Here is a 57,671-nt window from a genome sequence, read left to right on the forward strand (position 1 = left end):
TAAAGTCTAGAAAGTAGGCAATACAATTACGTTATACTTAAAATAATACATCAAAAATTAATGAATATTAGCAATGATATAGTTGTTCATATTCATAATAAAGTCTAGAAAGTAGGCTGTACATTAAGTTGTAGTATTGACCAATTAAACATGATCTTTATCTAAGATTTTGAATTTAATTCATAATAGTTTATATTAAATATAACAATTTTGCGATGTATAAGTTACAACTGGGTGGAAATCATGAAAAATGATGAAAATAAAATCAAAAGTTTTATGGATAATTTATCTACAAAACGCCGGGAAAAAGAGAAAAATTCTAAAAAATCAGAATATATTGGTGCAATAGTTGTTAACGTAATTTTATTGTATATTTTTAATAATATACTTAACTGGCAAGTTAATTTTATTACTAATGCGTTTAATGAAGTTTTATGGGTTATAAACCTTGCAATTATGGCCACCATCATCGGAAACATAATGTTTCTTATCTTCAATCCAGAATGGTTTAGGCATATAATAAAGATGATTTTGAATATATTTGCATTCACTGCCATATATTCTATTTACAGCGTATTTCCATTCAATTTCAGTTCATTTTTGATTGACTGGAGTGTAACAATTGCTTTAATATTTATAATGGTAGGTATAGCAGTTGCAACCATAATTGAGCTTTTTTTCTTGATTATTAATATATTGGCGAGATTTAAATTAATTAATGAGTAGAAGCTTTATTTAATTTCTTTTATTCCCAATTCAAGTTTACGGGCATCGATATCATCTATTCACTAATTCCTTTAAAAACTCATCAATACTTTCCATTTTTATTAATTAACTAAAAATTCATCAATATTAACTACTCAATTTCTTTTATCTCATCCATCCAACGTTTACCATATCAATATTCTCTATTTTTCATTACTTCATCCAAAATCTCATACTTCCCAATTTACTCAATTTCCTTTATCTCATCAACCCAACGCTTACTCATATCAATATTCTCTTTAATTTTCATTAATTCCCCTAAAAGCTCGTTGATATTTTCAGCAGATATCAATACCACAACATCACCCTTATCAAATACAGAATGATCTTTGAGTACAACTCCATTTTCACCTACAAATCCAACAGTTGACTTTAATTTGCTCATTTAGCGCCCCCAATTACATTAAAATTTAAAAGGATCTGATTATTCCCCAATAACAGTTACCTCTATTTTTCTTAACCTGCCTGAAGTATCTGCTTCTATAAAAAATAAATCCTGCCACGTTCCTTTAATGACTCTTCCATTCCTTACTGGAAGTGTTCTATCTGGAGGAAGAAGCATTGACCTGAGGTGTGAATAAGCGTTTACATCATGCTTCCATACTTCTTTTGGAGTTATATTATCAAGTAATTTTTCAATATCTTCCCTTAAATTACTCTCAAGTTCTGTTAAAGCAAAAACTGCAGTGGCATGTGGAGCAAAGACATGTACAATACCATTACTGATCTTAGACTCGCCTACTGCACCTTCAATTTTATGTGTTAAATTAATAATATCTCCCGGTTTTTCAGTTTCTATATGGATAGTTTTTGTAAAAATCATAAAAGACCACCTGACCAATTTAACTAAATTTTAACTTAAATTTATGAGATTCATTTTTCAAAAATTTCATCTTAAATAATTATATGATCTCTAGTGATTATTTTACTTTTACAATTTTTCTGAATTTGCATTTTCTTTAAAATAATTTGAAAATAGGCAATAATATTCTAAATATCCATTCAAAGTATCCCTAAAAACCACAATATATATATTAGTATTTAACTTTGATAATAATATAATAATACTTTTCATATTAACTAATTATTTTATAGGAATACTTAAAAGAAGATGAAAACATGATAAGGGCAGGTAATTACTCATTTGGGGAAAATTTTGAAATATTTGACAATCTGCTTGAAGGTGTGTCGGTTTACGAACCAGTGTATGATGATAAAGGTAAAATTCATGATTTTATCGTGAAATATGTTAATTCTGCCGCAATAGCTGGCTCTGGTAATTCATGTAAGTATTATATTGATAAATATATTAGTAATTTATATGGATCAGATGTTTTAGAACTTCATTTTAAAATGTATGAAGATCTGATAGTCACTGCTAAAAGCAAAATCTTTAAAGCTTATTTGCCTCCATTAAATAGGTATTATCAAATTTCAGGATTTTCAACTCGTGATGGCCTTTTCGTCTTGCTGGGAGTAGACATTACTGATCATGAAAAAATAGGAAGAGGCTTAAATTGTACAGGTGATACTTCGGAGATTGAAGATCATAAAAAAGAACCCAATGATAAACTAAAAAGTGAAATTAAAGATGGAAATATAAAAAAAATATTAAAGGAAAATGAGGAAAAATTTCGTTTAATATTTAATAGAGCAGATGATATGATCAGTTTGAATCTGATGAATGAAGATGGTACACCAGGGAAATTTATTGAAATAAATGATACAGGTATTAAACGATTAGGCTATAGTAAGGAAGAATTTTTGAATATGACTCCTTATGATATAGATAGGGAATATGAAACTCGAAGAGCCCTCGCAAAACCAACTAAAGAACATCACGTAACATTTGAAACTGTCCATACAACTAAAGACTCTCAAAGGATACCTGTAGAAATCACTGCCCACATTATTAATTACAATGGAAAAAATGTCGGCCTTTCAATTTCTCGAGATATAAGTGAACGTAAAAAAGCAGAGGATTCGTTGAAAGAAAGTGAAAACCGCTACCGTAAATTACTGGAGAATTGTTTTGATGCAGTTGTGTTTCACAGTGAAGGAAAAGTTATCTGGGCAAATAATACTGCAATGGATCTTTTAGGTGTAAAAAACACTGAAAAACTTGCAAATATGTCTTTGATTGATTTTGTACATCCAGATTATAAGGAGATAGTAATAGAACGTATAAATAATATGGTAGAAAACAAAGCTGTTCCACCAATAGAAGAAAAATTTTTATCGGTAGATGGAAAAGTCATAGATGTAGAAGTTTTAGCAGCTGGATTCACCTATAACAGGAAAAAGGCAGTTCAAGTTGTTTTTCGTGATATAAGTAAACGTAAAGAGACAGAAAAAGCACTTAAAGATTTTGCAATACTGCAGGCAAAGATCATGAGGGCTTTAAAAGATAGTGAGGAAAAATTCCGTTTGATATTTAATAATGCAAACGATATGATTTCTTTAAGTGAAATCGATGCCAATGGAATGCCGGGGAAATATATTGAAATAAATGAAGTCGGTGTTGAAAGATTAGGTTATGCTAAAGAAGAATTATTAAATATGAGTCCTGTTGATATAGTTGCTCCCGATAAAAGGGCAGAAATGCCGTTTAATGCAGTAGCATTAACCAAAAATGGTTACAGCAATTTTGAGATAGTTCATATTACTAAAGACGGCAGAAGAATACCCGTGGAAGTTAATGGACATACAATTAAATATAAAGGAAAAAAAGTTTACCTTACAGTTTGTCGGGATATAACAAGACATAAACTACTGGTTAATGCTTTAAAAGAAAGTGAAGAGAAGTTCAGGGAAATATTTCATAATGCAAATGACATGATCACATTGCATAAAATGAATGAAAATGGGATGCCTGGAAAGTTCATTGAAGTAAACGAAGTGGGATGCAATCGATTGGGTTATACAAATGAAGAATTTCAGAATATATCCCCTGTAAACATTGTAGCTCCAGATAAACGAGTAGAAATGGCAAGCCACGCCATAGAAATTTGGACCAATGGATATGCTAAATTTGAGATAGTTCACATAACTAAAGACGGTAAAAGAATACCTGTAGAAATAAATACTCACATTTTTAAATTTAGAGGGGAAACAGTAGCTCTTGGTATTTCCCGTGATATTACAGAACGTAAGGATGCTGAAGAAAAGTTGAAAAAACTCTTAAATAAATTAAGTTATTTAAATGAAGAATCTGAACAATTTATTTATACAACTGCCAATTATCTACAAGAACACCTGGAAATCATTACAGACATTACAAAACAGTTAAAACATGATTATGAAGATAAATTAGACGTTAATATTGAAAATTCCATTAATTGTATCGCAGATGAAAGTGATCACTTAAAACAGATGATACTTAATTTGTTGGAATGAACATATTTCTAAAACTAAATATTGACTTGAACCTGCAGATATCTAAAATATTACACTTTTTTATTTAGAAAATAATATAGTACTTCAAGTAATTGTAGCCCCTGTAAAAAAAAGCTACTTAGAAACATGGGAATGAAATATAAGTTGAATCAGAATCGAATGCTGGTCAATATTTTACCATTCCATCCGATCCTAGTCCATCATAAATTTCACAACCCATTAACTGATTAATCAACTAAATGGTTAATTAATCATAGTTCTGGTTATTTTTGTATATGTTGTACTGATAGCTGTCATTAACTGTTTTGTAGTTTTCATTTAACAATCCCTGATCATAATAGGATTGTAGAGTTGCATAATTTTTTAACTCAAAATCCCTGTACGGATTGTTGAAGTAAGGGAAAAGCATTCCTGTAATCGTATACACATATGCTGGAATTATTCCATAGGTTTGGGTTAATATCTGGAAATACAATGGGAATCCACATCCTTGAACTAGAATAGGATTGTCCTGCCTGACAGTTCCATGCCATACCAGCGGAAGTGGGCCCTCCTGCCCATGTTCTTGGGCAAGTTCGTTGACATGAGCCATCATCTCATCGTAAGTGTCATAAACATGCCCATCAGACATATATTTATACCTGCCGTCAGGAACACCAAATAACGCCACTTTAAGAGAATCCAAAAAGTTAACCTGACTTATATTAATCGAACCGTTACCTTGAGTGTCAATAAAACCTACTTCTATAATATATACGCCACTATCGTTGTAGCTGCGGTAGTTGGAACTTCCAGTAAAATGTACCACCAGAGCGCATTTAGATCCTCTTTCTTCTGCATATTTTACCAAAAGTTCGGAATCGGGATGTCCTGGATACATATCAGGATTGGCTAGTTTAACAAATGAAAGCCTTCCTAAAGGTTCAATAGGACCATTTGAAACTGTGACATAAGAATAACCTATAATAAGAGCTATAATACCTAATGTAATTAATAACCATTTCATTTTTTATTCACCATAATTTTAAATCACGCACTATCGTAGCTTTGGCTGTTGTTTTCGTACAGCTGCTTGTAATATTGGAGGGCAGTTTTGTTGCCCTTTGTATTGGTCTCATAATTTATGTTTAATAATCCCTGATTATAAGCATCTTGTAACTGTGAAGCATTCTTAAGCTCAAAATCCCTGTAAGGATCATTAAAGTACGGTGCAAACATTCCAGATAACGTATACACATAAGCAGGGATAATTCCATATGTTTTAGTTAATATCTGAAAGTATAATGGGAAACCTTCTCCAGGAGTTATTATTGGATTTCCCTGCCTTACTGTTCCTTTATAAAACATTGGCAGCGGACCCTGTTGTCCATGTTCTTGGGCAAGTTCGTTGACATGAGCCATCATCTCATCGTAAGTGTCATAAACATGCCCATCAGACATATATTTATACCTGCCGTCAGGAACACCAAATAACGCCACTTTAAATGAATCCAAAAAGTTAACCTGGCTCATATTTATTGAACCCATACCCTGAGTGTCAATAAAAGCCACCTCAATTATATACACATTGCCCTCCTGATAACTACGATAATTAGAACCACCATACAATTGCAGGACCAATGCACACTTAGATCCTGTAGCCTCAGCTTCTTTAGCTAGGAGTTCAGAATGAATATGGCCAGGATACATATCTGGATTTGCTAACTTAACAAAGGCTAGCCTTCCCATAGGTTCAATAGGACCATCTGAAACTGTAATATATGAATAACCTGCAATAAGAGCTAAGATACATAATGCAGCCAATAACCATTTCATTTTTTATTCACCATAAATTAACGATAACTTAACATTAACTAACTATACTTAAAGTATTTATTCCATAATTACACCCAAATCCGCATTTTAACGATTAACTTAGTATTACTTTTGTAATTATGGTTAAATTAACTAAAATTAAAAATTAGTTTAGAATACCAGGGAAAGTACTCTAAACGCGACCCCGCCAATAACTATGGCCGTGATAAGGTTAGCTGCAGATATATACGTGGCAGCTTTCACTCCAAATTCACGGATCAATATTGTGATAGTGGAAAGGCATGGAATAAACAGCATGGACACAAGGGCCAACACTATGAATTGAACCGGTGTTAAAAAGGCTGCCAGATTCGGGCCAACCAAAGTCACCAGCATTAAAAGAACAAATTCTTTTCTAACAATACCAAATATCAACAGAATGCCCGAAATTGCCGGAAGGCCCAGCCACATAACTGTAATAGGAGTTAAAGCAGCATTTATAGGTCCTAAAACGCCGAGAACATACAGAGCCTGTATAAGTGCACTGGCTATAACATATATTGGAAGTACAAGATAAATCAGTGATTTAGTCCGTGTCCATGTCTGTTTGAGTGCAGTTGATAGGGATGGTACTTTAAATGAATGCATTTCCATTATCAATCCGGTTGACTCGCCAGGAACCACTTTTAAAGCAATTCTGCCCATTATAAATATAATTGCAAGGTCAATGGCATAAAGTGCAATCGCCCACCATATATTGACAAAAACCGCTACAAGACCAAGAACTATAATTGTTCTTGCTGCACATGGCGCAAATGTAATTGCAAACGATGCAAGCAGTCTTTCACGTCTTGTTTCTAAAATACGGGTCTGGTCAATAGCTGGAACATTACACCCATAACCAAGGATCATAGGGATAAGTGCCTTTCCATGCAGCCCTATTTTATGCATAAGTGTATCCATCATAAATGCAACCCTGGTCAATATTCCAGAATTTTCAATTAGACTGAGCATTATATAAAATGGAACTACAAACGGTATAACAAGTGTAACTCCTGCTACAATACCTCCAAATGCACCGTTCCACAGAACACTAACTAAACCTCCACTTATTTGAGGATCTACAGGCTGGAAGAAGCTGAAAGCGTCTGAAAGCAAACCTGAAAAGAAATTTCCAACTACAAATGTCCATAAAAGCAGTCCGCCTATTACCAGAGCAGAAGTGATATAACCGTAGACCCTATGTGTAACTATCCTGTCCAGTTTCTCTGAAAATGTGATCTTTATTTCACTCTGCATCTGAGCTCCTTCTGCAATCCTGTTTGCAAGGGCATATCTTTCAGATGCAATAACTGAAAAAGAAGGTTCTCTATGGATATCTTCTATTTCCCCTGCTAGATTATATGCTAAATTAGCAACCTCTTCAGATTTGGATTTCACTAACTTCTGGATTTCAGGATCGTTTTCTATCAGTTTTATAGCTATCCAACGGGATGGATACCCTAGATCAAGATTTTTAGACCTAATTAAATCAGTTAATTTTTTTATTCTATTTTCTACTTCGCTACCATATTCCTGTATAGTAAATTTATTTTCTTTTTTTTCTGCTGTTTCTATGGCTGTTTCCATTAGTTCATGTAGTCCTTCTCCCCTTACAGCTACAGTAGCAACAACTGGTACTCCTAATGCTGCCTGCAGTTTTTCAGTATCGATATTAATTCCTTTTTGTTTTGCTATATCAATCTGATTAACACATATAACCAATGGCACTTCCATTTCCACAAGCTGCATTGTAAAAAATAGATTTCTCTCTAAAACAGCAGCATCAACAACATTAATGACAACATCAGGTTTTTCCAGTGCAATATATTCCCTTGATACAATTTCTTCCAGTGAATATGTAGAAAAAGAATATATTCCAGGTAAATCAATTACATCGATGTCATAACCTTCAAAATGAAGTTTACCCTCTGCCCTTTCAATTGTTTTTCCAGGCCAGTTCCCTATAATCTGGTTGGAACCTGTAAGATCATTAAAAATAACACTTTTACCAACATTAGCGTTTCCTGCAAGTGCAATTGTAAAATCAGCTGCCTTTTTATTATTTTTCCCGTGCCTATGTCTATTTTGGTGCCTTTTCCCGTGGCCTTTCCCATTCAATGATTTTTGAGGTTCGTTTTCGCCGTATCCAGCCAAGATCAGCACCCCATCTCATCACAAGCTTCAATAAAAACGTTTGAAGCTATATCTCGACCAAGGGCAAGTTTTGATCCTCTAACTGCAACTTCAACAGGGCCTCCAAGTGGGGCAACTTTGATTACACTTATAATTGCACCAATGGTAATTCCCATATCTAGAAGCCTTCGAATTACCTTGTGATCTCCCCTTATAAAACTTACTCTACCTTTTTTGTGTTCGTTAAGGTCAAGTATTGAGATTAGGTTTTCATTCCTCTTTCCAACTTCTTCTACATCTACTTCTTTCCTTTCTTTGCATTCTTCACAGGTTGTAAATTTTAAATCACATTCTGGAATAACGCTGTCACCAGGACATTTATTTGGCTGTTCTAAAAGATGGCAAAGCGCCCTTTCTGCATCATCAGAGAGTACATGTTCCATTTCACATGCCTGGTCATGAATCTTATCACTTTTGATCTTTAAGATGTCACATAAAAATCTTTCAAGTAGTCTATGCTTTCTGGTGATTTTTTTTGCAATTTTAAGGCCTTCCACAGTTAATACTACTCCTTTATAGGGAGAGTATTCTACGTAGCCTTTATCTGCTAATTTTTTAAGCATTTGGGTAGCGCTTGCTGGTGCAATTTTTAGATTTTCTGAAATCATTGATGTTGAAACCCTTTCTCCGTTTGGGCCAAGTTTGTATAATAGTTCAAGATATTCCTCTACATTTCCGCTAATTGTTGTATTCTTTGGCATTTAGGTCCACCTAAAACATTAATAAATATAGTTACTGGAGAAACTATATAAAGTTTTGGGTATGCCTAAAAATTAGAATATTAATGCATAAGCATAAAAAATATGCCCATGTCCCTAATGTAATATTTTCAGGGGAATATCTAACTGCACGTATTCTCATATTATAATTACAACCGGAAGTACTTCCATTTAGACATAAACGATAAAAAATTTAAATCCAGTATGTTTGCCTTAAATATTAATAGGACTGTTTTTAAATAGAATTTAAAATTAACACTTGACTTATTTTAGAATTAATTGATAAGTAATATTAGTCCTGAACTCATAATGAATTCAGGAATAAAATGTTAACGACCAAATTAACAATATTTTACTTTATTTTTAAGATAAGGTCCTGGACACTTTTAGGGGCAAGTGTCCAGGGAGACTTTTTATGGTCCATATAAAAATATCCCTTAATGATTTATATAGATTTGCATATCGAGTATTAACATATATATTAACTATTTTACATTTAAAACCCACATATATAAATATCGAAATACAGTTAATTTATTAAATTAATTTCTATTAATACATTGAAAGGTTATATTCTTTACATAATTTATTTAAAAATAAACGACCGCTGATTTTATTTATATAAACGATAATTTATCCATATCTTTTAAAAATAACAATTTTTCTTAGGATCCTGGACACTTTATGCGCAAGTGTCCAGAGTACATATGGTCAATTTAAATACATGCTTAATGACTTATATACTTTTGCGTATCTATTCTATTTTATAAAACAATTAAAATTATTATTTATTACTATTCTATTATGCTCATAATTAATTTATAGCCTGTTTTATACAAGAAATTTTCTAAAATTCAATATATTCCGAAATAGATATAAATAAGCTCATGGATAAAGGTATCTATTAGGTTAAATTTCTGGAAGTAAAAAATATGGCAGGATTTGGTAGGGGAGCTGCAATACTCATAAGTATAATGGTTGGTCTTATTATTTTACCCTTACTTGGAATTAAAGGCTTATTTGCCATTGTTATAATTGGTTTTATTGCAAATTATCTCACTGTAAATAATCAAAGAGGTTATCTAATAGGTGCGATTGCTGGAGGCGCAATTGGCCTTATCGTCTTTATATGCGGCTTTTTTGTTTCACCGGTACTCCCTGATCTTCCGACTTTATCCAGTTCCAAAATGATTAAATTAGAATTATGGGGATTATCTACTTTGATAATCGGATTTTTTGTTTTACTTGTAACTTGTACCGGACTTGGAGCAATCGGAGGGGTGATAGTACAAAAAATATTTACAAAGAAAAACGAAACCGAAAAATACAAAAAAAGAGATAATCCTCAAAAAAGCTTTAACAAGTATTTAAAATTAATTTTAAATAGAAACAAACGCCCAAAAAGATTTAGTAATGGATCAGGAAAGACATTAAATAGAAACAAACACCGAAAAAGTTTTAATAATAAACCCAGAAGAAGTTTAAAAAAGAAATAACTATTAGGGAACACACATACATCATTATAACTCATTTGAGGGATACTAAAATGAAAGCTATAGTTGTAGGATCAGGTGCAGGTGGGGGGATCATTGCAAAAGAACTTGCTAAAGCAGGTATTTCAGTCACTGTAATTGAAAAAGGACCATCTACTGCCACTAAAAAAGCATATGAACATTATGACATATTGAACGTGGGGACCGAAGTGTCAAGTACTGTCTGTTTAGGAGGTACTACCCTTGTAACAGCAGGAAATGCTGTAAGAACCTGTGAAGACTCTTTTAAAAAATTAGGAATTGATTTAAACCCTGAATTTGAAGAAATAGAAGAAGAACTGAGCATAAATACTCTTCCAGACTCACATTTTGGAGAAGGAACCCTGAAAATAATGGACGCTGCCATGTCTTTAGGCCTGGAAATTCAAAAAATGCCCAAGTTCATATACCCGGATTTATGTAAACCCTGCGGCAAATGTTTTTTTGGCTGTCCAAAGGAAGCTAAATGGACCAGCATTAAATTTATAGAAGAAGCTAAAGGATATGGAGCGAAAGTTGTAGAAAACACCCCTGTTACTGATATTATTGTTTCTGATGGAAAAGTTAAGGGTGTAAAAAGTAATGATGAGATATTTGAAGCGGATATTGTGATCTTATCAGCAGGTGCAATACAAACACCTCGATTACTACAGAAAATAGGCCTAAATGCAGGTAACAACCTCTTTGTTGATACATTTGTTACAGTTGGAGGAATGCTTAAAAATATAAAGTACAACAAGGAAGTAACAATGAATGCCCTTATAAAATTAGACAATATTATCTTAGGCCCTCATTTTTCAGAAATTTTAGTAAATAAACTCAAAAAATATAAAGCTCGCAAAAAAGATATCCTGGGGCTTATGATTAAAATAAAAGACGAACCCTCGGGTAAAGTTACACAGGATAATGTGATAAAATTCAACACTGCAGAAGACATTGCTCTTTTAGCACGTGGAACCGCTATAGCAGGCGCAATATTAACTGAAGCAGGTGTAATTCCAGAAACACTTGTATCAACTTATGCAAGAGGAGCACACCCCGGTGGAACTGCTGCAATAGGTGATATTGTTGACACTAATTTGCAGACTGAAATAGAAGGCCTTTATGTTGCAGATGCGAGTGTTTTACCTGAAGCTCCGGGTGCACCACCTGTTGTTACTATTCTTGCACTTTCAAAAAGGCTTGCAAAACATATAATTAATAAATAATTTTATTTTTTTAAATTAATCTATTTCTCCTGAAAGGATAAACTAAGACCTAAAAGTATGGGAATATGATAATTTTCTAAATTTAAGCATGTTTCAATTTCCTTGTCCTATAAATAATCAATCCCCCTATTACGAAGTTAGCAACTGCAACTATAACCAGTTCAATCCCGTAAGCCGCACTTACTGTAAATCCTGTATTAAAACCTGCTGCATTCAATAACTGTATCGCCCCTAAAATCCATAAAATAACTCCAAGCACATATATAACCGTGAAGCTTTTAGATAGGTAAATCAATACTGCAAAGAGAATGAATATTACTCCAAATACAATGGATGAAAATTCGAGGCTCAAGATTCCCCATATTGCCACAAGAATAGTAAGTCTTCTAATCCATTTCCGTCTCTTTTCATCAACAGGATCTTCATTCAAAATAATACCTCCTTTATCTAGTAAAGATTTAATAACTTCCAATTAAGCTTAAAAGCTTATTAATATTTATTCTTGCTTTGAATGATGTTTTCTATTACTGTAACGAAGATATCCCTTGAATAACTCCCCTATAATAAAAAGTAATATTGCTGGAATGAAACATATACCCCACTGGTACGCATCAAGTGAAACAGTGCCAAAGAGCTCATGGAAAATCCTTGATTCTGTAATAAGGATTGTACCCAATAAAATCCAGAGGTACGCATAAAGAAGCCGAGTATTTGAAAAGGTAGCGCTTTGAAATGCTGTATCTTTAGGAAATCGAAGATTTAGAGCAAGAAAGATATTCATCAGTGATATTGATACAAGTCCCATAGTCTGGCCAATCTGCATGGAACCATAATGTATTTCTCCCATATGATACACATAGAGCGATGCTGCAGCCATGAATGCACCTGCAATAAATAATCTGACATACATTCCTTTCGAGATGATCTCTTCATCATGTTTTCGAGGTTTACGAGTCATAATGCCTGGCGATGCCATATCAAGCCCAAACATTACTCCAATAGGTGCAACAACGAGCATGTGAACCCATAATACCTGGCCTGGTGTGAAAAGCGCTGTACCTGCAATGGCAAATATCGAAGAACCTAAAAATGCCAGGATGAACATGAACATGTTGGCAATCTGGATTCTGAGAAACTTCTGCAGGTTATCGTAAATCTTCCGCCCTTCTTCTATGGCAGTTACGATGGTTTTAAAGTTGTCATCAACAAGGATCATCTTGGCGGCCCCTTTGGCAACATCAGTGCCTGTAATTCCCATTGCAATACCTATATCTGCTGTTTTAATGGACGGCGCGTCATTTACACCATCACCAGTCATGGCCACTATATTACCTTTCTTTTTAAGAGTTTTCACCAGTCTGACCTTATGTTCTGGTGCAACCCTGGCAAGAACTCCAATCTCATCGATTTGATTTAGAGCTTCCCCCTCAGTTAGTGATGCAAATTCTGCACCCGTGATTGTCCTTCCATGAATACCCAGTTCACGGCCAATAGCCTCAGCTGTAACTGCATGGTCCCCGGTAATCATTCTAACCCTAACTCCAGCCTGTTTTGCCTTTCGAATTGCATCTTTTGCTTCTGCACGTGGAGGATCAACTTCGCCAATAAGTGCAGTCATGGTAAGCCCCTTCATGAGCGGCATCAAATCTGCATCAGGATCAAAGGAGGATTGTTCAAAATCTTTCTGTGCAAGGGCAAGAACCCGTAATCCCTCGCTTGCTATTCTTTCGTTTTCTTCCTCAACTTTTTTCCGGTCATCTACACTTAAATCACTGGCTGATCCATCAGGCATTAATCCATATGCAGACATTCCAAGGATAACATCGGGAGCCCCTTTAATATATGCTCTGATAACTGGCACACCTTCTCGTGTTTTCATTTTATGGAATGTTGCCATGAATTTGTATTCAGAATCAAATGGAATGCTTGCAATTCTGGGATTATTCTTCCGGAACTCCCTGACGTTCAAGCCTCCTTTTTCAGCAAGTACATAAAGAGCAGCCTCAGTGGGATCTCCCACTACTTCTCCGTCCTTTATATCTGTGTCAATACAAAGGGCACATGGAAAAAGGACATAATCAAGATTTTCTTCAACTTCACCTTCAGTTCTTTTTATCTTTCCATCGAAGCTGTACCCTTCCCCAGAGACAGTGTAACGGTGCTGTGCCGTTGAAATATTCCTCACGGTCATCTGGTTCATGGTGAGTGTCCCTGTCTTGTCTGAATTGATTGCTGAAGTAGACCCAAGTGTTTCTACTGCAGGCAAATTCTTGATGATCGCATTCTTCTTTGCCATTGCCACCATCCCCATGGCCAATATGGTTGTTACAACAGCGGGTAGTGCATCGGGAATAGAGCCGATTGCCAGGGATATCCCTATATTAAACAGGTTTGTAAATGATCCTCCCTGAGAAAGCCCAATTATTAAAATACATATAAATGCAAGTACTGCCATCCCTATAATAAAAAGAGTAACTCTATCAATCTGCTGCATAAGTGGAGTTTTTCCCACCTTATGCTCTTTAAGCATGGTTGCTATATGTCCTACTTCTGAATTCATGCCTGTCTGGGTAACTAAAATTTCTCCATGTCCCCGGGTCACGTTAGTGTTCATGAAAGCCATGTTAACCCTATCACCAATTGGAATATCCTTTTTGGTGATCATATCTGTTTTTTTATCAACAGCCATACTCTCCCCAGTAAGGGCTGCTTCTTCCACCTGTAGATTTGCAGCGACCAGTATCCTGCCGTCAGCAGGGACACGATCACCAGCATCTACAATCACAATATCTCCAGGTACAATTTTATCAGCACCAATCTGGGTAACGGAACCATCCCTGCGCACTTTAGAAACGACTTTCATCATTTTATTAAGTTCAGCAACGCTTTTTGAAGCTTTAGCCTCCTGACGATATCCCAAATTAGCAATGAAGACTGTTAAAAGAATAAGAAGTATAAAAGTTCTGATCTCACCAATTAAAAGGCCCACTATGGCTGCAATAACGAGGACAATCTGCATGTAGGCCTTATACTGTTCTAACCACTTTCTCCATGCGGGTTTTTCCTTTTCTTCTTCAAGTATGTTGGATCCATAACTCTTTAAACGGTTGGTTGCTTCAGTAGAACTAAGCCCTTCCTCAGGGAAAACTCCCATCTTTCTTGCAGCTTCTTCTTTACTTAATGTATGCCCTGCCTCTTCAATGCCTGAAGGCTGCGATGGTGAAGTAGACATATTCTTTGGCTCCCCTCAAATATACTAAAAATTTATCAACTGGAATTAATTACTTACTAAATTTCTCCATTTGCACTATGTAATAATATATAAAAATATGTTAATAAAATTTATGGAGATATTAAAAGAAATAAAATTACTAAATGCCCGTTAATCTTACTATTAAATCTTTTTTTATAAAAAAAAGAATATAAGAATTTATAACCAGATAAAACAAAAAAAATTAATTTTATTTTCTAAAATAGGTTATTAAATATGGCTTTTAGATTAAATGATACTCAATTTATATAGCAAAGTAAGTTTCTATGATATAAATTTAAAATAAAGAAAGTGCATTTAAAAAATGGCATTCATTAAAATAGATAAAGACAAATTCTTAATTTCTGTGGCCAATTTTTAATTATAATATAAGTAAACCAAAGGAATTTTCTTGTTGAATAATAAAATTTATTCAATATTTTCACTTATTTTAAATAATATTTCTTTAAATGTTTCTATTTCTTCATCACTAAGACCATTTAACATTTTTTTAGTGATTTCTAAATTTTCTTTATCTATATCCACCAGTAATTTTTTACCTTTGGGAGTTAATTCAATTAAAAGTTTTCTACGGTCTTTTTCTCCTACCTTCCTGTTTACGAACCCTTTCTCTAACAGCCTATCTATGGTTCTTGTTGGAGTACTCACTGCAACACCCAGGGTTTCAGCAATTTGTTTCATAGTTTTAGGCTCATCAGGCCCCACGGCATAAATTGCACTTGCCTCGGCTATAGTTAAATTTTTATAAATTTTTAAAAGGGTTTCCTGGCTTGCTTTGCTCAATTTATTGTTTATTATACCAAAAAGAGCTGTAACTATCTTTATATCCTCATCATTCATGGTTGATTTTCTATCGTTTTCTTGATATAAATATTCCGATAGCTATATATTCCGATAAGTATATATTATAGTTATCAAATATTATGTGTTACAGATAGTTTGATATGCGTAATATTGGAGGGATCAAATTATGAATTCATTTGAAGATTTAAAAGAAACAGCGCAAAATTTTATCGGCCTACTTTTTGCAGGTGATTTTACATCTGCCGCGGGTAAATTCGATGACCAGATGAAAATTGCATTAAATGAAGCCAAATTACAGGAAACATGGATTAATACAATAATAGAAGCCGGAGCTTTAATACAGCTAAATGCACCAAAGACCGCAGAAGTGGAAAGTTACAAAATTGTTACTATCCCCTGCAGTTTTCAAAGATCTATAATTGAAGTACAGATTACTTTTAACAAAGAAGGACAGATCAGCGGGTTGAACTTCATTCCAACAAGTATGGAGTATCATGCACCAGACTATGTTGATAAATCTGCGTTTAGTGAAGTTGAAGTGACTATTGGTGAAGGGAAGTGGGCACTGCCCGGAACTCTAACAGTACCTACTGGTTCCGAACCTTTCCCAGGCTTAGTACTGGTACACGGTTCCGGTCCAAATGATAGGGATGAAACAATAGGTCCCAACAAGATATTTAAAGATATTGCATGGGGTTTAGCCTCAAAAGGTATTGCAGTACTTCGATATGATAAAAGAACTTTCATACACGCCAAACAGTTAACACCAGACATGGTGGATAAAATGACTGCTAAAGAAGAAGTAACAGACGATGCACTGCTTGCCGCTGATCTAATGCGTAAAACAGAAGGCATAGACACTAAACGTGTATTTTTACTCGGGCACAGCCTGGGGGCCACACTAGCTCCACGCATAAGTCAACAGGATAATGAATTGGCAGGGATAATAATCATGGCCGGCATGACCCGTTTAATAGAAGAAGCAATCTTAGACCAGTTCACCTACCTGTATAATTTAGGGGGCAATATAACTCCTCAACAACAGGCAGAACTTGATGATTTAAAAAATAAAGTGGATAAATTAAAGGACCCTGAATTTATAGAAAACATTTCAAGGCAGGACTTACCTTTAGCAATGCCAGTTGCTTACTGGAAGGATCTGCACAATTATGACCCAGCAAATACAGTTAAAACTTTAGATACAGACATTTTAGTTCTTCAAGGCGGGCGCGATTACCAGGTTCTGGAATCTAAAGATTTTAAAGGGTGGAAAGATGCACTCAATCACAGGGAAAATGCCACTTTGAAAGTTTTCTCCGAATTAAACCATTTGTTTATAGCAGGTGAGGGCAAATCAAGTCCGCAGGAGTACATGGTTGAAGGCCATGTAGAAAAAGAGGTAATAGATTACATTGTAGAATGGATAAAGTAAGCTGCCCTCGAAAACTATGATTTTCTAGGCAATTCTACAAATTTATGGTGAAAATATGAAAACCAACTGGAAATTGTTTATAATTTTACTGATTGCAAGTATATTTGGGACAATAGCTGTGTTTCCCTACACGTTGACATTAGAGTGGAATGTACTCCAGAACTTACAGGTACCGTTATATGTGTTCTTAACCGGTCAGATCATACAGACTACAATTATGTTTGCTGTTGTTATTCTTATTGGTCTTTTCTTAGCCAAGAAGGTTGGCCTTGGCCTTCCAATTCTAGAAGGTTGGCTTGAAGGTAAGGAAGTGAAAAGCTACCTGAAATCAATACTTGGAATATCTATTGGGCTTGGAATACTGGCAGGTATTCTTATAACAGGACTTGACTATTTGTTTTCCTTTGCAGGCGCGACAATTAATGTAGCTCAGGCTTCAGTTAACCCTCCAGTATGGCAGGGATTCCTGGCATCTTTCTACGGCGGAATAAATGAAGAAATCCTGTTAAGACTGTTCTTAATGACCCTTCTTGTATGGATATTCTTTAAAATCAAAAAAACAAGTGAAGGAAAACCAACAAAGACTGGAGTATGGCTGGCCATTATTTTAGCCGCAGTTTTCTTCGGCATAGGCCACTTGCCTGCCGTCATGACTATAACATCACTTACACCTCTAGTGGTTGTACGTACCATCATATTAAACGCTGCCGGCGGAATTATATTTGGATGGCTTTACTGGAAGAAAGGGCTTGAATCAGCCATGATATCTCACTTTTCGGCAGATATCGTGCTGCACGTAATCGTGCCTTTCTTAGTGTTGATGTAAATCATTACATCTCTCTTTTTTTAATTTTACATTCTAAACAAAGAGTATTCCACATGTCTACATTTCCCATAATTATACTCTCTGGTAGGAATTCATTAAATGAAGATATAACTCAAAAATTAGTATTAATTACCTATATACTAAATTTCCATGGATGTTGAGTGCTGCTATTTAATGCCCATGCACATCACATTTACTGGACAAATTAGAGAGAAATACTTTTTTCTAGTACTGAAACACCTGCAAGCAATGATTTGAAGGACGAATTTAAGTTACAAGGTAAATTATGAATATCTGAGATTATATTTCGCCATTCAATTTCTTTATCAAATATAATATACATCCTACTTTTTAATAATACAAAAATAGGACTATAAGTGGCTGTTTTTTATTTTTTTTTCAAAAATAGGGGTAAATAGTAAATTATTCTCAACAAGTATTATATATACTTAAAATAAAATGTAATCTATACTAATTTGACAGGATATGAAACCATGTATGAAAATAAATTAATTGCTTTTGTTATAGCTTTAATTTTTTCAATGGCCGCGTTTACTGGGGCAGTGTCAGCTGTAAATTTCAGTCCAGGGGGCGATATTCCCACTGTTACAACTGAAACTTCAATGGATCATCCCATCTTTGGGACTAATAATTTTGCTGCTGAAACTCTGGTCAATAAGACGAAACTATCGGATAAAGGATCTAATGAACCTGGAGACTACCACTATAAAAAACAAAAACAAGGCCTTGAAAACCTGAAGACCATCAGTACGAGTGGCATCCCTCCCAAAAAGCCGGGTGAAATAATAATGTACAATATGCCCAAATTACTGTCGGTGATGGGTACTTTTAAAACCAAAATAACCCATAAATTCTCTAAATTCTATAAAAAGCTCAAATAATCTTAATTATTCTTTCTATTAAATTTTTTTTTAATTAAATAATGGGTGAAGCAGTAATTGCAGTCCTTAAACACAGTCTTTTCCTGGAGGGGGCTGAGTATTTAATTAAATAGGTGATATATTAAGATAATCAAGTTCCTCGAAGAGAAGTTGTCTTTGTAATATACGCTTATGACGCCCATTCATGGTTTAAAGTTCGCAGTTATACTTAATGCATTCGCCCCGTTAGTGAAATCGTTAATGAACCCATTTGATTGGATTCATAAAGAAGAAGGCATTAATAGAATTTATTTGAGGCCATATTGTTTGGTATCTTCTTAGATTCTCATTATTAAATCCATTAAAGGATTAAACATCATGCTAAAATTATAGGTGTCCTTTTAGAGCTAAAGCACCAAAAAACACAATAAATACGGCTATGGCACCTATTCCAATGATATTTTCCTTTTTAGCATTAGATATCTTTAAATCACTTGTATAAATTTGAATTGAAAGCAACACTGCAATATTTATTGAAAAAACAAGAGCATAAGACAAGTCCTCTATTGAAATTTGACGCCCCAAGTAACAGAGAACAATTATTTGTAATACTAAAACAGAAACCATGTCCCTAACATATTTAGTCGAAACATTAACTTTCTGATCTTCGTAATAAAATCCATATATAAAAGCTACTAGCCCTAAAGTAATTCCATACAAAAGTATGGGATAATAACAAGCTATAAAACTTGTTAAACAACTAATTATGATAATCACGCCAATAAGTTGGATCATTAATTTTTTATTATATTTTAACATGCTAGTTTTTATCTTTAGGTGATTTATACGAATTAAATTAACTAAAACCAAAGTAAAGAACAATGCACCTACTGAATAATAGTAGTAATCTATTGTTTTATAAACAGGATTATTAAATAATATATAAACAGAAATAAACCATTGAAATATATTAACACAAAACAAAATTGTCAAATAATTAATTTTTTTATCTTCATTATATAAAACAAATAAAATAACCATAACACCTAACGAACAATTAAATATGTTAAAAGGAGATTTATGCCCTAAATAACTTACTAACGAATATAATATTATTCCAATTCCAATAAATATCAATAATGCTTTATTATTATTCATATTACTCCCCTTTCAAATTAGATTTTGTTAAAGTAATATAAAAACTTAATTTTTTGTATTTTATATATTTCAGTTATGTTATCTCATTTCCACATTTTACTTGAAATCTTAGACCGGCCTTCCTGAAACATGGAAAGTTTCACCTTTCAAATTCGCAGTCAAAAATCTAAGTTCAGCTTCTTGAACTGCTTCCAGGAGGTGCATATATTTTCAGGTGAGATTAGTCTATTAAGTCTAAAACCGTTTTTATCAATCATATTTTAATTAAACCCTTGAATTTACTATGTCACATTAATTTAAAAATAAGGGTATTAATTTTAAAGCTGTATTTTTTTGGATGATATTTATTTCAAATTAGCATTATTTTTTTATCTTGATAATTTTTAACAATTCCTAAAAGACACTTTTTAATGTAACCTATATGGAATGTAAAAAACAAATTAATGATCTGGAATTAAAACCTGGAGGAATGTGTTTGACAGATGTACCAATTAAAGTTGAAAATATTGTAGCTTCTGCAACTCTTGGAAAGTCAATTGAACTGCCCAAAGTAGCTTTGACATTAGAAGGTGTGGAATATAACTCAGAAAAGTTCCCAGGGCTTGTTTACAAGCTTAAAGAACCCAAAACAGCGGCTCTTATATTTGGATCAGGAAAACTAGTAGGTACTGGTGCAAAAACTACAGAAGATTCAATTAAATCTCTAAATATTATTGTAGATAAAATGAGGGCGCTAGATGCAGATATACCCCAAGAATTTGAAATTACAATACAGAATATCGTTGCCTCTGCAAATCTAGAAAAAACATTAAACCTTGAAGCAGTAGCATTAGATTTAGAAAATACCGAATATGAACCAGAACAATTTCCAGGTTTAGTTTACAGACTTGAAGACCCTAAAGTTGTATTATTATTATTCGGCTCAGGAAAAGTAGTGTGCACAGGCGCAAAAAATATTGATAATGCTCAGCTTGGTGTTGAAAAAACAAAGGAAAGGTTGGGTGAACTGGATTTAATTTAAATCCAAATTTGATAAAAAGGATACCCCCTTTTTCTCTAACTTTGATTTTTTGCAGCCTGAAAAACCCATACGATTTTTTTTACAAACTTTGCATTAAAGCTTTTAAAAAGTAATATTTGTATGATTAAACCTTATTAACTCATGATAAGCACTAAAAAACGATAGTTAGAAGTAATTGGTGGAATATAGTATAATATAGTGAGAAACTATGAAATGTGATAAAAGTGTATTTAAGTTAAAAGAAGTAGCAGATATTGAAAATTATATATGGAATTTTAGAGGATCTGGTTTATTATTTAATTACATAACTCCCATAAACGAAAAATTAAGCGAATTAAAAGACAACGCATATATTGAAAAAAGTAGCAGTAATCAGGATACTATAAATGTTTTTTTCAAGATTAACCCTGCTCCTGATTTAACTTTAGAATCCATCAGATCTAAGAAAAATGAATTTTTGGAGTATTTTGAGAAAGTGGGAGATGAAATAGTCAATGGAAATTAAAGAAACTCCATTTTATATGTGTATTTACCCATTTTAAATTAAAATATTCCAATATTTGTCCATTAACACATTAAACAATCGTGGACACTTACTTTTGTAGGTGCCCATAATACTAATTTTATAAAGATAAGATTTTAAACTTTTAAAAAATATTGATGGGCGACTAACACATTAAATAATCTCCAATCATTAGTACTTTTTACATTTTTAAAATCGAATTAAGTTAAAAAAAGAAGATGAATTTTATAAAAAATATTTTTAATAAATTTAAATAAATAATGCTCATTTATATATTATAAAAGATTAAATAAGAGATTTTATTTAAAATTTAGGCTATTTTTCTCATCAAAGCAATATTTTAATGAAATATTGAAATAAAAAATAAACATATTAAATTTTATTTTATACCTAAAACATCTCCCATATCACTAATTTCCTTTGAAGTCATAACAACATAGCGCACTGCTTTAATCACCCCAGATACAAACGCCTGCCTGCTCTGTGCCCTGTGAACAACTTCAATTCGTTCTCCTTCGCCTGCAAAAAGCACAGTATGGTCTCCAATAATATCTCCACCGCGGACAGCATGCATCCCTATTTCTCCTTCTCTTCGTTTACCTACCATTCCATGCCTGCCATGTACACAAGCTTCATCTTTATTTCCACCAAGAGCATCAGCTATGATTTCATAGGCTTTAACAGCAGTTCCTGAAGGTGCATCAACTTTATGCTTGTGGTGGGCTTCCATTATTTCAATGTCAAAGTCTTCTAAGATTTTGGCAAGATCTTCGATGATTTTAAAGAACACGTTCACACCTACCGCCATATTTGGAGAAATAACTGCATTAACCTTATTTTCTCTTATGGATTTTTTTATGGATGCCATTTGTTCATCTGAAAATCCAGTTGTACCTACAATCACATTAACTCCGCACTCTGCTGAAGTTTTAATTGTACCCACAGATGCATCAGCTCTGGTAAAATCAATAAGGACATCAGGTTTCTTTTCATTTAAAACTTCAGCGAGCTTTTGGGCGCCGTTTACTGGAACACCTATATTTCCTGCACCTATTATCTCACCTATGTCCTTTCCTTCAAGTGAAGTATCTAACGACCCTATAGCTGCCGCCAGTTCCATATCTTCCTGTTCAAGTACTGCTTTAACTATTTTAGAACTTATTCTCCCGCCTGCGCCTGTTAGAGCCACTTTAATCATATTATTACCTCTAGTTAACCTGATTAAATGAAATTTTTCTTCATTTTCATTCAGTATTTTTACTTTTTAATTATAAATTTAACATTTATCCTGTTGTATTTAAGTGATTTCCGATATTTTAAGATTCATATAAACATTAAAAGTTATTTTACTTTTTCTATACACTCCCCAGAAACTTCTTCTTGGGTTACAGGTGCATCTCCACTTAAAGGTATTTCTTTAAGTAAGAACGCAGTAATCAACCCCACAAATGCCAGCACTATGGCTGCAAGGAAAATATTCTGTATAGAAAGTACTAAAGATTGAGTTTTGCCCAGAGTAACTGTAATTTCTAGAGTAAAATTCATTATAAACCCAAATACGGGAACAAATATTATAGTGCCTATGTTCCTGAAAAACCGCATTGAAGCTGTTACAATACCTATATCCCGTAGTGTAAATGCGTTCTGCACCGCCACGTTGAATATGTTATATGCCATTCCTGAACCAATACCCAGAATTGTTGAATATGCAACCAGTTGGTAGGGAGACGTACTGGCATTCATTGTAGCAAGAAGCACAACCCCTATTCCAGTTATAATAAATTCAGCAATTACAAGATTTTTATATTTTCCTGTCACAGATATGACTTGTCCAGTAATTATTGATGCCATTGTAAGGCATAATGACATGGGGATCATTAGGAACCCTGCGTTTGTAGCGCTCATTCCCAAAACACCCTGTGCAAATAAAGGAACGTAAATTATCCCGCTGAACATCAGTGCACTTGCTAAAAAGCTTTCTACTGCAGATACAGTAAATATTGAATTTTTAAAGAGGCGCAGCGGTAAAACAGGTTCTAAAGCCTTTCCTTCAGCCAGGACGAACAGTATAAACATAATTCCAGAAAATACAAGAATTCCAGCTATCTCAACTAATGGGTATTTATTTAGATCTCCTGCAAGTGTTACTGCCAGAAACAGCGAACTTAAAGCTAATGTAAATGTAATGATCCCTGTATAGTCAATAACCTTTTTAATACCATCCAGTTTGAAATTTGGAAGTGAATAAAGGATCAATGCTACAGCAGCAATTCCAACAGGGACATTTACAAAAAACACCACTCTCCATCCTAAATTATCTGTGATTACACCTCCAAGAATGGGTCCTAAGACATCTGCAAGCCCAAATACTGATGCTAGTATTCCCATATATTTGGCCCTTTCCCTTGGAGCGAAAATTTCTCCAACCACAATAAAGGGGAGTGATATCAAAATTCCTCCTCCAATTCCCTGAAGCCCCCTGAATATAATCAGTTCCAGCATGCTGGTTGCAAAACCGCACATAACTGAAGTTACGACAAATATGATAATTCCTGCAATTAAAACATGTTTTCTGCCGTAAATATCTGATAGTTTGCCAAAAATGATTATTGCAATGGTGGATGTTAACATGTAAAATGTAAAGGGCCACACATAATATTCCATGCCCTGCAGACTGTTAATAACTTTTGGCATAGCTGTGGCCATAATTGAATAATCAAAGGCAGCTACAAGAAGCCCGACCATCAATCCTGCCATAATCATAATTATTTTATCTTTAGCAAGGTCATACTGGCTTTCATAATTCATAGTTATCACATGAGGTTCTTTTTTTAAAATAGTTTATAATAATTCCAACAGTCTAAAAGGTTAAATTGTTGTCTTTTTTAGCCTGTTAAAAAGCAGCGCTATCATTGCAGTTGATGCAGGAAATGTAAACGCGAACAAAACAAGTGAGAAAGGGAATCCAAAGTCCAGGTGTGTAACTGCTTGTATAATTGCTACAATCCCGAGTATACCATTTACCACAAATATCCACTTTACTGCTGTTTCCATTTTCCCTCCGCTGAAGAGAAGTCCAATGAAAATCATAGACAGGCTCAGCCATGTATATCCCAGTACTTCCATGGACCAGAAGACAGAATTCAAATTACCGAAGGCAAAGAGAGTAGTTCCATCGAGTAATCCTGTTGAAATACTCTGGGATATGGCAGTCATCTGTAAATAGTAATTGGCAGTGATCTGTGCTAGATATACCACTGCAAAGACGATGCCGAGCAGACTTAATATCTGTTTTTCTTCAGGGGTGAATCTGTGAATGCTTACAGTTAAAATGAGGTATAAAGGCGCGATAAGGAAACATGGAACCACAAACATCAGTATCTGCCAGTAATGCTGAGTGTAAGATTGGGCATAAATTTCTATACCCTGCCAGTTAAAATTCAGTGGAAATATTACAAAAGTAACTACAAGCGCAACCAGAAACATAGCTGATGCGATAGTAACACCCACTGCAGACCATGTACCAATTTTAGCCTCAAGTAAAAGCTGTTTAGGTGTTTTCTTTATATTTAAGTTTTCAATCATGATTTTTCCCCATTAGATTTCAATTACGATTTTTTAAAAAAAAGGAATTATTCTTCCCTAAAGAACATTTTAGTCCTCATCTCCTCCAAATTGGAAACTATACGTGAGAGATCGCTTCCAGGAATGCTGACCATAATGTCTTCCTGATTGATATCCATACTTTTCCTTGCTGCAACGTCTCCGAACCCGTAAGTGACTTTTCCAGTCATATATGGTGTTGCGGCCATTGAACTGCATACAGGAACTGCATCAGTGCCCAATCCATGTTTTCCTGAGTCATATGCATTTGCGTGGAGTATTTCCATCCCCTGTTTTGCGCTGCAGAGCACGAATATCACATCTGGCTCAAATTCTGCCCTGTTTAAAGGGGCAAAAACAACTGCACTGAAAATCCCGGGATTTATGTATGTTTCATGTTCTCTTGAACGCTGTACTGCAGCAATATCTTTATACAGGCCATTTGGGACCATGAATGCTCCGCTTTGCACATTTGCAGGGTATTCTTTCATATCTTTAAGTCCGCAATATCTTGCACCGCCCATGCACGCTTCTTCTTCAAGGGTAGAATAAAATATTTCCCCTCCCATAGCTTTGGTAAGTTTTGTGCAGAATCTTGATTTTTCGCTTTCCTTTTCAACATTTTGGGGTTCATTTACAGACCATTTTATGGCCACAGGTTCATTTTCCAATTTTAAAAGTTCATTTAATTTCTTTCCCAATTCATTATAATCCATATTTAACACCTCTTTACTAAAATAACGCTTATATATCAAAAATTTAAATATTTGTTTTTTATGGCTTATTCTTTTAGTTAAATAGCTATACTACAGCCAAACTTTTTTTTGTAAAAAGTTATGGCATCTTTCACCCATACAACTAATTCCTTCCCTTATTTTCTTAACATGTGGAGAAATAAATCCCCTATATCACTGCTAAATTTCTCTTCATTGATTCCTCTGTTTTCAAGCATCTCTTTAGCCCAATCGCCCATGTTCACCTTACCGTTGAAGATCACAGATAAAAGAATTGCAGCTTCCACAGGGTCTATGTCCTGCCTGATTTCACCGTCGTCTATACCTTTTTGTATGGAGTCTATTCCCACAGACATTATTTCTTTAAATAATCCTCTTACTTCCTGGAACTCTTCACTGCTGTTCATTTTTTCCATGTCAAACTGCTTTTTAATTGATGTGGGGGAGTACAGCAGCCTGAAGTAATCAGGGTATTCGGTAGAAAACTCCCTGTTTGCATTTCCATATGCTATAAACTTTTCTAAACCAGTGTTTCCTTTTTCAACTCCTTCTTTAATCATTTTATCCCAGATTCGGATACCACGTAAGACTATGGCAAAGTACAGCGATTCTTTATTTTTAAAATAAAGGTAAAGCGTACTTTTGCCAAGCCCCACTTCTCTTGCTATTTCATCCATAGAAACTTCATCAAAGTCCCTATCAATTAACAGCTTTCTAGCAGCATCTATAATATCATTTTGACGCTGCTCTCTTTCTCTTTCCTTCCATTTTGCAAGTGACATATCATTTCACCTATACCTATCATGACTACTAAATCATGTTAATGACTCATGAGTCAGTAATATAACTTGTGAGTCTAAGAGCATATAAAGGTTTCGGTTTAAAATAAAAACTGCAATACAAAATCAATTATTTAAAAACAGCTTTTATTCATGAATAGGGCAGTTAACTTTATAAACCCTCAAAAATAACATTTTATGGCAAAACAAATTTATAAATTAAAATAATGAGCGGATGTTAAAAAAATGCCACTTGTAAAAGTAGAAATACTAAAAGGAAAATCTAGTGAATATAAAAAAGCCATACTGGACGGAGTACATGATGCTCTGGTTCAGGCAATTAAAATACCAGATTATGATAGATTTCAAAGGTTATATGAACTCGATAAAAGCAACTTTGAATACCCTGAAACTAAAACAGACAACGTAACCTTAATTGAAATAACCATGTTCCAGGGAAGATCCCTTGCAGCCAAAAAAGAGCTTTACAAAGCCATAACTGATAATTTAGCTCAAAATCCAGGGATAAATGGCAATGACATCACAATTGTCGTACATGAGCCGTCTCTAGAAAATTGGGGAGTTAAAGGTGGCAAGCCAGCTAATGAAGTTGATTTAGGGTTTGAAATTAAAGTTTAATTTATATTAAACTATCTTATTTTTCAATTATTTTTTTCAGGTTATATTATTAGGCATTAATTATTCAATTTGATTTAAAGGTAAAATGATAAACATTAAAATTATTAATTTCTAGAATCCATCATTCTATCATTGAAATCTATATTTTTCCACTTAACGCCTAACATGTCTGCCTGCTGCATGAGAATTTTTACAGCATTCTCATTTCCTTTAACAAGTACTAAATCTTCACCTGCTTCTTTATATTCTGCAAAGGCAATGGTGTTGTAATAAATTTCCTTTTTAATTTCATTTGTTATATTTTCAAGCAGCACTTTACCAACGCCAAGGGTAGGGTCACCGTCTTTAAGGTACCTAATTTCATTTGAGACTTTTCTTTTGAGGTTAAAAAGTCTGTTTATGAATAATTCCTCTTCTTTACCATCTTCTACTTCTTTACTCCTGAGCAGAGTTATAAATGTATCTAAGAGCTCAGGTAGTTCATTTTCATCTTCCATTTTACCGCCTCTTCGAGATTTAAGTTTCCAAATTCTTTTTAGTATATCGATCATATACTTTAGAACACGGTATAAGATTGAGTATCACCTTATTTAAACGTTACATTTTAAAAAAAAAATATTGGCGTAAAACACTTAAATTTTAAAATAAAATGTAATACTGATATATAAACTAATTTAGTGCAGTAATTAATTACATATTAACTAAAAAAGTATTTTATAACCATTTATAATTAAATACGCCATTTTAAAGTTTAAATCAAATTAACACTTTTTATTAAAATATATTAATAAAAAATAAAATTTAAAATTCATCTTAACTCAAATTTGAATTATATTTAACTCAAAATCATAGGACAAATTTAATATCTTTTTTTGATATGGGATACAGATTATAAATAAATGAAAAAAAAGGAAAAAATTTTTTTACCTATGTTGGTAAAACTTTTTTTCCATAAAGTTCATTCAGCACCTCTGCAAGCCCAACGTATATCGCACTAAATCCAGTAAATATTCCTTCATATCCTGCAATTAAAGTTATCATTGAGTTCCCTGTTATTTCTCCTGCAGACAGCAGGAAAAATAGTATTGCTAAACTAAGGAATACAACCTGTAATCCGCGGCTTATTTTCAATGTTCCTACAAACATTACCAGGGTGAAAAGTCCCCACATGAACAGATACGCTGCAAGTGACACTGCATCCGGTGCAGCTCCGAGGTTCAGTTTTGGTATTATAAGTAAGAACACGAAGGACCACCAGAACAGTCCATAAGATCCAAAGGCGACCATAGCAAATGTGTTGCCGTTTCGATATTCCATTAAACTTGCAATAATTTGAGCTATTCCCCCATAAGCAAATCCCATAGCAAGTATCATGCTGTTTAACTCGTAAAACCCTGCATTATGGAAATTTAGGAGAACTGTGGTCAGTCCGAATGCTATAAGCCCTAGAGGTGCAGGATTTGCAGGAGTATGTTTTGAAAGCTTCCTCCCATCTATAGTTATGGTTGCAAAATCATCTTCAACTATTTTTACACCTCCTTTTTTGCATTAATTTATTCTTCAAGTGTTGAAATATCACCTACGTCTTCTCCCCGATCTCTTGCCCTTAAAACTCTTCTCATGATCTTTCCACTTCTTGTTTTTGGGAGTGAGTCTACCTGTGTAATCTGTCCTAAAACAGCTACAGGACCTAATTCATATCTAACGTGCCTGCTTAAATCTTCGATTAACTGGGTTTTAAGCTGGTAACCTTCTTTTAATATTACAAATGCCTTAATTACTTCTCCTTTTATTGGATCTGATTTACCTATGACTGCTGCTTCTACTACTGCAGGATGGCTTACAAATGCAGATTCAACTTCAGAAGTACCAATTCTGTGCCCTGCAATTTTTAAGACGTCATCTGATCTTCCCTGGATCCAGAAGTAGCCGTCTTCATCTTTCCTTGCTATATCTCCTGCTGTGTATACACATCCTGGAACTTCTTTCCAGTATGTGTTAATAAATTTCTCTTCATCATTGTAAAGTGTTCTAAACATTGCCGGCCACGGTTTTTTGATTACTAAAAGCCCACCTTTTCCAACAGGCACAGGGTTTCCCTCATCATCAACTACATCCGCATCGATACCAGGCAATGCCATTGTTGCTGAGCCAGGTTTAAGTGGAGCTATAGGTAATGGAGAAATCATATGCATTCCAGTCTCAGTCTGCCACCATGTATCCATAATAGGGCATTTTTCTTTTCCTACATTTTTGTAAAACCACATCCAAGCTTCAGGGTTTATTGGTTCTCCAACAGTTCCAAGGATTTTTAGTGATGAAAGGTTGTAGAGGTTAGGATATTTGCTTCCAAATCTCATAAGGTGCCTTATTGCAGTTGGAGCGGTATAAAGTTTTGTTACACCGTATTTTTCAACAACACTCCACCATGCTCCTGGATTTGGGTAATCCGGTGCTCCCTCATATACAAGAGTTGTTGTACCTAAAAGGAGCGGACCGTAGAGTAAAAAACTGTGTCCTGTAATCCATCCAATATCTCCTGTACACCACCATAAATCTCCATCATGAATGTTGAATACATTGTTAAGCGTTGTTGCTACCCCTACCATGTATCCTGCTGTTGTATGCAGGACACCTTTAGGTTTTCCTGTACTTCCTGAAGTATAAAGGATAAATAACGGATCTTCAGCATCCATTTCCTCTGCTTCCAGTTCGGCTGGTTCTCCTTCAATAAGTGTTTCGTAAAATATTTCTCTTCCACTTAGCTCAGACATTTCTATAGGGATTCCAGTGTGTTTTACAACAACTACAGTCTCAACAGTCGGGCACTGCAGCATCGCTTCATCTGAGACTCTTTTTAAGTCTATGATTTTTCCTCTCCTAAATGTCCCGTCTGCAGTTATCAAAATTTTTGCGTTACAATCATTTATTCTTTCAACAAAAGCACCAACACTTAATCCAGAATAAACAACACTGTGTATTGCCCCTATTTTAGTACATGCAAGCAGTACAACCATTAGTTCTGGACACATAGGTAAATACGTTGAAACTACGTCTCCTTTTTTAACACCTAAATTTTTAAGCGCATTTGCAAATTTGTTTACTTCCCGGTACAGCTCATAATATGTTAATTTTTTCTCATGTCCTCTTTCATTTACATATAAAACTGCAACCTGGTTTCTTTTATCAGTAGTAATCCATCTATCCACTGCATTATATGCCATGTTGATTTTACCGTTTACAAACCACTTGTAGAACGGTTCATTACTATCATCAAGTACTTTATCCCACTTTTTAAACCATACAAATTGTTCTGCCTTTTCTGCCCAGTATTTCTCAATATCTTTTCCTTTTTCAATTTCTGATTCCCAGTCTTTCACGTGCAGTACATCAATTATTTCTTGGCCTGGTTTGAAAACCCTTTCTTCGTTCAGCAGGACATCTGTATCATGTCTCATTCTTTTTTCACCACTTTTTGTTTCACTCGAAAATATGTTAAAAAATTCTATAATTTTCGAGGGCCCCCAAACACAAGTATTTGAGGGTTTTTTCAAAGTATGATGATTAATAAGTTTTTATTGATATTTATATTTTACTATTATTAATCATTATAAATATTGATTAATCATGATAAATATTAAAATTAAATAATAATTATACCGGAGTTATAATATTAATTAAAAAGTGTTTAAAAGTAAAAATAGAAATAGATTTTAAAATTAATGAAAACACTGTTTTAAAGTAACCATAGACTATTTTATAAAATATTTAATAAACTCAAAAATAAAAATCTATTTTTTACCCAGCATTTTATCTACTGAATCTTTAATTGGATTTAACCATGGTTTTAGAGCTTCTTTAGTACTGGTTTTATTAGTACTTGCAGTATTTTTATTTTCTTCATCATAATTGTTATATGCCTTATTTCGATTAACCACAAAGTCATTGAGCCAATCTGCCAGTTCATAATCGTGAAGGTCTCCAAAAAATACCCAGGCATAACCCTCATGTTCACTGCTTAAATTGAGGTAACCATCTATAATTTCACCAGACATTACAATGTGAATAGCCCTTATTAACGGTAAATTCTGTTCACAAACCCCTACAACATGATCTAACTTAATTTTCAAATTAGTTTCTTCGTAGACTTCTCTTCTAAGGGCCTGGTCAAAAGATTCACCTGAATCTACTTTTCCTCCAGGAAGTTCCCATTTTCCAGGGTTAGTTTTAGAACTTGTGGAACGTTTAATGATCAAAATTTTGCCGTTCTCATCAGTTAATAAAACCCTTACTGCCAGACCAAAAACGTACTCTATCATTTTGATTTACCCATATTTTATGCTATAATATTCATTCTCTATTTACATATATTAATACTCTTATTTTTGGACTAAGTTAAATAAAGAAAGATTTGTACAATCAAACTGTTTTAAAACAAATTTTCTTAAAATTAACATTAATGCACATAATATTTCGCATTTAGTTATATATAAAATTTATAGATCAATTTAATTTAGAAATAGCAGTCGATTAAGCAATAATTTCAAAAAAGAAAAAAAGTAAATGATGTTTATTACATCATTGGTGGCATTCCACCAGGCATTCCGCCCATACCTTCCATATCAGGTGCAGCACCGGTACCTTTGGTAGCGATAACATCATCGATACGGAGGATCATTTCAGTAGCTTCTGCAGCGGACTGTATAGCCTGTTTTTTAACTCTCTGTGGTTCAACAACACCAGCCTGATACATGTCGACTACATCTCCAGCGAAAACATCTAATCCTATGTAGAATGATTTTTCGTGTGCTGCTCTTAAGTCTACAAGAGCGTCGATGCTGTCTAAACCTGCGTTTTCAGCGAGTGTTTTTGGAACAATTTCTAGAGCTTCTGCAAATGCAGAAACAGCTAACTGTTCTCTGCCGCTGATTGAATCAGCGTATTCTTTTAACCCTTTGGATATTGCTATTTCAGGAGCTCCTCCACCAGCAACAACCTTTTTATCTTCTACTGTGGAAGCGACAACACCAATTGCGTCTTCAACTGCTCTTTCAATTTCTTCTGCAACGTGTTTTGTACTTCCCCTGAGTATTAAAGAAACAGCTTTAGGGTCTCTGCAGTCTTCTATGAATGTTAAAACTTCATCGAATATTTTCTTTTCGTATACAAGACCAGCTTCTCCTAAATCTTCTGGTTTTAAGTCATCGAGGTTTGTTACAACTTTAGCACCAGTTGCTTTTTCGATCCTGTTCATGTCGGATTTTTTAACCCTTCTAATTGCATATATACCGTTTCTTGTGAGGTAGTGCTGTGCGAGGTCATCGATACCTTTTTGACAGAATAAAACATTTGCACCGGATGCAATTATTTTATCTACCATATCTTTGATCATTTGTTCTTCATTTTCAATGAATGCCTGCATTTGAGCAGGGTCTGTTAAACTTATTTTAGCATCAGTTTCAAGGTCTTTTACTTCAATTGGGTATTTGACAAGTGCTATTTTAGCATCTTCGATCTGTTTTGGCATTCCAGGGTCAGTCCTGCTTTTGTCTACAACAACACCGTTTACTATCATTGATTCGTTGACAGATTCTCCTGAAATCCTCTGAATATTAATGTTATCAGTGTCTACTTCTCCATCTTCTTCAACCTGTCTTACAGCGTCAACAACAAGTTCTGCCAGTGGTTCTCTTGCAGCTTCGGATCCTTTACCTGTCATTGCAGTCATTGCAACTTTCAAGAGAGTATCACGGTCATCAGCATCAAATGAAATTAAGTTTAATAATTCCTGAGCTTTTTCTGCTGCCTGCCTGTAACCGGTAGCGACAACAGTTGGGTGTATGTCCTGGTCGAGTAATCCTTCTGCTTTTTTGAGTAATTCTCCAGCTATGATTACTGCTGTTGTTGTTCCGTCCCCTACTTCATCTTCCTGGGTTTTTGCAACTTCTACAAGCATTTTAGCTGCAGGGTGTTCAATATCCATTTCTTTTAAGATTGTTACACCGTCGTTGGTTACAACGATATCTCCAAGGGAGTCTACAAGCATTTTGTCCATTCCCTTAGGACCTAAAGTAGTTCTTACAGTTTCTGCAAGGAGTTTCCCTGCAGTAATATTTACTCTTTGAGCGTCTCTTCCTAATAATCTGTCAGTACCTTCTGGAAATATTAAAATTGGTTGGTTTCCACCACCTAATTGTGCCACATTAATCACCTCAAAATTTTTTTGAAATTGCGGCCCTCGAAAACTATGTTTTCGGGGCATGTAAAAATTCAAAGAATTTTTACTGCCACAAAACTTTCAGTTTTGTGAGCATCGAAAATTTTTATATAAAAATTTTCGAATGTTCAGGAAATTTTAATCATAAGATTGAAATTTTCCTCAACCTCTAATTTTTATTTTTAAAAGTTACACAGAAAATCTCATTTGAGATTTCCTTTAGAATTCTATTCTTTGTATTTTATCAATGGGTTAGAGGTTCTATAAATAATTTGCGTATACTGATTTAAAACAATTGCTTATAATTTAAGAAAAAAATGTGAATTTATTCAGTAAATAAAGACTCTTTTACATTTTGAATTAAACAATATTTAATATTTCGTCCATTTTTTAACTCAAATGTTCATCGTTATCTATTTTAAATTTAAATAGTCTTATTTTATTCTTCGATTTCGTATTCAAATTCAAAGAATGGTTCCCCGCTGATTTCATCCTCTAAAAGATGCTCCATTTCATGTGAAACACCATATGCATTTGAACCTGTAAATTTAAAAGGCCCTTCAACTTTTTTTAGCATGATTTTTTTACTCATAGGATTGAGTGAAGCTTTTATTGCATATTCGGCCTCAATTGTTGTCGTATATGGTCTTTTTACAATTTCTCTTTCCTTTTTATTTCCACATTTTTCAAGCCTGTAAATTATCCCTTCCTGATTTAAGATCACAGGATTTAAAAATAAAAATACATTTTCAAGGGTGTAACCTACCATTTTTTCCTCATCAAAACGGGTGATCTTTTCTTTTATAGCCATTACATTGGTAGATTTTACTTTAAGGCTCCAATCTCCCCCAAATTTAATTGAAAAAAGTAAAGGCAAAAATACATCCTGAGGAATTTTAAGCTTTTCTATGACTTCTTTTTCCATTAAATTAAATGATAATTGTTTTTTAAAATCTTCTACCTCTTTTATCTAAACACTCTCCATTTAATTTATTATCTGCTGAATTTACTTTACACTTAATGTAAGTTTAATTGAATTAAATTAAATTTTCAGCTTATCTTGAGTCCCATATGATTTATGTATTTACCAAATAATAAACCCTGCAGAAACTTAAAAACATGAAAATTTAATTATTTTATTTTAATTGATTAGTGGAAACATATACTACTCTTAACACTTAGTATATCATTAATATATACTTTGTTTTAAAATTAAAATTATTATTAAACGTTATATGAAATATACTTCCATGATTATTTTAATTGATCAGTGTGTTAATTAAAATAAATTTAACCATCATCATATTCAGCTTGTATAATCATATAATATACATTATACTTCAATTTTATTTTTTAACTAAACATTATTCAATATTGGGAGAAAGCTTTTTATTGTATTAGTTACAGATAAAGGCATGTCAAATTTGTTATATAAAACCACATGTGGAGGTGCAGTTGTTTGAAAACAAAAATAGGAGCCATCCTACTCATAATTTTAGCGACATTAGGCTTTTCTGAAACAATAGCAGCTCAACATGTTGCAGAAGAAGAGCATTCACGCAGAAAGACACACGGACCAGCAGGAAACAACGCTGTCATAAACCATCTGAAAATACACAGTAAATCCATAAAGCATCATTACAATTATTTTCAAAAGTTAATGGCCAAAGATCACAAATAAAAAAAAACTAAATGAAAATATACCTATTTTTTTTAAACTTTTAGTTTATTATTTGACGAGAGATATTTACCCAATATTTCATTTACAGTGGTAATCAAATTTGAAAAATTGAATGATTTACTTGTTTTTATATTTAATCTAACGTTTTTTAAGTTCATATTCATCTGTTTTCTAACTTTTAAAGTAGTTTCACACACCTAAATTAGTAAATAGTTGTAGATCTTTTCTATTTTTTAAGAGCGAAAACAGAGCTGGACAAAATATAAAAATATAGTTAGTACATTATAATGACGGTTAACTATATAATTCTGTACTAGCATTAAATTGTAATGGTGATTAAAAATGCCTAAATGGATAAGTGGAAAAGAAGTAAGCAAAGAAGAAGCAGGAAACTCGCTAAAAAATCTGGTTGAAAATGTATGTTTTAAATGTGAAACCCACAGCGACGAATGCTCACTTGCAAAAGCTGCTGCAGACATTAAAAATATGACAGAATAATAAAAATATTTAAACAGGTTTACAAAAAACCTCATATTTTTTCTTTTTTTTAAATTTAGTTAATACTATTTTTTAAACCATTCAATTTAAATAATAAACATCAGTAAAATAGCATTTTACAAATGCAACTGTTAATTATTCTAAAAAATAGAAATTATACTATACAACACTTGCGTATATAATTATAATTCCGCAGATTGCCAGTACAAAATATAAGATATAGTAAAGATTTTTTTTTGATTTGTAATTGAGATATTTGTCTGCCCATGATTTTTTATGACTTAATCTACTACACTGGTGATCAAATAACATGAATACGCTATAAAAAATAATCCAACTATAAAACTAATAACTAGTTTAAAAACGGATTATATAAACTATTCTTTCTTAAATTACTTTTTTCCATTTAATAACAAAGTGAATAATTCCAAATATTAAATTATATATATAATATTGCGCATCATATTTACATATCGCCCTAAACAAAAATTATACGTATTTTGAGGGCAGAGATTAAATTTTAGCCCGAATACTAATTTAAATGCCGCATTATAGAAAAAAACAGCCATTTCAAGTAAATATAAAAAATAATCTCCAAATCATATTTTTCCTTTTGTACTCAAACAAGTTTTAAAGGTAGCTGCAATTTATTTTTTAAGTTATTCCTTATAATTATGGATTAATTTTATAGAAAAATAGGGAAATAATATGATATAATTCGTCTAGTGTTATTTAAATAATAGAACTTATAAAAATTCATATATTGGATTAGTTATAAATGAACTAAAAGTGAATTGTTTTAAGGAATATTAAGTAATCATTTAAATTGATTTTAACTTATTGTAAATTAGAGGATGACAGAATGCCAGTTATAACATTTGAGTATGATGATCTTTATAAAATTTTAGGAAAGAAAATCCCCAAGGATGAATTAATAGATCTTCTACCTATGATTTCAAGCGATATAGAAGATTATGATGATAATGAGATTAAAGTAGAGTTTTTTCCAAACCGCCCAGACCATTTAAGTGTTGAAGGGGTTGCCAGGACACTTAAAGGATTTTTAGGTATGAAAAAAGGTCTGCCTGAATATGAAATAGAGCCTTCTGGAATAAATGTTGAAGTTGACCCTGATTTAGGTGATATAAGGCCCTACATTGCTTTTGGAATAGTGGAAGGAGTGGATCTAAGTGGAAATAACTTAAAACAGGTCATGGAATTCCAGGAAGACCTCCACTGGGTTATAGGAAGGGACCGAAAAAAAGTTGCAATTGGAATTCACAATTTAGATGTTATAAAACCTCCTTTTTTCTATGAAGCCGCAGATCCAGATAAAGATTCATTTGTACCCCTTGAATGTACTCAAGAAATGACTTTAAATGAAATACTGCATGAACATAAAAAAGGAAAGGATTATGCTCATTTACTTGAAAAATTCGATAAATATCCCCTTATAGTAGATTCTAACGGTGATGTACTTTCAATGCCACCTATAATCAATGGGGAACTTACTAAACTCACAGAAAATACCAAAAACATCCTTGTTGATGTTACTGGAACTGATGAAAAAGCTGTAAACTATGCCCTTAACATCATTATGACTTCTTTTGCCGAGGTAGGGGGCAAGTTAAAGTCCATGAATGTAATTTATAAAGACCGGCAGGTTCAAACACCTGATTTAACTCCCAAGAAAAAAGAAGTAAGCGTTAGCAATGCTTCAAATAAAATTGGAATAGACCTCACTGCAGAAAATGTAGTAGATTTCCTTGGAAAAGTTAGAATTGGAGCCGAAATTAAAAGTGAAGACATAGTTGAAGCTGTAATTCCAGCATACAGAATAGATATCTTACATGAAGTTGATATTATTGAAAATATTGCTATAGGGTACTGCTTTAAAAAAATAGGGTCTGAGCTACCGGAAATTGCAACTATCTCAGAGGAAAATAAAGGTGAAACTTTTGATAATGTGCTAAGGGAAATTTTAATTGGAATGGGCTTTATTGAAACAATGAGCCTTATGCTTACCAGTGAAAAAGTGCATTATAAAAACATGAGGCTTGCTGAGGATGAACGTGTAACTGTAGCCCAGCCAATATCAACAGACAGGACCATGTTAAGAAAGAACCTCTTACAGGGATTAATGGAATTTTTAGAAGATAACAAACATGAAGAACTTCCACAAAAGATTTTTGAAGTTGGAACTGTTGTATTTTTAGATGAAACCTGTGAAACATGCACCCAAGATTATAAAAAGTTAGCAGGGGCCATAACTCATTCTACTGCAAACTTTACAGAAATTAAATCCACAGTAGCAGCGTTATTTGTAAATCTTGGGCTTGAAATGGATATTGAAAATTACATCCATCCCTCTTTTATAAAAGGGAGATGTGCCAAAGTTAAAGGCAGTATTAACTGGAAATCTGAAAAAATTGATGTTACAGGTTACTTTGGAGAAGTCCATCCAGAAGTTATAACCAATTTTAACCTGGAATACCCAGTTATTGCATTTGAAATCATGTTTAAAAACTCTGAATTATTTTAAATAAAGAGTTTAAACAATTTCATTATTTAATTTTTTTTAGATGCAATATACATTACTATTTTATTTTCAATAAAAACTCTAATTCATCATAAACAGTATTCTTATACTATATTTAATTTAAAAAATGCTACTTTTTTAATTTTATTTTCAGTCCAAAAACCTAATTTCGCATTAAACAGTAATCTTTTATCCATTATGTATTAATTCATAAAAAAAACACTACTATCCATGTATATTTATTAAAATAATCCTAATCCATCATTAAATGATGATATTTTGTCCATATGTTCTAATTCATTAACACGCTACTGCCCTATTTTATCTTTAATAAAATTTTAATTCATCATAAATAGTAATCTTTTTATACTCTTATGTGTTAATTTATTAATAGTATATTTGGAGGCAAATAAGATGACATTTGCTAAATGGGTAAAAATTATTTTGAAAAATCCTGTAATCAAAGATAAAAGAGAAACTGATGAACTTATTTATACTGTTGGGGAATCTTTCGATAAAAATCTTGGTAAGATAAACCAGATCCATATAAATGGAGACCAGATAGTTATTTCATGCAATTCGCCAGAAAATAACGAGATGATATCTGTGGGTATACCCCTGAATTCCAATGTTTTGAAATATTACTATGGTAAAAATTCTATGAAAATTTCCTGAGAACCTTAAATCTCAGTCATAATTTATGCCAATTATTTTAATCATATTTTTTATTTTAACTACAATTTATCTAAATACAGCACAAATACAATTTAAAAACTTTAATTAACAATAAACAGTTTAGTCTATTTGCCCATAACTGTAATTACAAATTTTCTATTTCTCGGACCGTCAAGTTCAACGAAAAAAACACTCTGCCATGTCCCCAAACTTAAATGACTATTTTCTACAGGAATAGTTTCACTACTTCCAATAAAAAAAGATCTTATATGTGAATCCGCGTTGTTATCTATTTTATCATGTAAATAGTTATTATTCTCTGGAATTAAAGACTCTAAAGCATATTGAAAATCTTTCACCAGTCCAGATTCATTTTCATTTATAACTATTCCCGCGGTTGAATGCTTGGCAAATATATTAATCACGCCATCTTTTATTTTACTTTTAGTTAAAATATCATTAATATCCTGTGTCATGTCTATAATTTCAACCCTCTTGTTTGATCCTTTATTTAATACGAATTTTTCCATCTCCATATGCTCACCGTTTATAGATAATATTCTGCTTAATTTAAATTAAATCCAGGTATTGATAGAAAAATACTAAACATATTTTATCCACTATTTCTCGCTTTAACCAATTTTAATCTATTTTGCTTCTATTATGTCAATATTCATTTAAATATTTTAAAAACCCCTAAAAATTAATTATCATTTGCCTATTACAAATTAGCAACATGTAACAAAGTTTACAGTAATATTTTGAGATTTTAGATATTCAACACACTCTTCAAGGGAAGATCCCCTAAACACGATATCCTCTTCTCGAAGTTGATCCATAGATTTGTCTTCATCCAGAATGCTGTTTAGCTTTAGCACTATAAAATCACCAGATACCTCACGAATAATTTTAATAGATTCTAACTTTTTTTTATCAGTTGGAACCCAATCAAATGGATCAAATCTATCTGGAAAGCGTCTTGACTTTCTTAATCTAATTATTTTTCCTTTTAAATTTTCTAGACTCATAAAATCACCATTTACTGATTCATTTTGTTTTCATAAAAATAAATATTTATCTATTCCTTATTTTAATTTTTAAATTTATTAAACCATTTAAACCAAAAAAGAGGTAAATATTAACATTTGAACCTAATTAAAGATCAATTATCAATATAAAATGCAGCTGACAAAAAAAATAACCTGCAGGTCATGGGGGCAGGTTATTTAATAGTTCTATCTAAAACAGCAATATTGTGCTGTTTAAAGTAAAAAAAACATAAATCTTCATTTTTTAGGTAATAGAAAAATAATAAAAAGGTAAAAATATTATGAAATCTAAAAATACTAGAATATCTTAATTGTTATAGAAAAGGTGCTTTTTCCCAAATCAATAATACTTATTTCATATCATGACATATTATATTCTTTCCGATAAACTGGCATATAAACTATAGGAATTACTGAAATCTAAAAATACAGGATTTAGATCCATCCGCTATGGTTGTTCTTTGATCTACATTTCCTTCAAATTCTATCCATTTAAAGCTGGAATTCATAATTGCATAACAGTTAAGGCAAAAAACATGTTTCTTTTTAGCGTCCTCTTTCCATGGGCAGTTTAAAAATTCTATATAATATCCCTGATCATTAAACAGGAGTTCATTTTGTATGCCAAACCCGTTAAATAGATCAGATAGCCATGTAAGGTAATATTTAAATAGGACGTCCGGATCCTCGGTTAGTTCATCACCAATTTCTTCATCAAAATTGGGTTTAAATTCTTCTTCTAACCGTTTTTCAAGTATGTTTAAAAGCATATCTTTAAGTTTTTCTTGAGAAGCTTCAGCATATTGAGGCAGGGCAGTTAAAACAAAGTCATAGTAGTCAGCCAGTATTTTCCTCTTGATGTTTTCACTGTTCCTCTTTTCTGATTCATGCTTGTAAAGCGCCATCTCAATATGAGCTTTCATTTCGCTTGTTCTAAATGGTTTGACCATATACCCATAAGGTTCTGTTATCCGTGCGCGTTTTAATATTTCATCATCAGAATATGCTGTTAAATAAATAACCGGAATATCTAAATCATCATGTATGTGCTGTGCAGCTTCAATACCATCCATATCCCCTTTCAATATTATATCCATTAATATCAAATCAGGGCGTAATTGTTTTGCACGTTTGATCGCTTCTTCGCCCCGATCAACTGTTTCTACGACGTTATATCCCAGATCTATTAGTTTCTGTTCAACAGCCATTGCCATAATGACCTCATCTTCAACTATCATAATTTTTTTGCCAGACATTGAATGCCTCCTCATATCTCTAATTCTTTAAATGTAATTTTAAATTCAGTACCTTCAGATGTATCCAGCTCTATAATTCCATCTATTTGTTTTGTAATCCTATTAATAAGTTCTAAGCCCAATGTGCCTGTTTTTTTATAATCTAAATCTTTTGGAAATCCTATTCCATTATCTTTAACGATTAATTCAAATTTATCGCTGATTTTATGGAATACTACTGTGATCATAGAGTTTTTGTTTGCAGACTCTTGAACTGTACTAGATGAACTGATGGATGTTAAATCTTCAAATCTACAACTGAAAGTTGCATGACTGGCAGATGTTCCATCTGAGGGTTCGCAACTGTAGGTTACAGGGAAAGCATATTTTAAACTGTTTGTTAGTAACTCATTTAATATCAGGCCCAATGGAATTGCAGTATCTATATCTAACATTATATTTTCCACATCAGTAATCAGTTTAATCTGTCCAGAAGCATTTACATATGTATTAACTAAATCGGTTGCCAGAGTACAGATATAATCTCCAAAATCAATGCTTTTAAGGTCTGATGATTGATAAAATCTTTCATGTATAAGTGCCATTGAATTTGCTCGATTTTGACTTTCCCTGAAAAAATTAAAATCCGTTTTATCCTTGATATAATGGGACTGAAGCTCAAGTAAGTTTGATATCATAATAAGATTATTTTTAACCCTATGATGAATTTCTTTTAAGAGCATCTCTTTTTCCTGCAAAGCTATCTGTAACTCAATTTTACTTTTTTTAAGTTCAGTTAACTCATCACGTTCTGTGAGGGCTCTTAAAATTGCAGGTACTAATTTTGTAAGATTATTTTTAAAGACATAATCTGTAGCGCCTTTTTTCAGCATGTCCACCGCGAATTCATCCCCGATTTTCCCACTTACAAAAATAAATGGAACTTCAGGTGCTATTTTTTTAGCAATCTCTAAAGCTGAAACACCATCAAATTTAGGAAGAGAATGATCAGCCAGTATCACATCGGGTCTAAATATATCAAGCCCGTTAATGAAATCTTCCTCTATTTCTACCTGTTTAGAGATAAATTTTATACCTTCACGGCGCAATTCATACTCTATTAACTCAACATCATACTGAACATCTTCCAGTATAATGATCTTAAGTTCTTCTTTCATTTAATCTCCCACTTAAAACCTTCTTTTATAGTTTAATTCCTTAAATCTTATGTGGAACGTTGTTCCGCCATCTCTTTTTAATTCCATTGATCCTTCCAACTGATTTATAAGCATATTTACCAGTTGCATCCCTAATGTTTGTATATTTTCAAAATTAATGTCCTCTGAAAGGCCAATACCATTATCAGCAATAATAAGTTCCAAATATTTATCATGCTGGTGAAGACTTATGAACACTTCTCCAGACTTGTTATCCGGGAATGCATACTTCAAGCTGTTAGATACCAGTTCGTTTATTATTAATCCGCATGGAATTGCAGTTTCAATATTTAAAAAAACTTCTTCTGCATCGATAATTGGTTTAATATTGTTTTTTGCACCATAAGAGTAAAATAAATCTTGAACCAGGTTTTTTATATAATTTGAGAAATCTATATTTGCCAGATCAACAGATTGATAAAGCATATCATGAATCATAGCCATTGATTTAACTCTATCTTTACTGCCATGTAAAACATCAACTGTTTCTTTGTGATCAACATAATTTCCCTGTAGATCGAGTAAACTTGAAATTATCTGCAGATTATTTTTAACCCTATGATGTATCTCTTTTAAAAAGAGTTCTTTCTCCTTAAGTGACGCTTTAATATCTTTTTCTATTTTTTTTCGGTGGCTTATATCACGAAAAACAACTTGAACAGCATTTTCACCGTTGTAGGTAAATCCAGTTGCTAAAACTTCAACATCAATTGACGTTCCATCTGCACGTAAAAATTTTTCTTCAATTGGAGGGAGTGTCTCACCATTTTTTAACATTTTTTGTACCCTTTCCATTACAGTTTTATGGTAATCTCCATGTATAAATTCAATTAAGGGAATATTCATGAATTCTTCAGGAGTTTTTATCCCTAAAAGTTCCATTGCAACTGTATTTGCAGATATGACGTTATTACCATCGTGAATTACAACTGCATCAAAAGAATTTTCCAGTAATTCACGGTAGCGGTTTTCACTTTCTTTTAATGATCCTTCTGTTTTTTTACGTTCAGTAATATCTAAAAAAGAAACCACACGATTTTTAGTATTGGGAATTAATGCAACAGTTATATGGACATCTTTAATGTCGCCTTTTTTATTAATTAATTTAGTTTCATAATTTTGAGGGACTGATTCAGGGTTAATTTTCCTTAAACTATGGTAATTCCGCACCATCTCCAAGTCTTCTTCAGCTATAAGGTCTATCCAGCTTTTTTTACCTTCCATCTCTTCTTTTAAATACCCTGAAAGCTTTTCAAATTCACTATTTGCAATGGAAACAATGGTATCTTCCCCAAATATTAATGTTGCAGTTCCGGTATTTTCAAATATAGTTCGGTAATACAGTTCTGACTTTTTAAAATCTGTTTCTGCTTTCTTACGCTTTGTAATATCTGTTATGAATCCTTCTAGTGCAATTAAATCTCCTTCTGGAGAGAATATACCATTGCCCTGCTCCCAAACATGTTTTTCTTTTGAATCTGCTGTAATTATCCTATAAATAATTTTAAAATGTTTGTTTTCTTTTAAAGCTTTTTGAATAGTATCCCATACCATTTTCCGGTCCTCAGGGAGTATTAGATCTACATAAGAAACATTTTTATTCATAATGATGTCTTCTGATTGATACCCTGTTAATTCTAAACAACCCTCACTTACAAATTCCATTGTCCAGTTGAGGTCATTCCTGCATCTATAAACCACTCCTGGTAAGTTACTTATTAAAGTTTCAAAAGTACGTTGATTCTCCTTTAACTCATTTTCTGTTAATTTAAGAGTGGCAACCTCTTCTTTTGTATTTCTATATAACTTCTTATTCTTTTCTAATGCCATTGCCTGGTGAAGAAATATAAAAAATACAGTGATTCCAACCATTAATTCTGTATATATCAAATATGGATAAGTTAAGTTGTAATTAGCCCATATAATTAAGAAAAATGCGGCTAATATGCCACATAATTGCAAATAAGAAGAAAAAATTGAACTTAGTATCCCATATTTAGGTGTATTCGCCTTAATATTCTCCATATAGGATTGATTTATTTCTGAAGCCCTATTTTCATCTGAATTAGAAATAAGATATAAACTAAAAATGAATTCAAATAATCCCCATTTTTTAGGCATAGAAAGCCTTTATATTCACATGATTTTATATTTAAATGAGTTAGCTGTGCAGTATGTCACAATTATGGGAATTCTCAAAATAGTTCTAAAATTAAAATGAAATTTACATGTTTATAGAACTCATTTCAAAATTTATGTGGTCTAATACCTATTTAAAAGAATATTTACCATATAAAATCATAATACATCATTATATTATAGTTATCCATAACAATATAAGTTATTATTATACCTCAAATATTAGTTTTAACTGTTTAAAATAATTTAATCTTTTATTTTATCTGATAAAAAAGTGAAACCTCTTAAAAACTTTTTTATTATTCCATTTTTGTATCGTGTTGAATAAATTAGTGTCATAGTTTGGCATTATCTTTTATAGTATCAACATTAATAATTAAAATTAAAATATACTTGTAATTAGCTTATGTTTAAAAGTTTCAATCCTTAAATTGAGCTTATAAAAATTAATTAATTTAGAGGAGAAAAACAACTTTATGATAGATCTTGCTACCTATTTCGGTAATTTAGCAGTTAACATTGTTGGAACTTTTGGTTATTTTGGTGTTGTAATTGGAACCGCTTTTTTTCCAAGTGAGATAATAATGCCTCTAGCAGGTGTCGCAGTTTCTCAGGGAAAAATGACTCTCGGGGGCATAATAGCTGCAGCAATCATAGGAGATGTTTCAGGTGCTTTAATCATTTATGGCATAGCATATATAGGCGGAAGACCTTTAATGGAAAAATACGGTAAATACATACTTATTGACCAGGATAAACTTGAGCAGGCAGACGCATGGTTTGAGAAATATGGGCCAGAAGCAGTCCTCATAAGCAAACTTTTACCCATAATGGGAAGAGTTATATCAGTACCCGCTGGAATTACCAAAATGAGCCTTAAAAAATTTGTTACTTACACTTTTATAGGTACACTACCGTTTGCAGTTACTCTGGGATATTTAGGGGTGCAGTTAGGTATCAAATGGCCCATTATAAAAGAATATCTCGATACATGGGATATAATAATTGTTACAGTTGTTTTTATAAGCATATTGGTCTATTTAATCTATAAAAAGAGGATTAATACAAAATAACGACATGATTAGACTAAATTGAGTAAAATATAGATAACAAATTAATTAAAATATTTTCAGTTATTTTATTGCAAAAAATTTATTTATCTAGCTCAGTTAAGTCAGTTAAAATTCTTCTAACTATCATATTACCCACTATATCTGTTAATGTTCGAGATACAGCAAGTAAATCTTGATCCAGAGGCCCAGTCATTCTCTCTTTAAATTGATTTAATTCATTATCAGTAACGGTTACTGTATACTCCCTAGTTTTCTTTTCCTCATTTATTTTATGTTTAAGTTCCATTTTTATCCCCTCCATGTAAATATAACCTATTTCTAATTAATCGCCATAAAATGACTTAAATTCTAAACAATAGATTTAAATCACGAAGTATTGCAATATTTGGGTTAAAGACACGTTTAAAATAATTTCCATTACAGTTCATATATGGAAATTCTATAGACAAATAATAAAGCTTGGTCCTTTTTAAGCTTTAAAACATCATTACATACTTTTATTCTTAACTAATTTAATATCTTACTAATTATATAATAAGTAATAAAAGGTGGTATTCCATGACTGAAGAATTATTTCAGATGTTAAAAAATGATCATGATAATGTTAAAAATCTCCTAAAGGAAGCTTCAGATAAAGAAGACAGTTCTAAATTTAGAGAAATTAAACATCAGCTTAATATACACATGGAAGGTGAAGAAGAATATTTTTATCCAAGATTAAAGCGTATAGATGAATATGGAGTAAATCAGAGCTTTAAAGAACATGAAAAAGCCAGAAAAATGATTAAAGATATGGAAGAAATCCACTGGAAAGATAAAGAATGGATGAACAAACTAAGAGAGTTAAAAAAAACAGTAGAAGCTCATTTTGAAAAAGAAGAAAACATGATATTTCCAGAAAGTGAAAAGCTCAGTACGCTCCAAAGAGAAGAAATAGCCCAAAATATAGAGAAAGAAAAGATGCGTAAAAGGTTAAAGAGCATTCCACATGAAAAGTTAGTACCGTTACCTGATGATATTGATATTCCACAAACCATTCCTGCCTCCAAGGTTAAGGTACCTTCAATGTATATAAATGGAGACGTTGAATATGAAGATAGTGAAGGAAATAAAGTTGACAAAGAAAATGCCACCCATTTAAGACTTACAGGTATTGATAGAAGATCAGATATTGTTGTAGGACCGGTTAAGCCTAAAGGGATGATTAAGTTAACTTTATATTTTAACAATGAAAATTCACCTGAAACCAGGGAAAAATCAACAAGCAGCAAAAGTAAAATATTTAATGAAGAATATAAGCCTATAAATAAATAAAAATTCTAATACATTCCATTTTTTTAAAATAAAAGTTATTCAGCTTATTTATACTGATGATATTCTGCTAATTATTCTCATTTTATCTCTTAAAAGTGTCTTATCTCCCTTAATTGGATCTCTTATTTTAAAATAGATTTTTCATATTAAGACTTTAAAATGGCCCTTTTGCAGGAATAAGGTTTATTCAAAGAATTAAGTTAGATGTACCCATTAATGACATCAATTATTGATTTCTCAAAATAGTTTTAAAAAGGCTTTAAATTCCAAAAAGAGTTATATTTATGTCTTTTTTTCGATTTTAAACCAAAAGGTTTATATATGATCATGTATTATTATGGTTGTACTTTAATGTCCTAAATTAATATTTTAGGACGTGGAGGCGGTATAATTAATCGAAGTAATTTATTTAAGATTTTTGGATTTCTTGTAGTTCTGCTGATTGCAGGAATGCCGGCGGTATCAGCAGGCAGTGTTGGTGCAAAACATGTGGTTGTGACACCAAAATATGTAATGGCAACTGCAAAACACAGCTGTTCAGTAGCATCAGATTATAAATACCATACAAGAGTTTTCTACAACTACAACCCACAAAAACATACATGGGGAACATTAAAATTTGAGCAAGGAACATATTATGGTCATAATCGAGGTACAAGTCCAGAAGGGCTTTGGTATGATAAAAAAACTGATATGGACTGGTGTTTAGTTCATGGAAAATCTCATGATCACCGTAATATTTATTTAATTCCATATAATGGAATAATTCATGGAAAAAAAGTAGTAAATGGATATTTTGTATAAATATTTCGAAATTTAACTTAAAGTCTTAATTAAACAAATTAGGCATAACTTTTTATTTTTTAAAGAATTTTTTTTTAAGTTTTTTAGAAACTAAGCCTATTTTAAACCAAAATAAAAAATAAAAAAATAAAGTTAAAAGATGTAATTATAGAAATGAAACAGCAGGAAGCTTATCTAAATTATCAGAGGGATTGTGGTCTTCATCTGTCCGTATATATTTATTTCCATTTACACTAACAATATTAACTTTCTGACCTTCGTCCCAAATACCCTGATTACCATTAAAAATTGTTATAAACGTATAATTATTTTCTAAAGCTGAAACTACTTGATCTCGCGACCATACTTCAGCGTCTCCCATTGCATTTCCTTTATCTTTATGAACTCTTACCTGATCTATATAATTTCCTTCGCCGCTAAATCTAACGGCCGATATACAATAATCTGCCCATTTTTCCATGGAATCTCCTCTTTTTATTAAAAAATTTATTGCATCTGAATATTAACACATCCCGACCAATATGATCTTGTATCAGTTAGAAGATGATATTTATTGTTTCCTATTTAGGCCAAATAGAAAAGATTAAGGTATATTATTAGAAATAGATTAATATCAGAGTTAATTAGTAATTTCCAAACCTTCTTTTAAGTTTAATTATAAGAATAAGCTGGCTTTAACCAGTACTAATTAATTTTTAGATAATGACAACAAAATAAAGCTGGAAGAATAACATACTAGTAATCTATTTAAATTTTTAAAGTTATTATATATTATAAAGTGACTAGAACCATGCTTACCATAACTAAAAGCACCTCTAACGACTATTAGGCTATTTTTCTTTTAAATCAAACTTAAAGTATTAAACGTATTACTTTATATGCACCTCAAATAAACGAAGTGCATTAAGCATCTCCAACTAACTTTTAAACCATTTGAGTCATTTTCAAAACGCTACGGAGGCTCTCTGAATAACTAATTTTAAATAGAAAATAACTTTTTGATGTTTAAACTAGCTTCAATTCTTTCAAGGTTTATAAATGTCTTTTTATCTCACTTTTTAAATAACAAACATATACAGCTCCTAAAACTTTGGCATATATTTGGATAATTCCTGTTTGATCACATCTTCTTGAAATCATGATCCATTTTAAGCTAAACTTCAATTTTTTAGATAATACTAAAAATAAGGATGTGACATATAATATACTGATGCAAAATAAAACTAAAATAGAAAAGGCATTGCTTGCACCTTCAGCCTATAAACTACAAATTGAAGTTTTAAATAAATTTGCAGCAGGAGACATTACAAAAAACAGATTAATAATGCAGCATATCCCTAAAACATCCCTTACCACTCAATTATTTCTTGCTGCAAAAAAAGGTACTCCTATCGTAACCTTCGGAAGAAAAAATAAACCAGGGATTATGATTTTAGCCGGAGTTCATGGCAATGAGTATCCTGCCCAAATAGCTGCTGTTAAGCTTATAAATAGATTAGCTGTAGAAGAACTGAATGTAACAGTCCGCGTGATTCCTTTTGCTATACCCTTTTCAACTGAAAGAAGCCTTAGATCATGGAAAGGCCAAGATCCAAACAGGACTGCAAATTTATATGGAACTCCCACCAACAACATACTTGCATATTCAAAAAGAAATAGAGTTAAATACCTGGGTGATTTTCACTCTACTAGACCTGGAGGATATCCTGGAAAACTAAGTGTACTCTGTTCAGAAATCCCCTGCCTTTTAAGTTTCCAGATGGCTGATTTTATAGAAAAAGAAACCAAATCCACACTGCTGTCATTTACAAAGGCAGGATCAATATATCCCGGAGCTCTGGAAGATGTATTTAATTTAGCTGGAATTCCTGCAGTGACAGGAGAATCAATGTCACCCCATGGAACAGTTATGCCTGGAAGTGTTAACGCATCATTAGAACAAATGTATGCATTTTTAAAATTCCACAAAGTGCTTAAGAAAGCACCAGAAGCGACATGATTTCAATATTATTGTGTAATATTCTTTTTTAACTCAGTAAATCATTATATCTGACTTTTTTAAAAATATAGATAACATTCTTTTTTTAAACTCAAGTCATCATCTCATTTTAAATTAGCTTTTTTTAAAATTAGAACTTTTTCAATTTTTTACAAATTATAACTCAAAGCACCTATTTTGGAATAACTTTGGATTAATTTGGTAGAGAATTAGGATAAAAATCGGATTAAATTCGGCAAAATTACTTTTAACATGCTTTACATCTTTATATTATCAAAAGTACAATGGAGGTGAGAAACATGAAGAAAGTATCCCTTAAAAAAGTAGCAATTGTTTGTGCTGCAGTGATGATGGTCAGTATGGTACCAATTTTTGCGGCTGATACAGGCACTTCCACAACAACCTTAAATCAGCACATGAAACACCAGTACAAGTATCAACATGGACTAAATGACAGTGATAAACAGATTAATTCAAATCAGAATAAAGTACACTGCCAAAACATTAACTGCACCCAGAACTGTACTGAAAATCAGCATAAGTACAGCTACCTAAACAAAAATTCATATAACTGTACTAGAAACTGTACTTCCTGAAATTAGAGATATATTATTAATATAAAAAAGAATAAGATATTTTTATCTTATTCTCATTATTTTAATGATTTATTCCCAGGATATCTTTAAAAATATAGATAAACCTACAAATTGAATTATATTTGTTATCAATAGAGGTATTCCCATTCCCTGACCTCTAAACCCACTTATTAAAAATATGAATCCAGTAAACAGAATATTCTGGATTAAAAGGAGCACTATAAATATCAGGATGCCCATTATAAATCTAGATTTAAATTCTTTATAACTGTTCCAGTAAACATATAGCAGCACTAATAAAATCAAAATATTGAAAATTCCGATTATTCCTGCTACAGAAACCAGCTCCGTATTATAATGACCAATACCCCCTCTAAATCCCTGCTGTAATCCCATATAGCTCTCCTCTTTATATTATTTATTCCTCAATGACTCCCATATTTCTTTAAAAACACTATAATTTTCTTCCATTTTATCTGAAAGGAAATACATTATGTTATATTTTTCCCCAGTCGAAGTAACAACGTTGTTTTCCTCCAGAACTTTAAGATGATGCCTGATGGTTGTATAATCCAGTTTTAATTCATCTGCAAGTTGATGGGCATTATAGGGTCGGGTATGCAATTTGTCAATTATTTTAGCCCGGTTAACACCACCCCTACTTGCAAAAAGCCACCAAAGCACTTTTTTCATGATTTATCCCTTTTAAATTCTACATTAACTAAATATCTGATAAAATGAACTCTTTATAAACTTAAATATAATATCAAAGGGTTCACTGGCCTTATTCACAAAGATATATTTTGGAAATGTCATATTTGCTTTGCTTGTATGGTCATAAGTTAATTCTGCAAAGATATATTTCATATCTGCCTTATTTAATTTTTTACCATCCACAGTTACTGAATCTGGAACAGTTTTATTTGCTCCCATATAATCAGAAACGTCTTTTCCAGCTTCCCTGTATTCATCGATTGTAAGAACTCCAAAATAGGTGCTTTCTCCAGATATATTGCCTGAAAAACTCAGAGATGTATTTTGAATAGGATAACCGCTTACATATTGTGAAGCCAGATATAACCATTTTAAAGTACCTAATCTTGGTTTTTTATCATCTAAAATACTTTGAGAGCCGTATGCAACTACTTCAGGATCTATTTTATGAATTCCAATTAGATTTGAATCATAGCTTGAACTGGATAAATTTGCATTTGAAGAATATGCCGCGTCAATTAATCCAGAAGCTATCTTATTGATCTCTTCATCCTGTGAAGATGTTCCCACGTTCGGCTGAATCAATTCCACTCCGCCGCTCTCTAAAAATTTAGAAGGGTCGTATAAACCTGCAAAATAAACGCTGGAATAATTATCATCCCACGCTCTGGGCAAATAACTCATATTATCTAAATCAAGCTTACCGTAGTTTACAAAAACAATTCCATCCAGATTTTGGGCATATTTTTTAAGATAGCCTTCTTTGATACCTTCAATTAAGTCAACCATAGATCCAGGATCTACTGCTGCGATATAAGCTGCAATTCCCCCCGGTGCGTTTTTGATAGCTCTTGGCGCTTCCCCCGGTTTAGGAGATTGATCATCTAATTCTACATTAGCTGAGCCCGATATGACACTTTTTATTTTATTAAGCATATCTTTATCAGTGCTTTCTGATATCAGGTTATCACAGGTGATGTAAATTAAAGGAAGGTTGTTATTTACATAACTGTTCATTATAACGCTGGTTGTGATATCATTTGAAGACCATAAAGTCATTTTATCATTTACAGTAACGTTTTTATCTACACTGAAACTTGCATCTTTCCAAAGAGTCATTGCCACAGGTAAAAGACTTGAAGGTGCTTTAATTTTTGTATTTCCACTTTGAATGCTGGTTAATGTATTTTCATCGTTGCCGTTCCATACCCTCTCTGTTTGGATATTAGAATATTGACTAAGTACAGAATCAGGTATTGAAGAAGGGGAAGCACAAACAATTATCTTCTTAGGTGCTAATTTCTGAATTTCAGCATTTACATTATCTGGAACGGTATTGCCAACTACTAAAAGTGGAGCGCTATTTTTTATTGCAACCAATGCTGCAGATACCTCCTGACCTGTTCCAAGCACGACAACGTCGCTTGTTGTCCAGTATTTGCTGGAAATACTAACTGAATCCGCAGTAACCTTTTCCCCATTTAATGAGATATCCCCAAAAACAGTGGCAGTTTTACCATTTAAATAATTTAAAACAGCTTGGCTTGGATTTTTATCACTTAAAATAAGTTGACTATTTGTAAATGATGCTGCAGGAGCTGTTATTATCTCATTTGATGGTTCACTTACGAATACATTTGCTGATGCAGGAGCAAGCAAAATAAAAAGAGTTACAAAGAACAGTATAACCTTATTCATTAAAAACACCTGAAAAAATAGAGGAATAGACAGTTAAAATTGAGCTTCAATTTCGTCTTCTTCCATGATTCGCTCACAGTAATAGCATCTTAAAACCACTGGTTTTTTCCCTGTCACAAAGAATTTTATTTGCACTGGCTCATCTGTATTTGTTATACAGTTTGGATTAGGGCATTTTAATATATCTTTCACCTTATCTAAAAGATGCACTTTACTTTTTTCTACAATTTCATAGTCTCGGATTATATTGATTGTAGCAGAAGGTGCTATTAATGCTATTTTATCAACTTCTTTAGGGGCCAGTTCTCGTCCTTCTATTTTAACTATATCTTTACTCCCCATCTCGGATGATAAAACATTCATAGCAACAGTTACTGTAGTTTTTTCATTTGGTAATTCAAGTATTTTAAGAACACTTAAAGCTCTATTTGAGGTTATATGGTCTATAACTGTACCATTCTTTATTGGCTTAACCTTAAGTTCTTTTGGCGTTTTCATGTTATACCTGCAGTAATTTTTATTTTAAAGCTCATATCCAATTGAAGACACGTTTAAGTCATATATATTATAAAATAATTATAATAACATTTATTCAATGCATAATTGATGTTAATAATAAATTGGTATGAACCTTCTTAATTATCTATATCTAATAAAAATAGTACCCTTTTGCTTATAAATTTTGTTTTTATAAAAAATTCCATACCTAGACCTATTTAATTTAATTAAAGTTAAAATACGCTCATGCCTGTGACATGTCATGAATTATACTTTGAAATTTTTTATAGGAATTATCTTAAAAACATATAATTTACTTCAGATATCTGAATGGAAATTTATTTAACACAACTCCAGGACATGAGCGTTAAAGTAAATTAGCTTAATGTTACAACTATCTGATCTGCAAAGCAGGGATCACTTGCCGGGCAAAATCTTCAATAAATTTTTTTTGGCTTCTATTTACATTATGAAGATAGATATGCTCAAATCCAAGCTTATTATACTCTTCCAGCTTTTTTATGTGATCTTCAATATCTGCTGAAATATACACTTTTGAATGTATATCCTCAGGTTTAACAAGTTCAGATGCATCATCGAATTGTTCAGGTATCTTTAATTCTGTTTGAACACGATTTTTAAATGCATTGGTTTTCCACTGTTCCCATGCGCCGTTTAATGCTTCTTCTTCCGTTTTATCATAAGATAACTGTGCCTTAAGGTATATAGGGTTTCCCTTTCCACCGCCCCTATGAAATGCTTTTATAATATTTTGAAGTTCTTCTTTAGGCTTTGAAGTTGTAATTAACCCATCTGCCCATCCTCCAATCCATTCTGCAGTTTCAACTGAGATTGCTGCTCCTATCAAAAGAGGAGATTTTTTAGGCCGTGTATAAAGAGTGGCATCCTCAATATTTATATATCCTCTATATGTTACAGTCCCTCCTGACCAAAGAGCTTTCATAATAGCTGCAGACTCTTTTAAACGTTCATTTCTTTCAGTTTTTGTGGGCCATCTTTCACCTGTGATACCCTCATTTAACAGCTGTCCGCTTCCAACTGCTATCCAGAACCTGTCTGGAAACATTTCACCAAGTGTAGCAGCGGCTTGAGCTATTATGGCCGGGTGATATCTTTGTCCAGGAGAAGTTACCACTCCAAATGGCAGTGATGTAGTATTTAGTGCTGCTCCAAGCCATGTCCATGCAAATCCACATTCTCCTTGATTTTTGCCCCAGGGATGAAAATGATCTGAACACATGGCTGTGTTAAACCCTGCTTTTTCAGCTAATTTAACCAGATTTAATAATTCACTTGGTTTAAATTGCTCATGGGATGCATGAAAACCAATTTTCATATTTTTCACATACTAAAAGGTTTAATTATTTTTTGGATGTTGAAGATCTCCATAGATTCTGGATATCTTTAGGAAGGTTAGATCTTACCTGTTTTATTTCTCCAGCACCACCAAGTCTGTTTTCTAATAAGTGGAACACGGCTCTAGTAGCTTCTTCAGTTTGTATTGGCCTTTTAGGTGTTTTTTCCTGTACTTTCTGGAAAAATTCTTCCCTATTTTTTATTTTTTCAGGTTTGTGTCTTGTACTGTATCCCTCATAATAAATTCCTTTCATAACCATTGGAAGCTCATCTCCAAGTTCTATAGCTTCTTCAAGAGGTAATCGATCTCTTAATGTTTGAATTACAGACCTAAAAGCTATATACACCATATTTTCGTCTTCCCACCCTAAATCATCTTGCATTTCATGCAGCCATTCCTTTGTTTTCTGTGTAGACTTTTCTATTGATAAAAATGCAGTCTTAACCATTTATTATCACTCCTAATTATTTTTAAAATTTCAAATCAAGAATGTATTATTAATATTTTTAATTTAAATATAATAAAATATTCTGTTAAATTAATAAAAAGGTAAGTAAATTCATAATGTTTATACTTTAAATCAAATTAAACATTAAGGGAGGCATAAAAATGGAAGATAGGAGAGAAGAGAAAGTAAAAAATCAATTTGATTTAATCTGTCCAGAATGTGGAGTTGGAAATTTAAAGGGATCTAAAAATTGCCTTGTATGTGGTAAAAATCTTGAAAATACTGTTGCATTTTTAGAAGATGACTCTTTTGATTTAGAAATTACTAAAGATGCCATTATAGAATACAGAAAAACTTTTTGGGGTGATAATCGAACTGGAAAAGTAAATAAGTACAATTTAAATGAAATTGAAAATGTTGAATTTGGCCCATCTTCCAGATTTATTTTTATTTATAATAAAAAAAGAATCGTTTTACCATTAAAGGAAGAAAATTTGAAAAAATTGAAAGAAATAAAAGAAGTCTTAAATCTTTAAAGATGCTTAAAAACTATTTTCAAGATCTGTACCTGATTAACATATCTAATTTATGATAAATTCTATATTTTTCAGTTCATCCCAGCCTTGCACCAGTTTGAGCATCTATATAAATACTAACTCCTTCTTTTTCACCACCCGAATTAATAATTGGCACATTCCACACTAATCTTCCATCTGACCATGTATTAAGCGTTGGAGTACCTGGATATGCGCCAGATTCTAAAATATAAACTTGAGCAATTTTTTGTGCCTGTTTTGATGATACAGTAGTATTGGTATTATTAGTGCTGTTTGTAGAATTTGTGGAATTTGTAGAATTAGTTCCATTATTCACCATTGTGGTGTTATTCTGCTGTGATGCATTTTCTGGAGAGTTGGTGGATACATTAGAGTTATTATCACTAGAACCTGCATTTTGTGCTGCTATATATATTCCTGCAATGGCTACTATCATTATAACTACAATTGCAATCACAATTCCCTTGCTATTCACTATTTCACCTCTTTATCATTTAATATTTTATTTTCATATATATAAAAAAGTATTGATGATAATTCTAGTTTATATCAGACCATAAAATAAATATTTGAATAAAAGAGACTAACTTTTTAAATTAATCTTAATTAACTAGAAACAATTCAATTTAGAAAATTACAAAAAAAATAAAATGATTACGCTAAATATAAAATAAATTCCGTTTTACTTAATTAAAGGTCATTTCACCTAAAAGATAAAAAAATAAATAAACTATTATTCATCTTTTTTCTGGCTTAAAAGCAGTTTAAGGTCAAAAATCATGGCCCATGCTTCTTCAATCTGTGAAGAAATATCTCCAGATGCAAGTTCTATAAATTTTTCCAGACATTTTATAGCCTCTTCATAATTACCCATAAATTTAAGAACAGATCCTTTACCTGCCCATGCTTTAGCATCATCTGGATTCACTTTTAAAGATTTATTAAACGATTCTAGTGCTTCTTCATATCTAGTAAGGCTAAAAAGGACAGTTCCCCGATTATCCCATGTATTGCTATCTTCAGGTTTAATATCTAGTGCCCTGTCAAAACAGTTTATAGCCTCTTCAAATCTTTTAAGGGCTGCCATTGAAACTCCCATGTTAGACCATGCCTGAAAATCATCAGGTTTCAAATCAAGAGATATTTCAAAACTCTCTATAGCATCAGAATACCTTCCAGCACCTGAAAGGGCAACTCCCCTGTTGTCCCATACTTTCACATCATCTTTATTTAATTCTAATGCGGAATCATAACATATTAATGCTGCAACATATTCTTTTTGCATTAAAAGTCTGTCTCCTTCGTTGACCCATGATTCAAATGCCTTTAAATCCCTAATATCTCCATTTTCTGAATTTGTCATTGATCATTTTTTGATCTTCATCTAACTTAAATTTTAATCATCGAAAATAACCATACCCAATCTAAATCAATTTAAATTATTTTACTAAAAAAATATTTATCTTAAATTACAGAAAAAACATGTGGAAATGAAACTATGATAGATTGGAAAGCGATTATTATCGGATTTTTTGTGTCTCTTGTCCTTGGAACACTGCTCAGCTTTGTTATTCCAGTTGTTGGTGGGCTGATTTCATCACTTGTTGCAGGCATAGTTGTTGGTTACATGGTTAACATTAATTTAACTAACGGAGCTGTAAATAGTGCTATTATGGGCCTTTTAGGCGGATTAATAGAATCAATAATCATCATTATATTAGGTGCGGCCTTTGCAGGGATCATTGGACTGCTTGTTGCAGCTCTTGGTGTTATTGTAGTTTTAGTGCTTACCATAGTTCATGTGATAATTGCTGTAATTGGCGGTGTAATAGGGTCTGCAATTAGGGGAAATACATATTAAATTAATTATTTCTTATTTTCAAACTAAAATAAATAGTTAAATACCAAATAAAATATAAAATAGTTTTCTTTAATTGTATTGCAGTTAGATTAAGCTAAAAAAATAAAAAAAAATATTTACTCCTCTTTTACAACGAATTTCTCCATAAACTTCGCATACAC

59 protein-coding genes (1 of these 59 cut by a window edge) are annotated in these 57,671 nt (G+C 32.5%); 22 read left to right on the plus strand and 37 right to left on the minus strand.

What is annotated here, in order from left to right; all coding sequences use genetic code 11:
- Positions 1-243: 243 nt before the first annotated feature.
- On the plus strand, positions 244-726 hold the full coding sequence (locus EJ01_RS15520; RefSeq protein WP_048082619.1) for a hypothetical protein: 483 nt from the start codon (positions 244-246) through the stop codon (positions 724-726).
- A 223-nt stretch (positions 727-949) separates the two neighbouring features.
- Here the strand turns inward: EJ01_RS15520 and EJ01_RS15525 are convergent, their stop codons facing one another.
- The gene (locus EJ01_RS15525; RefSeq protein ID WP_048082620.1) at positions 950-1,150 is read right to left on the minus strand and encodes a hypothetical protein; all 201 of its coding nucleotides are present in this window, start codon (positions 1,148-1,150) and stop codon (positions 950-952) included.
- Between the two features lie 39 nt (positions 1,151-1,189).
- Positions 1,190-1,588, minus strand: coding sequence for a secondary thiamine-phosphate synthase enzyme YjbQ (locus EJ01_RS15530; RefSeq protein ID WP_048082621.1), 399 nt, complete (start codon positions 1,586-1,588; stop codon positions 1,190-1,192).
- Positions 1,589-1,884: 296 nt separating this feature from the next.
- On the opposite strand from EJ01_RS15530, the gene EJ01_RS16825 reads away from it, so the two are divergent.
- Positions 1,885-4,161 carry a PAS domain-containing protein gene (locus EJ01_RS16825; RefSeq protein WP_052376282.1) on the plus strand — a complete coding sequence of 759 codons (2,277 nt, stop codon included), beginning with the start codon at positions 1,885-1,887 and terminating at the stop codon, positions 4,159-4,161.
- A gap of 247 nt (positions 4,162-4,408) precedes the next feature.
- Here the strand turns inward: EJ01_RS16825 and EJ01_RS15540 are convergent, their stop codons facing one another.
- From EJ01_RS15540 to EJ01_RS15555, 4 genes are all read right to left on the minus strand, one after another.
- Positions 4,409-5,167 (minus strand): hypothetical protein, encoded by a 759-nt coding sequence (locus EJ01_RS15540; RefSeq protein WP_048082622.1) that lies wholly within the window; start codon positions 5,165-5,167, stop codon positions 4,409-4,411.
- Between the two features lie 23 nt (positions 5,168-5,190).
- Positions 5,191-5,976 (minus strand): hypothetical protein, encoded by a 786-nt coding sequence (locus EJ01_RS15545; RefSeq protein WP_048082623.1) that lies wholly within the window; start codon positions 5,974-5,976, stop codon positions 5,191-5,193.
- Positions 5,977-6,126: 150 nt separating this feature from the next.
- The gene (gene feoB, locus EJ01_RS15550; protein ID WP_331275704.1) at positions 6,127-8,151 is read right to left on the minus strand and encodes a ferrous iron transport protein B; all 2,025 of its coding nucleotides are present in this window, start codon (positions 8,149-8,151) and stop codon (positions 6,127-6,129) included.
- A gap of 2 nt (positions 8,152-8,153) precedes the next feature.
- A complete protein-coding gene (locus EJ01_RS15555; RefSeq protein ID WP_048082624.1) occupies positions 8,154-8,891 on the minus strand; it encodes a metal-dependent transcriptional regulator in 738 nt (245 codons plus the stop codon).
- A 950-nt stretch (positions 8,892-9,841) separates the two neighbouring features.
- On the opposite strand from EJ01_RS15555, the gene EJ01_RS15560 reads away from it, so the two are divergent.
- Both EJ01_RS15560 and EJ01_RS15565 read left to right on the plus strand, forming a co-directional pair.
- Positions 9,842-10,405 carry a hypothetical protein gene (locus EJ01_RS15560; protein ID WP_048082625.1) on the plus strand — a complete coding sequence of 188 codons (564 nt, stop codon included), beginning with the start codon at positions 9,842-9,844 and terminating at the stop codon, positions 10,403-10,405.
- Positions 10,406-10,455: 50 nt separating this feature from the next.
- Positions 10,456-11,649 carry a GMC family oxidoreductase N-terminal domain-containing protein gene (locus EJ01_RS15565; protein ID WP_048082626.1) on the plus strand — a complete coding sequence of 398 codons (1,194 nt, stop codon included), beginning with the start codon at positions 10,456-10,458 and terminating at the stop codon, positions 11,647-11,649.
- 82 nt (positions 11,650-11,731) lie between these two features.
- Here the strand turns inward: EJ01_RS15565 and EJ01_RS15570 are convergent, their stop codons facing one another.
- The 3 genes from EJ01_RS15570 to EJ01_RS15580 all read right to left on the minus strand — a co-directional run bounded on the left by EJ01_RS15570 (position 11,732) and on the right by EJ01_RS15580 (position 15,760).
- Complete coding sequence (locus EJ01_RS15570) at positions 11,732-12,079, minus strand: hypothetical protein (RefSeq protein WP_048082627.1); 348 nt, start codon at positions 12,077-12,079, stop codon at positions 11,732-11,734.
- 66 nt (positions 12,080-12,145) lie between these two features.
- Positions 12,146-14,881, minus strand: a complete 2,736-nt coding sequence (locus EJ01_RS15575; protein ID WP_048082628.1) for a cation-translocating P-type ATPase — start codon at positions 14,879-14,881, stop codon at positions 12,146-12,148.
- A gap of 447 nt (positions 14,882-15,328) precedes the next feature.
- Complete coding sequence (locus tag EJ01_RS15580; RefSeq protein WP_048082629.1) at positions 15,329-15,760, minus strand: MarR family winged helix-turn-helix transcriptional regulator; 432 nt, start codon at positions 15,758-15,760, stop codon at positions 15,329-15,331.
- 130 nt (positions 15,761-15,890) lie between these two features.
- Here EJ01_RS15580 and EJ01_RS15585 point away from each other — a divergent pair, with 130 nt between their 5' ends.
- The 3 genes from EJ01_RS15585 to EJ01_RS15595 all read left to right on the plus strand — a co-directional run bounded on the left by EJ01_RS15585 (position 15,891) and on the right by EJ01_RS15595 (position 18,884).
- The gene (locus EJ01_RS15585) at positions 15,891-17,156 is read left to right on the plus strand and encodes an alpha/beta hydrolase (RefSeq protein ID WP_048082630.1); all 1,266 of its coding nucleotides are present in this window, start codon (positions 15,891-15,893) and stop codon (positions 17,154-17,156) included.
- 55 nt (positions 17,157-17,211) lie between these two features.
- Positions 17,212-17,982 carry a CPBP family glutamic-type intramembrane protease gene (locus tag EJ01_RS15590; protein WP_048082631.1) on the plus strand — a complete coding sequence of 257 codons (771 nt, stop codon included), beginning with the start codon at positions 17,212-17,214 and terminating at the stop codon, positions 17,980-17,982.
- Between the two features lie 494 nt (positions 17,983-18,476).
- Positions 18,477-18,884 carry a hypothetical protein gene (locus EJ01_RS15595; RefSeq protein WP_048082632.1) on the plus strand — a complete coding sequence of 136 codons (408 nt, stop codon included), beginning with the start codon at positions 18,477-18,479 and terminating at the stop codon, positions 18,882-18,884.
- Positions 18,885-19,250: 366 nt separating this feature from the next.
- Here the strand turns inward: EJ01_RS15595 and EJ01_RS15600 are convergent, their stop codons facing one another.
- Positions 19,251-20,021 carry a hypothetical protein gene (locus tag EJ01_RS15600; protein ID WP_048082633.1) on the minus strand — a complete coding sequence of 257 codons (771 nt, stop codon included), beginning with the start codon at positions 20,019-20,021 and terminating at the stop codon, positions 19,251-19,253.
- Between the two features lie 475 nt (positions 20,022-20,496).
- Between EJ01_RS15600 and EJ01_RS15605 the strand changes: the two genes are divergently transcribed.
- Together EJ01_RS15605 and EJ01_RS15610 are read left to right on the plus strand one after the other, a co-directional pair.
- A complete protein-coding gene (locus EJ01_RS15605) occupies positions 20,497-21,042 on the plus strand; it encodes a TATA-box-binding protein (protein WP_048082634.1) in 546 nt (181 codons plus the stop codon).
- Positions 21,043-21,250: 208 nt separating this feature from the next.
- Positions 21,251-21,547: a hypothetical protein gene (locus EJ01_RS15610; protein ID WP_048082635.1), complete on the plus strand. Its 297-nt coding sequence runs from the start codon at positions 21,251-21,253 to the stop codon at positions 21,545-21,547.
- A 397-nt stretch (positions 21,548-21,944) separates the two neighbouring features.
- Here the strand turns inward: EJ01_RS15610 and dapB are convergent, their stop codons facing one another.
- The 5 genes from dapB to EJ01_RS15635 all read right to left on the minus strand — a co-directional run bounded on the left by dapB (position 21,945) and on the right by EJ01_RS15635 (position 26,684).
- Positions 21,945-22,763 carry a 4-hydroxy-tetrahydrodipicolinate reductase gene (gene dapB, locus EJ01_RS15615; RefSeq protein ID WP_048082636.1) on the minus strand — a complete coding sequence of 273 codons (819 nt, stop codon included), beginning with the start codon at positions 22,761-22,763 and terminating at the stop codon, positions 21,945-21,947.
- A gap of 143 nt (positions 22,764-22,906) precedes the next feature.
- Positions 22,907-24,373 (minus strand): MDR family MFS transporter, encoded by a 1,467-nt coding sequence (locus tag EJ01_RS15620; RefSeq protein WP_048082637.1) that lies wholly within the window; start codon positions 24,371-24,373, stop codon positions 22,907-22,909.
- 60 nt (positions 24,374-24,433) lie between these two features.
- Entirely contained in the window at positions 24,434-25,150 is a 717-nt protein-coding gene (locus EJ01_RS15625) for a hypothetical protein (protein ID WP_048082638.1), read from the minus strand.
- Positions 25,151-25,197: 47 nt separating this feature from the next.
- Positions 25,198-25,884 (minus strand): DUF169 domain-containing protein, encoded by a 687-nt coding sequence (locus tag EJ01_RS15630; protein WP_048082639.1) that lies wholly within the window; start codon positions 25,882-25,884, stop codon positions 25,198-25,200.
- 155 nt (positions 25,885-26,039) lie between these two features.
- Positions 26,040-26,684, minus strand: coding sequence for a TetR/AcrR family transcriptional regulator (locus tag EJ01_RS15635; protein ID WP_048082640.1), 645 nt, complete (start codon positions 26,682-26,684; stop codon positions 26,040-26,042).
- A 243-nt stretch (positions 26,685-26,927) separates the two neighbouring features.
- On the opposite strand from EJ01_RS15635, the gene EJ01_RS15640 reads away from it, so the two are divergent.
- A complete protein-coding gene (locus EJ01_RS15640; RefSeq protein WP_048082641.1) occupies positions 26,928-27,320 on the plus strand; it encodes a tautomerase family protein in 393 nt (130 codons plus the stop codon).
- Positions 27,321-27,424: 104 nt separating this feature from the next.
- On the opposite strand, the gene EJ01_RS15645 is transcribed toward EJ01_RS15640, so the two are convergent.
- A complete protein-coding gene (locus EJ01_RS15645; protein WP_048192900.1) occupies positions 27,425-27,817 on the minus strand; it encodes a hypothetical protein in 393 nt (130 codons plus the stop codon).
- Between the two features lie 430 nt (positions 27,818-28,247).
- Entirely contained in the window at positions 28,248-28,760 is a 513-nt protein-coding gene (locus tag EJ01_RS15650) for an acetate uptake transporter (RefSeq protein WP_331275710.1), read from the minus strand.
- Between EJ01_RS15650 and EJ01_RS18020 the strand changes: the two genes are divergently transcribed.
- Positions 28,741-28,872: a hypothetical protein gene (locus tag EJ01_RS18020; protein WP_269221203.1), complete on the plus strand. Its 132-nt coding sequence runs from the start codon at positions 28,741-28,743 to the stop codon at positions 28,870-28,872. The genes EJ01_RS15650 and EJ01_RS18020 overlap by 20 nt on opposite strands.
- Position 28,873: 1 nt before the next feature.
- Here the strand turns inward: EJ01_RS18020 and acs are convergent, their stop codons facing one another.
- The 4 genes from acs to EJ01_RS15670 form a co-directional block, all read right to left on the minus strand.
- Positions 28,874-30,778, minus strand: coding sequence for an acetate--CoA ligase (acs, locus tag EJ01_RS15655; protein ID WP_048082644.1), 1,905 nt, complete (start codon positions 30,776-30,778; stop codon positions 28,874-28,876).
- Positions 30,779-31,111: 333 nt separating this feature from the next.
- Entirely contained in the window at positions 31,112-31,639 is a 528-nt protein-coding gene (locus EJ01_RS15660) for an NUDIX hydrolase (protein WP_048082645.1), read from the minus strand.
- Positions 31,640-31,893: 254 nt separating this feature from the next.
- A complete protein-coding gene (gene thsA, locus EJ01_RS15665; protein WP_048192901.1) occupies positions 31,894-33,522 on the minus strand; it encodes a thermosome subunit alpha in 1,629 nt (542 codons plus the stop codon).
- Between the two features lie 454 nt (positions 33,523-33,976).
- A complete protein-coding gene (locus tag EJ01_RS15670; RefSeq protein WP_048082647.1) occupies positions 33,977-34,462 on the minus strand; it encodes a RimK/LysX family protein in 486 nt (161 codons plus the stop codon).
- 534 nt (positions 34,463-34,996) lie between these two features.
- On the opposite strand from EJ01_RS15670, the gene EJ01_RS15675 reads away from it, so the two are divergent.
- The 4 genes from EJ01_RS15675 (at position 34,997) to EJ01_RS15685 (ending at position 38,930) form a co-directional block, all read left to right on the plus strand.
- Positions 34,997-35,218: a hypothetical protein gene (locus tag EJ01_RS15675; RefSeq protein ID WP_048082648.1), complete on the plus strand. Its 222-nt coding sequence runs from the start codon at positions 34,997-34,999 to the stop codon at positions 35,216-35,218.
- Between the two features lie 342 nt (positions 35,219-35,560).
- Positions 35,561-35,716, plus strand: coding sequence for a hypothetical protein (locus tag EJ01_RS17435; protein WP_157197657.1), 156 nt, complete (start codon positions 35,561-35,563; stop codon positions 35,714-35,716).
- An 862-nt stretch (positions 35,717-36,578) separates the two neighbouring features.
- A complete protein-coding gene (gene pheT, locus EJ01_RS15680; protein WP_048082649.1) occupies positions 36,579-38,258 on the plus strand; it encodes a phenylalanine--tRNA ligase subunit beta in 1,680 nt (559 codons plus the stop codon).
- A 411-nt stretch (positions 38,259-38,669) separates the two neighbouring features.
- Entirely contained in the window at positions 38,670-38,930 is a 261-nt protein-coding gene (locus EJ01_RS15685; protein ID WP_048082650.1) for a hypothetical protein, read from the plus strand.
- Between the two features lie 125 nt (positions 38,931-39,055).
- Here the strand turns inward: EJ01_RS15685 and EJ01_RS15690 are convergent, their stop codons facing one another.
- The 5 genes from EJ01_RS15690 to EJ01_RS16830 all read right to left on the minus strand — a co-directional run bounded on the left by EJ01_RS15690 (position 39,056) and on the right by EJ01_RS16830 (position 44,303).
- The gene (locus EJ01_RS15690) at positions 39,056-39,466 is read right to left on the minus strand and encodes a secondary thiamine-phosphate synthase enzyme YjbQ (RefSeq protein WP_048082651.1); all 411 of its coding nucleotides are present in this window, start codon (positions 39,464-39,466) and stop codon (positions 39,056-39,058) included.
- Between the two features lie 192 nt (positions 39,467-39,658).
- Positions 39,659-39,958, minus strand: a complete 300-nt coding sequence (locus EJ01_RS15695; RefSeq protein WP_048082652.1) for a hypothetical protein — start codon at positions 39,956-39,958, stop codon at positions 39,659-39,661.
- A gap of 431 nt (positions 39,959-40,389) precedes the next feature.
- A complete protein-coding gene (locus tag EJ01_RS15700; protein ID WP_048082653.1) occupies positions 40,390-41,235 on the minus strand; it encodes a methanogen output domain 1-containing protein in 846 nt (281 codons plus the stop codon).
- An 11-nt stretch (positions 41,236-41,246) separates the two neighbouring features.
- Positions 41,247-42,392, minus strand: a complete 1,146-nt coding sequence (locus EJ01_RS15705; protein ID WP_048082654.1) for a histidine kinase dimerization/phosphoacceptor domain -containing protein — start codon at positions 42,390-42,392, stop codon at positions 41,247-41,249.
- Positions 42,393-42,404: 12 nt separating this feature from the next.
- Positions 42,405-44,303 carry a PAS domain-containing sensor histidine kinase gene (locus EJ01_RS16830; protein WP_169740474.1) on the minus strand — a complete coding sequence of 633 codons (1,899 nt, stop codon included), beginning with the start codon at positions 44,301-44,303 and terminating at the stop codon, positions 42,405-42,407.
- A 743-nt stretch (positions 44,304-45,046) separates the two neighbouring features.
- Here EJ01_RS16830 and EJ01_RS15715 point away from each other — a divergent pair.
- Positions 45,047-45,643 carry a DedA family protein gene (locus EJ01_RS15715; protein ID WP_048082655.1) on the plus strand — a complete coding sequence of 199 codons (597 nt, stop codon included), beginning with the start codon at positions 45,047-45,049 and terminating at the stop codon, positions 45,641-45,643.
- A gap of 79 nt (positions 45,644-45,722) precedes the next feature.
- Here the strand turns inward: EJ01_RS15715 and EJ01_RS15720 are convergent, their stop codons facing one another.
- Entirely contained in the window at positions 45,723-45,929 is a 207-nt protein-coding gene (locus tag EJ01_RS15720) for a hypothetical protein (RefSeq protein ID WP_048082656.1), read from the minus strand.
- A gap of 272 nt (positions 45,930-46,201) precedes the next feature.
- Between EJ01_RS15720 and EJ01_RS15725 the strand changes: the two genes are divergently transcribed.
- Together EJ01_RS15725 and EJ01_RS15730 are read left to right on the plus strand one after the other, a co-directional pair.
- Positions 46,202-46,957, plus strand: coding sequence for a hemerythrin domain-containing protein (locus EJ01_RS15725; RefSeq protein ID WP_048082657.1), 756 nt, complete (start codon positions 46,202-46,204; stop codon positions 46,955-46,957).
- 450 nt (positions 46,958-47,407) lie between these two features.
- Positions 47,408-47,761, plus strand: a complete 354-nt coding sequence (locus EJ01_RS15730) for a hypothetical protein (protein WP_052376284.1) — start codon at positions 47,408-47,410, stop codon at positions 47,759-47,761.
- A gap of 145 nt (positions 47,762-47,906) precedes the next feature.
- On the opposite strand, the gene EJ01_RS15735 is transcribed toward EJ01_RS15730, so the two are convergent.
- Positions 47,907-48,221 (minus strand): DUF3892 domain-containing protein, encoded by a 315-nt coding sequence (locus EJ01_RS15735; protein WP_048082659.1) that lies wholly within the window; start codon positions 48,219-48,221, stop codon positions 47,907-47,909.
- A 750-nt stretch (positions 48,222-48,971) separates the two neighbouring features.
- On the opposite strand from EJ01_RS15735, the gene EJ01_RS15740 reads away from it, so the two are divergent.
- The gene (locus tag EJ01_RS15740) at positions 48,972-49,760 is read left to right on the plus strand and encodes a succinylglutamate desuccinylase/aspartoacylase domain-containing protein (RefSeq protein WP_048082784.1); all 789 of its coding nucleotides are present in this window, start codon (positions 48,972-48,974) and stop codon (positions 49,758-49,760) included.
- A gap of 299 nt (positions 49,761-50,059) precedes the next feature.
- Positions 50,060-50,356: a hypothetical protein gene (locus EJ01_RS15745; RefSeq protein WP_048082660.1), complete on the plus strand. Its 297-nt coding sequence runs from the start codon at positions 50,060-50,062 to the stop codon at positions 50,354-50,356.
- A 69-nt stretch (positions 50,357-50,425) separates the two neighbouring features.
- Here the strand turns inward: EJ01_RS15745 and EJ01_RS15750 are convergent, their stop codons facing one another.
- From EJ01_RS15750 to EJ01_RS15775, 6 genes are all read right to left on the minus strand, one after another.
- Positions 50,426-50,752, minus strand: coding sequence for a hypothetical protein (locus EJ01_RS15750; RefSeq protein WP_048082661.1), 327 nt, complete (start codon positions 50,750-50,752; stop codon positions 50,426-50,428).
- Between the two features lie 18 nt (positions 50,753-50,770).
- Entirely contained in the window at positions 50,771-51,049 is a 279-nt protein-coding gene (locus EJ01_RS15755) for an ArsR/SmtB family transcription factor (protein ID WP_048082662.1), read from the minus strand.
- Positions 51,050-51,073: 24 nt separating this feature from the next.
- Positions 51,074-52,768, minus strand: a complete 1,695-nt coding sequence (locus EJ01_RS15760; RefSeq protein ID WP_048082663.1) for a cell wall-binding repeat-containing protein — start codon at positions 52,766-52,768, stop codon at positions 51,074-51,076.
- Positions 52,769-52,801: 33 nt separating this feature from the next.
- On the minus strand, positions 52,802-53,266 hold the full coding sequence (gene pyrI / locus EJ01_RS15765; RefSeq protein ID WP_048082664.1) for an aspartate carbamoyltransferase regulatory subunit: 465 nt from the start codon (positions 53,264-53,266) through the stop codon (positions 52,802-52,804).
- 394 nt (positions 53,267-53,660) lie between these two features.
- On the minus strand, positions 53,661-54,623 hold the full coding sequence (locus EJ01_RS15770) for a TIGR03885 family FMN-dependent LLM class oxidoreductase (RefSeq protein ID WP_048082665.1): 963 nt from the start codon (positions 54,621-54,623) through the stop codon (positions 53,661-53,663).
- 25 nt (positions 54,624-54,648) lie between these two features.
- Positions 54,649-55,092 carry a DUF2267 domain-containing protein gene (locus tag EJ01_RS15775; protein ID WP_048082666.1) on the minus strand — a complete coding sequence of 148 codons (444 nt, stop codon included), beginning with the start codon at positions 55,090-55,092 and terminating at the stop codon, positions 54,649-54,651.
- A 161-nt stretch (positions 55,093-55,253) separates the two neighbouring features.
- On the opposite strand from EJ01_RS15775, the gene EJ01_RS15780 reads away from it, so the two are divergent.
- Positions 55,254-55,628, plus strand: coding sequence for a hypothetical protein (locus EJ01_RS15780; RefSeq protein ID WP_048082667.1), 375 nt, complete (start codon positions 55,254-55,256; stop codon positions 55,626-55,628).
- 76 nt (positions 55,629-55,704) lie between these two features.
- On the opposite strand, the gene EJ01_RS15785 is transcribed toward EJ01_RS15780, so the two are convergent.
- Both EJ01_RS15785 and EJ01_RS15790 read right to left on the minus strand, forming a co-directional pair.
- Positions 55,705-56,124, minus strand: a complete 420-nt coding sequence (locus EJ01_RS15785) for a PepSY domain-containing protein (RefSeq protein ID WP_052376285.1) — start codon at positions 56,122-56,124, stop codon at positions 55,705-55,707.
- A gap of 258 nt (positions 56,125-56,382) precedes the next feature.
- Positions 56,383-57,012, minus strand: coding sequence for a tetratricopeptide repeat protein (locus EJ01_RS15790; RefSeq protein ID WP_048082668.1), 630 nt, complete (start codon positions 57,010-57,012; stop codon positions 56,383-56,385).
- Between the two features lie 135 nt (positions 57,013-57,147).
- On the opposite strand from EJ01_RS15790, the gene EJ01_RS15795 reads away from it, so the two are divergent.
- Positions 57,148-57,510, plus strand: a complete 363-nt coding sequence (locus tag EJ01_RS15795; protein ID WP_048082669.1) for a DUF5518 domain-containing protein — start codon at positions 57,148-57,150, stop codon at positions 57,508-57,510.
- Between the two features lie 116 nt (positions 57,511-57,626).
- On the opposite strand, the gene EJ01_RS15800 is transcribed toward EJ01_RS15795, so the two are convergent.
- On the minus strand, positions 57,627-57,671 hold the 3' portion of the coding sequence (locus tag EJ01_RS15800) for a SecDF P1 head subdomain-containing protein (RefSeq protein WP_048082670.1). Its footprint extends 1,176 nt past the window's final position; the window shows 45 of its 1,221 coding nt (coding positions 1,177-1,221); its start codon lies beyond the right edge, outside the window; its stop codon occupies positions 57,627-57,629.

It is taken from the genome of Methanobacterium veterum, from assembly GCF_000745485.1.
Lineage (GTDB): Archaea > Methanobacteriota > Methanobacteria > Methanobacteriales > Methanobacteriaceae > Methanobacterium_D > Methanobacterium_D veterum.

Excerpts from the sequence above, each read along its gene's own strand:
- EJ01_RS15520 (WP_048082619.1), top strand. The coding sequence starts at position 244 with ATGAAAAATGATGAAAATAAAATCAAAAGTTTTATGGATAATTTATCT.
- EJ01_RS15525 (WP_048082620.1), bottom strand. The coding sequence starts at position 1,150 with ATGAGCAAATTAAAGTCAACTGTTGGATTTGTAGGTGAAAATGGAGTT.
- EJ01_RS15530 (WP_048082621.1), bottom strand. The coding sequence starts at position 1,588 with ATGATTTTTACAAAAACTATCCATATAGAAACTGAAAAACCGGGAGAT.
- EJ01_RS16825 (WP_052376282.1), top strand. The coding sequence starts at position 1,885 with ATGATAAGGGCAGGTAATTACTCATTTGGGGAAAATTTTGAAATATTT.
- EJ01_RS15540 (WP_048082622.1), bottom strand. The coding sequence starts at position 5,167 with ATGAAATGGTTATTAATTACATTAGGTATTATAGCTCTTATTATAGGT.
- EJ01_RS15545 (WP_048082623.1), bottom strand. The coding sequence starts at position 5,976 with ATGAAATGGTTATTGGCTGCATTATGTATCTTAGCTCTTATTGCAGGT.
- EJ01_RS15555 (WP_048082624.1), bottom strand. The coding sequence starts at position 8,891 with ATGCCAAAGAATACAACAATTAGCGGAAATGTAGAGGAATATCTTGAA.
- EJ01_RS15560 (WP_048082625.1), top strand. The coding sequence starts at position 9,842 with ATGGCAGGATTTGGTAGGGGAGCTGCAATACTCATAAGTATAATGGTT.
- EJ01_RS15565 (WP_048082626.1), top strand. The coding sequence starts at position 10,456 with ATGAAAGCTATAGTTGTAGGATCAGGTGCAGGTGGGGGGATCATTGCA.
- EJ01_RS15575 (WP_048082628.1), bottom strand. The coding sequence starts at position 14,881 with ATGTCTACTTCACCATCGCAGCCTTCAGGCATTGAAGAGGCAGGGCAT.
- EJ01_RS15580 (WP_048082629.1), bottom strand. The coding sequence starts at position 15,760 with ATGAATGATGAGGATATAAAGATAGTTACAGCTCTTTTTGGTATAATA.
- EJ01_RS15585 (WP_048082630.1), top strand. The coding sequence starts at position 15,891 with ATGAATTCATTTGAAGATTTAAAAGAAACAGCGCAAAATTTTATCGGC.
- EJ01_RS15590 (WP_048082631.1), top strand. The coding sequence starts at position 17,212 with ATGAAAACCAACTGGAAATTGTTTATAATTTTACTGATTGCAAGTATA.
- EJ01_RS15595 (WP_048082632.1), top strand. The coding sequence starts at position 18,477 with ATGTATGAAAATAAATTAATTGCTTTTGTTATAGCTTTAATTTTTTCA.
- EJ01_RS15600 (WP_048082633.1), bottom strand. The coding sequence starts at position 20,021 with ATGAATAATAATAAAGCATTATTGATATTTATTGGAATTGGAATAATA.
- EJ01_RS15610 (WP_048082635.1), top strand. The coding sequence starts at position 21,251 with ATGAAATGTGATAAAAGTGTATTTAAGTTAAAAGAAGTAGCAGATATT.
- dapB (WP_048082636.1), bottom strand. The coding sequence starts at position 22,763 with ATGATTAAAGTGGCTCTAACAGGCGCAGGCGGGAGAATAAGTTCTAAA.
- EJ01_RS15620 (WP_048082637.1), bottom strand. The coding sequence starts at position 24,373 with ATGAATTATGAAAGCCAGTATGACCTTGCTAAAGATAAAATAATTATG.
- EJ01_RS15625 (WP_048082638.1), bottom strand. The coding sequence starts at position 25,150 with ATGATTGAAAACTTAAATATAAAGAAAACACCTAAACAGCTTTTACTT.
- EJ01_RS15630 (WP_048082639.1), bottom strand. The coding sequence starts at position 25,884 with ATGGATTATAATGAATTGGGAAAGAAATTAAATGAACTTTTAAAATTG.
- EJ01_RS15635 (WP_048082640.1), bottom strand. The coding sequence starts at position 26,684 with ATGTCACTTGCAAAATGGAAGGAAAGAGAAAGAGAGCAGCGTCAAAAT.
- EJ01_RS15640 (WP_048082641.1), top strand. The coding sequence starts at position 26,928 with ATGCCACTTGTAAAAGTAGAAATACTAAAAGGAAAATCTAGTGAATAT.
- EJ01_RS15645 (WP_048192900.1), bottom strand. The coding sequence starts at position 27,817 with ATGGAAGATGAAAATGAACTACCTGAGCTCTTAGATACATTTATAACT.
- acs (WP_048082644.1), bottom strand. The coding sequence starts at position 30,778 with ATGAGACATGATACAGATGTCCTGCTGAACGAAGAAAGGGTTTTCAAA.
- EJ01_RS15660 (WP_048082645.1), bottom strand. The coding sequence starts at position 31,639 with ATGATAGAGTACGTTTTTGGTCTGGCAGTAAGGGTTTTATTAACTGAT.
- EJ01_RS15670 (WP_048082647.1), bottom strand. The coding sequence starts at position 34,462 with ATGGAAAAAGAAGTCATAGAAAAGCTTAAAATTCCTCAGGATGTATTT.
- EJ01_RS17435 (WP_157197657.1), top strand. The coding sequence starts at position 35,561 with ATGCCTAAATGGATAAGTGGAAAAGAAGTAAGCAAAGAAGAAGCAGGA.
- pheT (WP_048082649.1), top strand. The coding sequence starts at position 36,579 with ATGCCAGTTATAACATTTGAGTATGATGATCTTTATAAAATTTTAGGA.
- EJ01_RS15685 (WP_048082650.1), top strand. The coding sequence starts at position 38,670 with ATGACATTTGCTAAATGGGTAAAAATTATTTTGAAAAATCCTGTAATC.
- EJ01_RS15690 (WP_048082651.1), bottom strand. The coding sequence starts at position 39,466 with ATGGAGATGGAAAAATTCGTATTAAATAAAGGATCAAACAAGAGGGTT.
- EJ01_RS15695 (WP_048082652.1), bottom strand. The coding sequence starts at position 39,958 with ATGAGTCTAGAAAATTTAAAAGGAAAAATAATTAGATTAAGAAAGTCA.
- EJ01_RS15700 (WP_048082653.1), bottom strand. The coding sequence starts at position 41,235 with ATGTCTGGCAAAAAAATTATGATAGTTGAAGATGAGGTCATTATGGCA.
- EJ01_RS15705 (WP_048082654.1), bottom strand. The coding sequence starts at position 42,392 with ATGAAAGAAGAACTTAAGATCATTATACTGGAAGATGTTCAGTATGAT.
- EJ01_RS16830 (WP_169740474.1), bottom strand. The coding sequence starts at position 44,303 with ATGGTTGGAATCACTGTATTTTTTATATTTCTTCACCAGGCAATGGCA.
- EJ01_RS15715 (WP_048082655.1), top strand. The coding sequence starts at position 45,047 with ATGATAGATCTTGCTACCTATTTCGGTAATTTAGCAGTTAACATTGTT.
- EJ01_RS15720 (WP_048082656.1), bottom strand. The coding sequence starts at position 45,929 with ATGGAACTTAAACATAAAATAAATGAGGAAAAGAAAACTAGGGAGTAT.
- EJ01_RS15725 (WP_048082657.1), top strand. The coding sequence starts at position 46,202 with ATGACTGAAGAATTATTTCAGATGTTAAAAAATGATCATGATAATGTT.
- EJ01_RS15730 (WP_052376284.1), top strand. The coding sequence starts at position 47,408 with ATGCCGGCGGTATCAGCAGGCAGTGTTGGTGCAAAACATGTGGTTGTG.
- EJ01_RS15735 (WP_048082659.1), bottom strand. The coding sequence starts at position 48,221 with ATGGAAAAATGGGCAGATTATTGTATATCGGCCGTTAGATTTAGCGGC.
- EJ01_RS15740 (WP_048082784.1), top strand. The coding sequence starts at position 48,972 with ATGCAAAATAAAACTAAAATAGAAAAGGCATTGCTTGCACCTTCAGCC.
- EJ01_RS15745 (WP_048082660.1), top strand. The coding sequence starts at position 50,060 with ATGAAGAAAGTATCCCTTAAAAAAGTAGCAATTGTTTGTGCTGCAGTG.
- EJ01_RS15750 (WP_048082661.1), bottom strand. The coding sequence starts at position 50,752 with ATGGGATTACAGCAGGGATTTAGAGGGGGTATTGGTCATTATAATACG.
- EJ01_RS15755 (WP_048082662.1), bottom strand. The coding sequence starts at position 51,049 with ATGAAAAAAGTGCTTTGGTGGCTTTTTGCAAGTAGGGGTGGTGTTAAC.
- EJ01_RS15760 (WP_048082663.1), bottom strand. The coding sequence starts at position 52,768 with ATGAATAAGGTTATACTGTTCTTTGTAACTCTTTTTATTTTGCTTGCT.
- pyrI (WP_048082664.1), bottom strand. The coding sequence starts at position 53,266 with ATGAAAACGCCAAAAGAACTTAAGGTTAAGCCAATAAAGAATGGTACA.
- EJ01_RS15770 (WP_048082665.1), bottom strand. The coding sequence starts at position 54,623 with ATGAAAATTGGTTTTCATGCATCCCATGAGCAATTTAAACCAAGTGAA.
- EJ01_RS15775 (WP_048082666.1), bottom strand. The coding sequence starts at position 55,092 with ATGGTTAAGACTGCATTTTTATCAATAGAAAAGTCTACACAGAAAACA.
- EJ01_RS15780 (WP_048082667.1), top strand. The coding sequence starts at position 55,254 with ATGGAAGATAGGAGAGAAGAGAAAGTAAAAAATCAATTTGATTTAATC.
- EJ01_RS15790 (WP_048082668.1), bottom strand. The coding sequence starts at position 57,012 with ATGACAAATTCAGAAAATGGAGATATTAGGGATTTAAAGGCATTTGAA.
- EJ01_RS15795 (WP_048082669.1), top strand. The coding sequence starts at position 57,148 with ATGATAGATTGGAAAGCGATTATTATCGGATTTTTTGTGTCTCTTGTC.